Source organism: Vibrio paucivorans (assembly GCF_054053395.1).
In genome coordinates this window covers 1094251-1151921 of the sequence record NZ_CM133231.1, presented here as the reverse complement: position 1 = coordinate 1151921, position 57671 = coordinate 1094251, and the positions used below count along the sequence as shown (strand labels likewise).

Annotated in this window: 53 protein-coding genes and 1 riboswitch (2 of these 54 only partly in view); of the genes, 30 read left to right on the top strand and 23 right to left on the bottom strand. The window is 45.8% G+C overall.

What is annotated here, in order from left to right; all coding sequences use genetic code 11:
• The 3 genes from ACXABW_RS20580 to glgB form a co-directional block, all read left to right on the top strand.
• Positions 1–1589 carry the 3' portion of a glycogen/starch/alpha-glucan phosphorylase gene (locus tag ACXABW_RS20580; RefSeq protein WP_252032356.1) on the top strand. Its footprint begins 865 nt before the window's first position, so 1589 of the gene's 2454 nt are visible here — the last part of the coding sequence; the start codon falls outside the window, past its left edge; it ends in the stop codon at positions 1587–1589.
• A 101-nt stretch (positions 1590–1690) separates the two neighbouring features.
• Entirely contained in the window at positions 1691–3871 is a 2181-nt protein-coding gene (malQ, locus tag ACXABW_RS20575; RefSeq protein WP_457525336.1) for a 4-alpha-glucanotransferase, read from the top strand.
• Positions 3872–4047: 176 nt separating this feature from the next.
• Positions 4048–6228, top strand: a complete 2181-nt coding sequence (gene glgB / locus ACXABW_RS20570) for a 1,4-alpha-glucan branching protein GlgB (protein WP_457525335.1) — start codon at positions 4048–4050, stop codon at positions 6226–6228.
• A 46-nt stretch (positions 6229–6274) separates the two neighbouring features.
• Here glgB and speB read toward each other — a convergent pair whose 3' ends face one another.
• From speB to ACXABW_RS20555, 3 genes are all read right to left on the bottom strand, one after another.
• A complete protein-coding gene (speB, locus tag ACXABW_RS20565) occupies positions 6275–7207 on the bottom strand; it encodes an agmatinase (RefSeq protein ID WP_252032347.1) in 933 nt (310 codons plus the stop codon).
• Complete coding sequence (speA, locus tag ACXABW_RS20560; protein WP_252032344.1) at positions 7208–9118, bottom strand: arginine decarboxylase; 1911 nt, start codon at positions 9116–9118, stop codon at positions 7208–7210.
• Positions 9119–9338: 220 nt separating this feature from the next.
• Entirely contained in the window at positions 9339–10169 is an 831-nt protein-coding gene (locus ACXABW_RS20555) for an HDOD domain-containing protein (RefSeq protein ID WP_457525332.1), read from the bottom strand.
• Between the two features lie 330 nt (positions 10170–10499).
• Here ACXABW_RS20555 and ACXABW_RS20550 point away from each other — a divergent pair, with 330 nt between their 5' ends.
• Both ACXABW_RS20550 and ACXABW_RS20545 read left to right on the top strand, forming a co-directional pair.
• Positions 10500–11249, top strand: coding sequence for a phosphatase PAP2 family protein (locus ACXABW_RS20550; protein ID WP_252032338.1), 750 nt, complete (start codon positions 10500–10502; stop codon positions 11247–11249).
• 35 nt (positions 11250–11284) lie between these two features.
• Positions 11285–11731: a hypothetical protein gene (locus tag ACXABW_RS20545; protein ID WP_457525330.1), complete on the top strand. Its 447-nt coding sequence runs from the start codon at positions 11285–11287 to the stop codon at positions 11729–11731.
• Positions 11732–11736: 5 nt separating this feature from the next.
• Here ACXABW_RS20545 and ACXABW_RS20540 read toward each other — a convergent pair whose 3' ends face one another.
• Positions 11737–12057, bottom strand: coding sequence for a hypothetical protein (locus tag ACXABW_RS20540; RefSeq protein ID WP_252032332.1), 321 nt, complete (start codon positions 12055–12057; stop codon positions 11737–11739).
• Positions 12058–12198: 141 nt separating this feature from the next.
• Here ACXABW_RS20540 and ACXABW_RS20535 point away from each other — a divergent pair, with 141 nt between their 5' ends.
• Entirely contained in the window at positions 12199–12531 is a 333-nt protein-coding gene (locus ACXABW_RS20535; RefSeq protein WP_265689768.1) for a helix-turn-helix domain-containing protein, read from the top strand.
• Positions 12532–12600: 69 nt separating this feature from the next.
• On the opposite strand, the gene ACXABW_RS20530 is transcribed toward ACXABW_RS20535, so the two are convergent.
• Together ACXABW_RS20530 and ACXABW_RS20525 are read right to left on the bottom strand one after the other, a co-directional pair.
• Entirely contained in the window at positions 12601–12897 is a 297-nt protein-coding gene (locus tag ACXABW_RS20530) for a hypothetical protein (protein ID WP_457525328.1), read from the bottom strand.
• Positions 12898–13063: 166 nt separating this feature from the next.
• Complete coding sequence (locus tag ACXABW_RS20525) at positions 13064–14140, bottom strand: permease (RefSeq protein WP_457525326.1); 1077 nt, start codon at positions 14138–14140, stop codon at positions 13064–13066.
• A gap of 262 nt (positions 14141–14402) precedes the next feature.
• On the opposite strand from ACXABW_RS20525, the gene ACXABW_RS20520 reads away from it, so the two are divergent.
• From ACXABW_RS20520 to ACXABW_RS20505, 4 genes are all read left to right on the top strand, one after another.
• On the top strand, positions 14403–14696 hold the full coding sequence (locus ACXABW_RS20520; protein WP_252032320.1) for an ArsR/SmtB family transcription factor: 294 nt from the start codon (positions 14403–14405) through the stop codon (positions 14694–14696).
• On the top strand, positions 14668–15255 hold the full coding sequence (sigZ, locus tag ACXABW_RS20515; RefSeq protein WP_457525324.1) for an RNA polymerase sigma factor SigZ: 588 nt from the start codon (positions 14668–14670) through the stop codon (positions 15253–15255). The genes ACXABW_RS20520 and sigZ overlap by 29 nt, the downstream gene beginning before the upstream one ends.
• Positions 15256–15461: 206 nt before the next feature.
• Positions 15462–15602, top strand: coding sequence for a hypothetical protein (locus ACXABW_RS20510; RefSeq protein WP_252032314.1), 141 nt, complete (start codon positions 15462–15464; stop codon positions 15600–15602).
• A 290-nt stretch (positions 15603–15892) separates the two neighbouring features.
• On the top strand, positions 15893–16456 hold the full coding sequence (locus ACXABW_RS20505; RefSeq protein ID WP_457525323.1) for a DUF4136 domain-containing protein: 564 nt from the start codon (positions 15893–15895) through the stop codon (positions 16454–16456).
• 49 nt (positions 16457–16505) lie between these two features.
• Here ACXABW_RS20505 and ACXABW_RS20500 read toward each other — a convergent pair whose 3' ends face one another.
• Complete coding sequence (locus ACXABW_RS20500; protein WP_457525321.1) at positions 16506–18254, bottom strand: SgrR family transcriptional regulator; 1749 nt, start codon at positions 18252–18254, stop codon at positions 16506–16508.
• Between the two features lie 424 nt (positions 18255–18678).
• Here ACXABW_RS20500 and ACXABW_RS20495 point away from each other — a divergent pair, with 424 nt between their 5' ends.
• Together ACXABW_RS20495 and ACXABW_RS20490 are read left to right on the top strand one after the other, a co-directional pair.
• Positions 18679–19584 (top strand): aspartyl/asparaginyl beta-hydroxylase domain-containing protein, encoded by a 906-nt coding sequence (locus tag ACXABW_RS20495; RefSeq protein WP_252032305.1) that lies wholly within the window; start codon positions 18679–18681, stop codon positions 19582–19584.
• Positions 19585–19873: 289 nt separating this feature from the next.
• Positions 19874–21061, top strand: coding sequence for an aromatic amino acid transport family protein (locus ACXABW_RS20490; protein ID WP_457525319.1), 1188 nt, complete (start codon positions 19874–19876; stop codon positions 21059–21061).
• A gap of 28 nt (positions 21062–21089) precedes the next feature.
• Here the strand turns inward: ACXABW_RS20490 and ACXABW_RS20485 are convergent, their stop codons facing one another.
• Positions 21090–21485 carry a winged helix-turn-helix domain-containing protein gene (locus tag ACXABW_RS20485; protein ID WP_457525317.1) on the bottom strand — a complete coding sequence of 132 codons (396 nt, stop codon included), beginning with the start codon at positions 21483–21485 and terminating at the stop codon, positions 21090–21092.
• A 385-nt stretch (positions 21486–21870) separates the two neighbouring features.
• Here ACXABW_RS20485 and ACXABW_RS20480 point away from each other — a divergent pair, with 385 nt between their 5' ends.
• A complete protein-coding gene (locus tag ACXABW_RS20480) occupies positions 21871–23304 on the top strand; it encodes a tryptophanase (RefSeq protein WP_457525315.1) in 1434 nt (477 codons plus the stop codon).
• A 210-nt stretch (positions 23305–23514) separates the two neighbouring features.
• Here the strand turns inward: ACXABW_RS20480 and nagE are convergent, their stop codons facing one another.
• Positions 23515–24972, bottom strand: a complete 1458-nt coding sequence (gene nagE / locus ACXABW_RS20475; protein WP_457525314.1) for an N-acetylglucosamine-specific PTS transporter subunit IIBC — start codon at positions 24970–24972, stop codon at positions 23515–23517.
• A 705-nt stretch (positions 24973–25677) separates the two neighbouring features.
• Here nagE and ACXABW_RS20470 point away from each other — a divergent pair.
• From ACXABW_RS20470 to ACXABW_RS20455, 4 genes are all read left to right on the top strand, one after another.
• Entirely contained in the window at positions 25678–25806 is a 129-nt protein-coding gene (locus tag ACXABW_RS20470; RefSeq protein WP_457525312.1) for a hypothetical protein, read from the top strand.
• Positions 25807–26035: 229 nt separating this feature from the next.
• Entirely contained in the window at positions 26036–26671 is a 636-nt protein-coding gene (locus ACXABW_RS20465) for a hypothetical protein (RefSeq protein ID WP_252032291.1), read from the top strand.
• A gap of 124 nt (positions 26672–26795) precedes the next feature.
• Positions 26796–27653 (top strand): helix-turn-helix domain-containing protein, encoded by an 858-nt coding sequence (locus ACXABW_RS20460; RefSeq protein WP_457525310.1) that lies wholly within the window; start codon positions 26796–26798, stop codon positions 27651–27653.
• Positions 27654–27840: 187 nt separating this feature from the next.
• On the top strand, positions 27841–28422 hold the full coding sequence (locus ACXABW_RS20455) for a GNAT family N-acetyltransferase (RefSeq protein ID WP_457525308.1): 582 nt from the start codon (positions 27841–27843) through the stop codon (positions 28420–28422).
• 231 nt (positions 28423–28653) lie between these two features.
• Here ACXABW_RS20455 and ACXABW_RS20450 read toward each other — a convergent pair whose 3' ends face one another.
• Positions 28654–29280 (bottom strand): isochorismatase family protein, encoded by a 627-nt coding sequence (locus tag ACXABW_RS20450; RefSeq protein ID WP_457525306.1) that lies wholly within the window; start codon positions 29278–29280, stop codon positions 28654–28656.
• A 78-nt stretch (positions 29281–29358) separates the two neighbouring features.
• Positions 29359–30033, bottom strand: a complete 675-nt coding sequence (locus ACXABW_RS20445) for a pirin family protein (protein ID WP_457525305.1) — start codon at positions 30031–30033, stop codon at positions 29359–29361.
• Positions 30034–30174: 141 nt separating this feature from the next.
• On the opposite strand from ACXABW_RS20445, the gene ACXABW_RS20440 reads away from it, so the two are divergent.
• From ACXABW_RS20440 to ACXABW_RS20425, 4 genes are all read left to right on the top strand, one after another.
• A complete protein-coding gene (locus tag ACXABW_RS20440; protein ID WP_457525303.1) occupies positions 30175–31131 on the top strand; it encodes a LysR family transcriptional regulator in 957 nt (318 codons plus the stop codon).
• A 54-nt stretch (positions 31132–31185) separates the two neighbouring features.
• Positions 31186–32622 carry a coniferyl aldehyde dehydrogenase gene (locus tag ACXABW_RS20435; protein WP_252032279.1) on the top strand — a complete coding sequence of 479 codons (1437 nt, stop codon included), beginning with the start codon at positions 31186–31188 and terminating at the stop codon, positions 32620–32622.
• 104 nt (positions 32623–32726) lie between these two features.
• Positions 32727–32870: riboswitch (FMN riboswitch) on the top strand.
• A 96-nt stretch (positions 32871–32966) separates the two neighbouring features.
• Positions 32967–33623 (top strand): 3,4-dihydroxy-2-butanone-4-phosphate synthase, encoded by a 657-nt coding sequence (gene ribB / locus ACXABW_RS20430; protein WP_252032276.1) that lies wholly within the window; start codon positions 32967–32969, stop codon positions 33621–33623.
• A gap of 113 nt (positions 33624–33736) precedes the next feature.
• A complete protein-coding gene (locus ACXABW_RS20425; RefSeq protein WP_457525301.1) occupies positions 33737–34741 on the top strand; it encodes a hypothetical protein in 1005 nt (334 codons plus the stop codon).
• 68 nt (positions 34742–34809) lie between these two features.
• On the opposite strand, the gene ACXABW_RS20420 is transcribed toward ACXABW_RS20425, so the two are convergent.
• Together ACXABW_RS20420 and ACXABW_RS20415 are read right to left on the bottom strand one after the other, a co-directional pair.
• Positions 34810–36189: an L-cystine transporter gene (locus ACXABW_RS20420; RefSeq protein WP_457525299.1), complete on the bottom strand. Its 1380-nt coding sequence runs from the start codon at positions 36187–36189 to the stop codon at positions 34810–34812.
• Between the two features lie 255 nt (positions 36190–36444).
• Positions 36445–37692 (bottom strand): MFS transporter, encoded by a 1248-nt coding sequence (locus ACXABW_RS20415; protein WP_457525297.1) that lies wholly within the window; start codon positions 37690–37692, stop codon positions 36445–36447.
• A 116-nt stretch (positions 37693–37808) separates the two neighbouring features.
• Here ACXABW_RS20415 and soxR point away from each other — a divergent pair, with 116 nt between their 5' ends.
• Positions 37809–38234 (top strand): redox-sensitive transcriptional activator SoxR, encoded by a 426-nt coding sequence (gene soxR, locus ACXABW_RS20410; protein WP_252032268.1) that lies wholly within the window; start codon positions 37809–37811, stop codon positions 38232–38234.
• On the opposite strand, the gene ACXABW_RS20405 is transcribed toward soxR, so the two are convergent.
• The 5 genes from ACXABW_RS20405 to ACXABW_RS20385 form a co-directional block, all read right to left on the bottom strand.
• Entirely contained in the window at positions 38231–39109 is an 879-nt protein-coding gene (locus ACXABW_RS20405) for a LysR family transcriptional regulator (protein WP_457527154.1), read from the bottom strand. The two genes, soxR and ACXABW_RS20405, sit on opposite strands and share 4 nt — an antisense overlap.
• A gap of 561 nt (positions 39110–39670) precedes the next feature.
• Complete coding sequence (locus ACXABW_RS20400; RefSeq protein WP_457525295.1) at positions 39671–40969, bottom strand: sensor histidine kinase; 1299 nt, start codon at positions 40967–40969, stop codon at positions 39671–39673.
• A gap of 30 nt (positions 40970–40999) precedes the next feature.
• On the bottom strand, positions 41000–41707 hold the full coding sequence (locus tag ACXABW_RS20395) for a response regulator (protein ID WP_457525293.1): 708 nt from the start codon (positions 41705–41707) through the stop codon (positions 41000–41002).
• Positions 41708–41840: 133 nt separating this feature from the next.
• Positions 41841–42515 (bottom strand): tRNA (adenine(22)-N(1))-methyltransferase, encoded by a 675-nt coding sequence (locus ACXABW_RS20390; protein WP_457525291.1) that lies wholly within the window; start codon positions 42513–42515, stop codon positions 41841–41843.
• A gap of 32 nt (positions 42516–42547) precedes the next feature.
• Complete coding sequence (locus tag ACXABW_RS20385; RefSeq protein ID WP_457525290.1) at positions 42548–43441, bottom strand: LysR family transcriptional regulator; 894 nt, start codon at positions 43439–43441, stop codon at positions 42548–42550.
• 190 nt (positions 43442–43631) lie between these two features.
• Here ACXABW_RS20385 and ACXABW_RS20380 point away from each other — a divergent pair, with 190 nt between their 5' ends.
• The 4 genes from ACXABW_RS20380 (at position 43632) to ACXABW_RS20365 (ending at position 47589) form a co-directional block, all read left to right on the top strand.
• Positions 43632–44351 (top strand): SDR family oxidoreductase, encoded by a 720-nt coding sequence (locus ACXABW_RS20380; protein ID WP_457525289.1) that lies wholly within the window; start codon positions 43632–43634, stop codon positions 44349–44351.
• A 165-nt stretch (positions 44352–44516) separates the two neighbouring features.
• On the top strand, positions 44517–44909 hold the full coding sequence (locus ACXABW_RS20375) for a glycine zipper family protein (protein ID WP_252032256.1): 393 nt from the start codon (positions 44517–44519) through the stop codon (positions 44907–44909).
• A gap of 87 nt (positions 44910–44996) precedes the next feature.
• Positions 44997–46646 (top strand): phosphoethanolamine transferase, encoded by a 1650-nt coding sequence (locus ACXABW_RS20370; protein ID WP_457525288.1) that lies wholly within the window; start codon positions 44997–44999, stop codon positions 46644–46646.
• 160 nt (positions 46647–46806) lie between these two features.
• On the top strand, positions 46807–47589 hold the full coding sequence (locus ACXABW_RS20365; protein WP_457525287.1) for a PilZ domain-containing protein: 783 nt from the start codon (positions 46807–46809) through the stop codon (positions 47587–47589).
• A gap of 85 nt (positions 47590–47674) precedes the next feature.
• Here the strand turns inward: ACXABW_RS20365 and gltS are convergent, their stop codons facing one another.
• From gltS to ACXABW_RS20345, 4 genes are all read right to left on the bottom strand, one after another.
• Positions 47675–48901 (bottom strand): sodium/glutamate symporter, encoded by a 1227-nt coding sequence (gene gltS, locus ACXABW_RS20360; protein ID WP_457525285.1) that lies wholly within the window; start codon positions 48899–48901, stop codon positions 47675–47677.
• A 195-nt stretch (positions 48902–49096) separates the two neighbouring features.
• Entirely contained in the window at positions 49097–50236 is a 1140-nt protein-coding gene (gene nagA / locus ACXABW_RS20355) for an N-acetylglucosamine-6-phosphate deacetylase (protein WP_457525283.1), read from the bottom strand.
• 25 nt (positions 50237–50261) lie between these two features.
• Entirely contained in the window at positions 50262–51119 is an 858-nt protein-coding gene (locus ACXABW_RS20350) for an N-acetylmannosamine kinase (RefSeq protein WP_457525282.1), read from the bottom strand.
• Positions 51107–51817, bottom strand: coding sequence for a putative N-acetylmannosamine-6-phosphate 2-epimerase (locus tag ACXABW_RS20345; RefSeq protein ID WP_457525280.1), 711 nt, complete (start codon positions 51815–51817; stop codon positions 51107–51109). Before ACXABW_RS20345 ends, ACXABW_RS20350 begins: the two co-directional genes overlap by 13 nt.
• 246 nt (positions 51818–52063) lie before the next feature.
• Here ACXABW_RS20345 and ACXABW_RS20340 point away from each other — a divergent pair, with 246 nt between their 5' ends.
• The 4 genes from ACXABW_RS20340 (at position 52064) to ACXABW_RS20325 (ending at position 56056) form a co-directional block, all read left to right on the top strand.
• The gene (locus ACXABW_RS20340) at positions 52064–53029 is read left to right on the top strand and encodes a sialic acid TRAP transporter substrate-binding protein SiaP (RefSeq protein WP_457525278.1); all 966 of its coding nucleotides are present in this window, start codon (positions 52064–52066) and stop codon (positions 53027–53029) included.
• Positions 53030–53260: 231 nt separating this feature from the next.
• Positions 53261–53770 carry a TRAP transporter small permease gene (locus ACXABW_RS20335; protein WP_457525276.1) on the top strand — a complete coding sequence of 170 codons (510 nt, stop codon included), beginning with the start codon at positions 53261–53263 and terminating at the stop codon, positions 53768–53770.
• Between the two features lie 9 nt (positions 53771–53779).
• A complete protein-coding gene (locus tag ACXABW_RS20330) occupies positions 53780–55063 on the top strand; it encodes a TRAP transporter large permease (protein WP_457525274.1) in 1284 nt (427 codons plus the stop codon).
• A gap of 159 nt (positions 55064–55222) precedes the next feature.
• The gene (locus ACXABW_RS20325; protein WP_252032227.1) at positions 55223–56056 is read left to right on the top strand and encodes a MurR/RpiR family transcriptional regulator; all 834 of its coding nucleotides are present in this window, start codon (positions 55223–55225) and stop codon (positions 56054–56056) included.
• A gap of 58 nt (positions 56057–56114) precedes the next feature.
• Here the strand turns inward: ACXABW_RS20325 and ACXABW_RS20320 are convergent, their stop codons facing one another.
• Positions 56115–57671 carry the 3' portion of a sensor domain-containing diguanylate cyclase gene (locus ACXABW_RS20320; protein WP_457525272.1) on the bottom strand. The gene runs 210 nt beyond the window's last position, so the window shows 1557 of its 1767 coding nt (coding positions 211–1767); its start codon lies beyond the right edge, outside the window; its stop codon occupies positions 56115–56117.

Here is a 57671-nt window from a genome sequence, read left to right as displayed (position 1 = left end):
ACTTCCACAGTGCAGCGTCGGTTCGTGATATTCTTCGTCGTCACGAAGAAGCAGGCCACACGCTAGCTTCACTACCAAAATACGAAACAATTCAGCTAAACGATACGCACCCAACTATCGCGATTCCTGAACTGATGCGTATTCTTATCGATGAAAAAGGCTTAGGTTGGGATGAAGCTTGGGACATCAGTTCTAAGACATTCGCTTACACTAACCACACTCTACTGCCAGAAGCATTAGAGACGTGGAGCGAATCTTTGATTCAGCGCCTACTGCCTCGTCATATGGAAATTATTTACCATATCAACCACTTGTTCTTGCAAGAAGTTCGTGAGAAGTGGCCAGGAGACGTCGCTAAGCAGCAGAAGCTTTCTATCATCCAAGAAGGTTTCCACCGCATGGTACGCATGGCGAACCTATGTGTGGTTGGTTCATACGCGGTGAACGGCGTAGCAGCGTTGCACTCAGAGCTAGTAAAACGCGACCTATTCCCAGAGTTTGATGAGCTATACCCAACGCGTCTACACAACGTGACAAACGGTATTACGCCTCGTCGTTGGTTGAAATTCTGTAACCCAGCTTTATCTGCTCTGATTTCAGAAAAGATTGGTACAGAGTGGCCAGCTCAGTTAGATCAGCTAGAAGCGATTGCACAGTACGCTGACGATGCCAAGTTCCAAAAAGAATTCATGGCTGTTAAGAAGCTGAATAAACAGCGTCTAGCAGACTGGGTATCTGAGAACATGGGTATCGAGCTAGACACTAACGCTATCTTCGACGTTCAAATCAAGCGTCTACACGAGTACAAGCGTCAGCACCTGAACATGCTGCACATTCTGTCTCTGTACCACCGTTTGCTGAACGATCCTGATTTCGATATGGCGCCGCGCGTTGTGTTCTTCGCAGCGAAAGCAGCACCAGGCTACCACCTAGCGAAAGAAATCATCTACGCAATCAACAAGATTGCAGAGAAAGTGAATAACGATCCACGCATCGGCAACAAGCTGAAAGTGGTCTTTATCCCTGACTACCGCGTAAGCATGGCCGAAATCATCATTCCTGCTGCTGACGTGTCAGAGCAAATCTCAACAGCAGGTAAAGAAGCATCTGGTACCGGCAACATGAAGATGGCACTAAACGGTGCATTGACTATCGGTACTATGGATGGTGCGAACGTAGAAATTCGTGAAGAAGTCGGCGATGAAAACATCTACATCTTCGGCTTAGAAGTGGATGGTGTTGAAGCAACTCGCGCTCGCGGTTACAACCCATTCGATTACTACAATGCAGACCCACTACTGAAAGCATCTCTAGATCTTCTACTGGGTGATGAGTTCACGCCGGGTGAGCACGGTAAACTTCGCGCGACGTTCGACAGCCTACTTGATGGCGGCGACCCGTACCTATGTCTTGCAGATTTCGCTTCTTACGTGAAAGCGCATGAAGACATGGACAAGCAGTACCGCGACCAAGCGGGTTGGGCGAAGAAAGCCATTCTGAATACCGCATTGGTGGGCAAATTCAGTTCCGACCGCAGTATTCGCGACTACGTGAACAACATCTGGAAACTAGAAGCAGTAAAACGCTAATTCCATAAAAAAGCCAAGGTACTTAGTACCTTGGCTGATTTGATTATAACTCTATATTAACCCTACATTTTGAAGGTTTAAGCAGTCCTTCGGAGAGAGCGATGAAAGACAATAACGCATTAAAACAAGTCGCTGAAATGGCCAAGTTGGCCGACAGCTATGTAAGCGCATGGGGAGATGAAGCAAAAGTTTCAGATGAGACATTGCTTCGCTTATTAGCGTCACTAGGTTATGACACAAGTAATGATCAGGCTTTACTTAAATCCGCTGAGAAAAAGCATAAGAAAGACGTACTAGACCCGGTTCTCGTATTGCGTGAAGGTGAACCCGCTGAAGTCGCCCTAAACCTTGGTGTGAGCGCTCGAGAGAGTGAATTCAGCTGGCGTTTAGAAACAGAGCAAGGAGAGGTACTTGAAGGCTATCTTCAATCTCAAATCGTTCGTGATGAACGTGCCGAGGGTGGCCCTTTAGTGTTTACATTGCCAAACGACTTGGCATGGGGTTATCACAAGCTGATCATTTCGCGTAAGCGTCGTAAAGCGCCATACGAAATGACACTGATTGTGACGCCAAAAGCGTGTTTCAAGCAGTCTGCAATGGAGCAGGGCAAAAAGATGTGGGGCCCGAGCGTCCAGCTTTACACTCTGCGTACTCAACATAACTGGGGCATCGGAGATTTTGGTGATCTGAAACAGTTGGTAGCAGATGTTGCATCACGTGGTGGTGACTTTGTTGGCCTAAACCCGATTCACTCACTGTTCCCAGCGAACCCTGAGGGTGCAAGCCCATACAGCCCGTCTTCTCGTCGCTGGCTAAATATCTTATACATTGATGTAAGTTCAGTTCCTGAGTTTGCATTAAGCGCAGAAGCGCAGCAAAAAGTAGGCAGCGCGGAGTTCCAGCAGCGTTTACAAAAAGCGCGTGATTCACACTGGGTGAACTACTCTGAAGTGGCAGAGCTGAAAAACAGCGTATTGCCGATGCTGTTTACGGAGTTCAAAAAGCGCCACTTAGACAAAAATACCGATAGAGCTCAAGCGTTCCTTAACTTTGTTGAACAAGGCGGTGATAGCTTAGTTCATCAAGCCGCTTTTGACGCACTGCACATCGAGTTGCACTCACAAGATTCTAACGTGTGGGGCTGGCCTGTATTCCCTGAAAAATACCGCCGCTTCGATAACACAGCGGTGCAAAAGTATATTGAAGAACACCAAGACCAAGTGCACCTATACATGTACTTGCAATGGGTTGCCGATACTCAGATCAATGAAGCGCAAGAGCTGGCTGAAGAGAAAGGAATGTCGGTAGGCTTATACCGCGACCTAGCCGTTGGTGTAGCAGACTCTGGTGCAGAAACATGGGCTGATGATGGCAGCTTGGTTCTGGATGCAAGCATTGGTGCTCCACCAGATATTCTTGGCCCACTAGGCCAGAACTGGGGCTTACCACCACTCAACCCACAAGTGCTGCAAGCGACGGGGTACGACGCTTACATCAAGCTATTACGCGCGAACATGAAGCATTGTGGTTCACTGCGTATCGATCACGTTTTAGGTCTACTTCGCTTATGGTGGATTCCAAAAGGTGAAGATGCAACGCAAGGGGCGTACATCTACTACCCAGTTGAAGACATGCTAGCGATCTTGGCTCTAGAATCGCACCGTCACCAGTGTAGTGTGATTGGTGAAGACTTAGGAACTGTACCTGATGAGATTGTTGATATCTTGCGTGATGCCGGTGTTCACTCATACAAGGTGTTCTTCTTCGAAACATCTGAAGACGATGGTGGTTACATTTCGCCTGCGCATTACGCTGAGCAATCTATGTCGGCACTGTGTACGCACGATATGCCAACTTTGCGCGGTTTCTGGCACTGTGATGACCTGAAAATGGGCCGTGAAATTGGCCTGTACCCAGACGAAAAACAGCTAGAAGCACTGTTTGACGACCGTTTGAAGAGTAAGCAAGGGATTCTAGATTCTGTGGCGTGGCATGGTTACTTACCTGAAGGGGTAGGTCGAGACGCGAGCAAAGTGCCAATGGACTCTTACCTAAGTGAAGCACTTCAACTGCATGTCGCGGCGGGTTCTTCTACCTTGTTGAGTGTTCAGTTGGAAGATTGGCTAGAAATGGACAAGCCGGTCAATATTCCAGGTACGGTGAATGAGTACCCGAACTGGCGACGTAAACTATCGATGAACTTGGATGAAATCTTTGCTCAAGAATACGTAAACCGAATTGCTAAACGCTTAACTGAAGTGAGGTTGAAAGCGAGTAAGTAAGGTGCGGGTAATTATCGAGCTGGATTACTCCAGTTGCATAAAAAAGTTTAGACTCGGTCACTCTAAGTGTGGCTGGAGTCCGGTAAACTTAACAAGCTAATTTTGGGCCCGCTTTTTAGCGGGCTTTTTTGCTTGTAAATTATAAATTTAGAGAAGTAGGCTAGGGAGAGATAAGGTTGAAAAATACAGGGCTTAAAACAATAACGCAGGCGTATAGTCAGCTGTCACATGCGTCATTTTCCGACCCATTCTCGTTTATAGGTCCATTTATTCCATCGGAACAAGGAGCGTTGCGAGTATGGATGCCGGGAGCCGACAAAGTCGAGTTAGTGATTGATGGAGAAGCGCGTATCGAGCTGGAGCGTGAATTCGACTCTGGCTTTATCTTGAAGCAAGAACGCGATCTTCGTTTTACTCATTATCAGCTGGCGGTGGATTGGAATGGTACCGAGCAGTTGCTGGATGACCCATACCAGTATCACGGTTTGTACGCAGAGTATGATGACCTTCATACACCTAAAGATATGTACTATCACATGGGATCGCAGTTTGTTACGATTGAGCGCGATGGTAAGGCAATTTCTGGTACACGCTTCCTAGTGTATGCTCCGCACGCATCGGCGTGTAGCCTTGTGGGTAACTTCAATAGCTGGGATGGTCGTCGTCATCCTATGCAGCGTCTCGACTATGGTATTTGGGGACTGTTTATTCCAAACCTTGAAGAAGGCGCGCAATATAAATTTGAATTGAAAGGTCCTGATGGTGAAGGGCTACCGCATAAAGCTGACCCTTGGGGCTTCTACAGCGAACAGTATCCATCTTTCTCTTCTGTGACTTATGATCACAGTCGTTACCAGTGGCAAGACCAAGAGTGGCAAGGCCGCCCAGTTACCGAAAAGCGTAAAGAGGCGTTGTCGTTCTATGAACTTCATGCTGGCTCATGGAAACGCGATGCTAACGGCGATTTTCTAAACTACCGTGATTTAGCGGATCAGTTAGTACCTTATCTGGTCGATCTTGGCTACACCCACGTTGAACTGATGCCAGTTTCAGAGCATCCATTCTACGGTTCTTGGGGTTATCAACCTGTTGGCTTGTTTGCGCCAACCAGCCGATTTGGTTCGCCAGATGATTTCAAATATTTCGTTGAGCAGTGTCACCTAGCTGGAATTGGTGTTGTATTGGATTGGGTACCAGCACACTTCCCATCAGATGATCACGGTTTAGCGAATTTCGATGGTACACCACTGTTCCACGATCCGGATCCTCGTCGTGGTTGGCATCAAGACTGGAACTCGTACATTTACGATTTAGGGCGTGAGCATGTACGCCGTTTCCTAGTCTCCAATGCGTTGTATTGGTTTGAACAGTTCCATATCGATGGCATTCGTGTTGATGCGGTTGCGTCGATGCTGTATCTCGATTACTCACGTAGCCACGATCAATGGATTCCAAATGTGGACGGTGGTAACGAGAACTACGATGCAATCGCGACATTGAAGTGGATGAATGAGGAAGTGTACAAATACTTCCCCAATGCGATGACGATTGCAGAAGAATCAACCGCTTTCCCTGGGGTATCTGCTCCCACCTTTATGGGTGGTTTAGGTTTTGGCTTCAAATGGAACATGGGTTGGATGCACGATAGCTTGTCTTACATTAAAGAAGACCCTGTCCACCGTAAGTACCATCACGACACCATTACATTCCCGTTAGTGTATGCCCACAGCGAAAACTATGTGTTGTCGTTATCGCATGATGAAGTCGTTTACGGTAAAGGTTCCATCCACAACAAAATGCCTGGCGATGAGTGGCAGCAAACGGCGAACCTTCGTGCTTACATGGGTTACATGTATGGTCAGCCGGGTAAAAAGCTCAACTTTATGGGGGCGGAAATTGGTCAAACGGCGGAGTGGAATCATGACGATCAGTTGCAGTGGTTCTTACTTGAGTTCGAACGTCACCAAGGTATTCAGTCGCTTACTCGTGATTTGAACCAACTGTACCGTAATGAGCGCGCGTTGCATGAGCTTGATAGTGAACCGCGTGGGTTTGAGTGGAGACTACAAGACGCTTCTGAAGCGAGTATCTTAGCCCACGAAAGGATTAGTGATAACGGTGAGCGTGTGCTGGTGGTGACCAACTTTACTCCAGTGCCTCACGATGAATTTGTCCTTGGTGTCCCATTTGAAGGCGAGTATCAATTGCTGCTTAATACCGATGATGGGAAATACAATGGCAGCGACTATGAGGCCTATTCAGCAGCCAAGACACAATCAGTAGAGAGCCAAGGGTTATCGCAGTCGATTTCCTTACGCTTACCTCCTTTGAGCACGGTATTCTACAAGCTAAGCTGATTTACAGTGTGAATTAAAAAGGGAGCCGATGGCTCCCTTTTAGTTTTTACTCATTGTCAGCGGTTTTACCTACCGACCAAGCGTACAGCAATTCAAGTGCGATGGTGGCCCCTGCTAACGCGGTAACATCGCTTTGGTCGTACGGTGGGGCAACTTCAACCACATCCATGCCAACAATATTAACGCCGGCTAAACCGCGTAGGATTTTCAGCACTTTGTCGGAGTTCAACCCACCGCAAACCGGTGTTCCGGTTCCTGGTGCGAATGCTGGATCCAGACAGTCGATGTCGAACGTAACATACACTGGTTTATCACCAATGATGTCCTTTATTTGCGCGACAATTTCTTCTGCGCTTAGGTCATTGGCTTGCATCGCATTAATAACATTAAAGCCATGGTCTTCTTGCTCGTATTCCGTACGAATACCAATTTGAACCGAGTGCTTCGCTGAAATTAGCCCTTCGTTTGGCGCATGATAGAACATAGTGCCATGGTCATACGCACTGCCATTAGCATACGTGTCGGTATGGGCATCGAAGTGAATCAATGCCATCTCGCCATGGTGCTTAGCATAAGCGCGCAATATTGGCAGGGTAATGAAGTGATCACCACCTAGCGCCAACATGGTTTTACCGCTCTTTAGAATTTCAGACGTTGCTGCTTCTAATCGATAAGTAAAATCTTCTGCATCGCCACAGTCGAATACCAAATCGCCCGCATCAATCACGTTCGCGCGTTCGAATACGTTAAAGTCCCAAGGGAATTTTTTGCCTTCCCAAGCGAGGTTAACCGAAGCGCGGCGAATCGCATCTGGCCCCATACGAGCGCCAGGGCGTCCCGATGTCGCCATATCAAGCGGTACACCGAGTACTACTACATCGGCGTCGGCACTTACTGGATTTTTCACGTAAGGGCGGCGCACAAATGTCATTGCATTTGAGTACAGTGAATAATCAGTTTTGCTAAACAAATCATTCATTTAGAAATCCTCTAAATAAGTATAACCACTTAAGCCTTGCTCAAGTTCATCGAGCACGTTTTGTTGCTCTTCAATCGCAACTCGTTGGCTTACCAGTTCACGGTAATTGGTGCGAATTTTATCTACGTCAATGTGAACGTAGCGCATCATATCTTCAACTGAATCGCCTTCATTAATGGATTCGATCACTGCTTTACCGCTTTCATCGACGTTGACTACTGCGCTATGGGTGTCACCAAATAAGTTGTGCATGTCACCCAAGATCTCTTGGTATGCTCCCACTAGGAAAAAGCCCATCAGATACGGTTTGTCTTTATCAAACGCGGGTACTGGCAATGTGGTTTCTATGCCTTGACCTTCAACGTACTGCTCAATCGCGCCATCTGAATCACACGTAATGTCGAGCATTACAGCGCGTCGGTCTTCTACGTTTTCCAAACCGGACAGAGGCAATACAGGGAATACCTGATCGATACCCCATGCATCTGGCAGTGATTGGAATAGCGAAAAATTCACAAAGAATTTATCGGCTAGTCGCTCGTTCAACTCATCCAAAATCGGTCGATGAAAACGATTTTTGTTGCTCATTTGGCGGCTGAGCTCGAAGTAGATACGCAGAGACAATTGCTCTGCCCACGCTCGTTGCTGGAGGTTTAGCAGCCCCATCGCAAACTGCGAGTGCACTTCGGCTAAGTCGCTTTGTGTATCGTTGTAAATCTCAATCAATGCACGAGCGTCAGTCCCGTCTTGTAAGTTTTCCCAGTTGCGCCACATGTTTTGCAACAGCGTAGGGGCAGCCTGCTCTGGAGCAATCATTTCTTCTGGATGGTACGCTTCGTTACCAATCACATTGGTGATCAACACCGCATGATGAGCAGTAATAGAGCGACCCGATTCCGAGATGATGACTGGCATTGGCTGTTCATATTGCTGACACACATCGCCCACAGTGGAAACAATGTTTCTAGCGTACTCGGCGAGCCCATAGTTCATCGAGTTCGAAGACTGGCTGCGTGTACCGTCGTAATCGACGGCCAAACCGCCACCAATGTCGAAGAAATCAATATTGGCGCCCATACCACGCAGCTCACAGTAGAAGCGAGCCGATTCATTCACACCGTTGCGCACATCGCGAATATTGGCCATTTGCGAACCTAGGTGGAAATGCACTAGCTGCATCGCATCCAATTGTTCTTCACGCTTTAAACGTTCAATGACAGTCAGAACCTGAGACGCCGATAACCCGAACTTCGATTTTTCGCCGCCACTGGCTTGCCATTTACCTGCGCCTTGAGAAGCAAGTCGGATTCGAATACCCAAGCGTGGTTTCACACCAAGGTTTTTCGCTTCTTTTAGCACTAAGTCCAGCTCAGATAGCTTTTCTAAAACGATGAATACTTTGTGTCCTAGCTTTTCACCGATTAACGCTAGGCGAATGTACTCTCTGTCTTTGTAACCGTTACATACAATAACGGAGCTGGCTTGCTGAGCTAACGCTAGTACTGCGAGTAGTTCAGGTTTGCTGCCGGCCTCTAGCCCAAGCTGTTTGGTTTCAAGCTTTGCTTGGCTAGCTAAGATCTCGTCAACGACTTCTTTCTGCTGGTTTACTTTAATTGGGTAAACCAACAAGTAGTTGTTCTGGTACTGGTATTCTTCAATCGCTTGGTTAAATGCTTGGCAAACGTTATGCACTCGCTGGTGCAGAATCTGCGGGAAGCGAACCAGAACTGGTAGGTTTAGTTGACGTTCTTCCAGTTGATTGACGATGTTGCTAAAAGGCACTTGGTGCGTTTTGTCGCTGGTCGGTGATACATACACTTCACCGTTGTCATCAATACCATAGAAGCCTTGGCTCCAGTGTTGAACATTGTAATCAGCGCGAACGCGGTCTAGTTTGGATACTTGTTCCACAGCTTATCTCGCAAGAACAGAGAGAAAAATCTGAGTTCAGAATGTTCTGAAATCACACCTGCTTTGGGCTAGGACAGCCTCAAAAGTCAGGCGCATTAACGGATAAAATGGGTGTGGAGTCTAATGAAAAATATTTGTCGTGACGATTAACGTAGAGTGATGAGTCGGGTGGGGTAAGTCAGTGAGTTCGAATGGATGGTAACCCACTGACTTTAAAGACTTATGCGGCCATCATATGAGCCGCCAAATCACGGCCATGCCCCTTAAATTGCTCGATGGTGTCGACAAATGAAGGTGGCACATTGAGTAACCTTGCATCGGGGTGCTGAGCCAAATACAGGCTTTTTTGTTGGGTGCTGGGTAACTCGTCCCAATGGGTATTGATGGTGCGAGCGAAATGCAGAATGACCGCGATTTGCGGTGACAGCTCAGCTTCTCTTGGCTCATTGAAATGCTCGATGGCATCGACCATTTCTTCTGGGAACTGCCAGCTTCGAGCCAACAAGGCACCAAGCGATGGCGCTGAAATATCAAGGACTTGTTCTTGCGCCGCGATAGGGTCTACGCCTTGTTCTATCAGTTGTTCGATTTTGGCAACTTCATTGGGTACTAGGGTGTGGATCATCAGTTCGCCAATATTGTGCAAAATACCAATGGTAAAGACCGCGTTAGGATCCAGCCCTGAAATACCGGCGAGTTTGCTCGAAAGTACCGACACTTCGAAAGTATTGGCCCAATACTCATCAAGGTTGAGTGTTTTCACGTTAGGGAACGTGCTTGTGAGTACAGATACTACGACTAAGGTTCGAACGGGCCCAATGCCCACCCTTGAGATAGCATCGTGGGCTGAAGATACTTGTCTCACTCCCCCGAAGTAAGCGGAGTTCGCCATACGAAGTAGTCGAGCGCTGAGCACTTGGTCCATCGAGATCTTGTTTGCCAAAGCGACAAAATTGACTTCTTCCTGATTGACCATATCCAGCAGTTCTTGCAGTACGCTTTCAATTCGCGGCAGCTCATTTAAGCGTGAAATAAGTGTAGATTGACTCATCCTTTGTCTCTCTTGTTATTGGTGAATTCACTTCCCACTGTGATATTCATATTTTCTGGTGACTAGCTTGCTTTAGCCGTCGCCAACTTTTCGTTGTGATATTTAACTATAGGCAATGATCGCTATTGAGCCCAAAGTCACGCTGAAATTGCGATGGGTAGCCAGAAACTAAATGACACAATGTAATGGCCTGGCTTGGAGCCGATTTCATAGCAGCGGAGCGCGGGCAATACCGTGATTTTTCCTCAAATTGACAGCAAATTGAAACTGTTAGGGTTGTGCTCAGATAAGATGCATCATCTCTAAATTGCTGTGTTGCGAATTCTTTAAATGACTGTGTTAAAACATAAAAACAAAGGTTTGGCTTTGCTGGTGGTATTGCTTGTGCTTATCGCACCTATGGTGATTTTTACCCCAAGCTCAGATTTGTTGTCACCTGTGACAGACACGACAGGTTTGTTTTTTACACTGCTTACTGATTCCGCTGGTAGTAAAGGCTTTTTGATCACTTTAGCTGTGCTTTGTGCGTTCATGCTGCACTTGAAGCTGCCGGCTGATCAATTGCTGACGAAGTTGTTTCAGCTTGGTGTGATTTTGGTGATTGGTTTTGCAAGCAAAACTGGGTTGAAGCACATGACGGAAAGCCCAAGACCGTACACAGAATTGATTGCACAGCAGCTAATCATTCCTGAGCCCGCTCATTTCTATCGTCTAGATGATAAGCAAAGAGAACAAGTCATTGACCGCATTTCTGACAATGTCAGTGAATGGCGCACCAGACACTGGCAAGGTGAGAAAGACTACTCGTTTCCTTCTGGCCACACGATCTTTGTCGCAATCTGTATCGCATTTTTTGGTGGGCTATTCCTACAACATAAACGTTACGTTTTGACCGCTGGGCTGTTGATTTGGGCGCTAGGGGTCGCATACAGCCGATTATGGCTTGGTATGCACCGACCAATAGACCTCATTGGATCGGTTCTGTTTATCTTTGTTGTATATGCGTTGCTGCCTAGCTTTAGTGTGGTGGGTACAAAACTGTTAGAAAAACTTCCGGAACGAGTCAGACATAGTCTATAACTATAATAAGTTGCTCTTAGAATAAGCATTTCTCAATGAAGACAGCGGGTTGGCTCACGGGTTTATCATTTATCAGTGTGGTTTTTATTTCAGGGTGTGCTCCTGAAGTGGAACACGCCCAGCCTAAACACTCTATCTGTCTACAATATTCAAAAAATCAGCCTGTTGCGGTTCTAGGCCATAGCCCACAATTAGAAGGCGAGTGGTATGCTGATTGGTCTTATCAACTGAATCAGTTTGCGGCTAACCACCCTGAAATCACCATTGTATCGAGCAGTGAGATAGACACGCTTAACGTGCCTGATTACACCTTGATCATGGCCAAGCGTGGCTATGATGAATTTTGGCTGCAAGAGGCTGTAGAAACCCCTTACTACGATTTTGTAGTTGCCACCTATGCTGATGCACCGATTGAAGGTGTCCTCCAACACTTCACGCTAGAGCCCGCGCCAAATCAGCTTATTAGTGATTACTGCCAATAAGTGTTTTAGCTTGCCGACAACAACCCATCGATTTCTTTAATTGCGATAGTAAGAATGTCCTGCCCTTGCTGGGCTACAAGTTTCTCGGCATCGGAGAGTTGGTGGAAGGCATTGTCTAGTTCAGTTTGATCAAGGCTATCTTGATGTAGCAGCACTTCTTTATAAGTCATCAATCGACGTTGACTCATCATCAGCTGGCTTTTGGGGGTGGACGTTGCAAGTGCTGAGTTAACGCAAGGTGTGGCTGCAATTAGGCGGCGAATTATTCTCATATTGGTATTGAGGCGTTCGCATTCTGCAACGGACAAATCCTGCGCTTTTTTCATGATTTGAAAACCCTTTGAAATTTAAGCTCTTTTTAAGCGGGCGACATCTTATATAAAGTTCATATAACGTAAATACCTGTAGGAAAACATGGACCGCTTTTTGCGTGATAAAGGACAAGCTTGTCCTGAGAGGAGAGATCTATGTCACAGGAACCTATCGTGGGCGTATTGATTAAGCGGCGCAAACAAGCGGGCATTTCACGTGAAAAAATCGCATCAATTGCGGGTATGAGTGAAAAGACTTATCAGCGAATTGAGCGTGGTGAAGCGGATATGCGGTTGTCCCAGTACCGAGCAATCCTACGCGCGTTGGAAATGACAGACCTTGATGTCGCGCTCGACATGATGGACGTGCAGCAGGTCAGTACCGAAGATGTTGCGTCTGCGAGTCGGATGCTTAACAACGAAGCTCGGCAGTTGTTGGTTAAGCTTATGGTGATGATATTTCTTGATAGGCAAGCGGACAAAAGCTAATTGGAAGTTGGGGTCGCACAGAAAACTATACAATAAAGGCCCGCAGAAACGGGCCTTAACGTCGTCTTATTAGAGATCGCGCATAAGGGTCTCGAATTCCTCATTTGCTTCTTGAATAAGGTGGTTGAGCTCGTCGGCATCTTGGCTTGCTAGGGTGACCTGCCAAGGTTTGGCTTGTTTGGCATCTCGACCAACCAATAGAGTCCTGCTCCCTGAACGCTTGAACGACAGATTTTCAAAGTCGGTGTGGTGGTGCTTGTGTGTTTCTACAATTTCAACGTCAAGCTCTCCAATAGGGTTCACTTGAACCAACGCGTGGAGATTGGTTTTTCCTTGAACGATGTAGTTCCTTTGCTTTGCTATCATAACGCCTCCCTTACTGATTGAGTTCCCGCCAGCAATGAGTGTAGAACAAGGAATAATGTTCAAGCCTAAAATAATTAGTGGATTTGATGTTAAGCAAAAGAGTGGTGAAAAAACAGTAAAAAGCCCAGCGAAATCGCTGGGCTTTTTTGTTTGTGTGCGGCCGTTTTTAGCCAAACATAAAGCTGTATAGGAAGCCTGCACCGATCGCCATGCTGAGAATCACAGTGAGGAATGCGGCAATCATTTGGTTCTTAAAGATGGATTTAAGTAAAATCACCTCGGTTAAGCTTGCACCCGCACTACCGATGATCAGCGCCATGACAGATCCAAGTGCCATCCCTTTTTGTACTAATGCGGCGCTTAGAGGAATCACGGCTTCCGCACGAATGTACAGAGGGATACCAATAATAGCTGCGACAGGAATTGCATACCATTTGCCAGCGCCTGCATACTCTGCAATCAGATCCGTTGGTATAAATCCGTAGATGAAAGAACCAATGGCGATACCTAACATCAAGTATGGGAATACTTGTTTAAAGTCTTTCCAAGTCGATAGCCAAATGCGCATCCAACGGCTTGGTTCTTTTTTCTCTACGATTGTCGCTGTAGCGCTACCGTCTGAAGAGCAGCAAGAGACTTCTACGGTTTCCGATTTTTCACCACAGCTAGATTCTTTAGCTATTGCTGGTTTTGCTTCTCCGCAGCTTGACGTCGCGCAACTGCTGGTTACTTTCTCTACAGGTTTGCTGTCGCCACAGCTGGTTCCACAACTTGATGCTTCAGCGGCTTGGTATGCTTCTGGTTTAACGTAGCGTTCGAAGCCAAGTTTCTCTAATACATAGCCTGCTGCAACCGATACGAACATAGCAATTGCAAAGTAGAATACCGCAACCTTCCAGCCAAAGGTGATCACAAATAAACCAATGATCACTGGGTTGAGCAATGGGCTACCGAATAGAAACACCATCATAGGCCCAAACCCAGCTCGCGCTCTTAGCAAGCCCTTTAGGAATGGGATAGTAGAGCATGAACAAAACGGTGTTATTGCACCCAGTAAAGCCGCAACCACATACCCTTTACCGTTTCGAGAGCTCAAGATAGATTGGATTTTTTCCGGCGTTAGGAATTCTTGCAAAATCCCCACAATGTAGCTGATCGCAAGGAATAGGATAATCAGTTCTGTGGCCAAGAACGCAAACATGTCGAGCGCGTCTGTAGCCATGGTCATTAGTTCGTTACTCATAGTGTTACTCCAATTCGATACACTGAGATGATTGAAAGTGCTCTTGTGTTAGATCATCTCAGCGGCTAAGAAATGATTTTTTCATTTCGACTTTTCTCGAATTATAGAAATGTTCACGAGTTGGTCAAGAAATTATTTCGATAAAATTCGAAATAATTTGTACATTCATTATAAATCAAAGTGTTAGGTAGGGAGGGTGAGAAAAAGTTGTTTTAGTTATATATTTCGACTATTATCGAATTATTGACTCAAGAGGTAATGTATGGAACTGGAAACTGTCGCGAAGGCGTTGAAAGAGCTGGGTCACCCAATCCGGCTTTCAATATACAAAAGCGTGGTCAAAGCGGGCTATCAAGGTACGGCAGTAGGACGCTTGCAAGAGCAGCTTGGAATTCCTGGCTCAACGCTTTCCCATCACATTTCGAGCTTGGCTTCAGCTGGGCTGATCAGTCAACGTCGAGAAGGACGCACCTTATACTGTGTCGCGGAATATCAGTGTCTCGAGGGTGTGATTGGTTTTCTACAAGATGAGTGCTGCGCTGATGAAAGCTGCTGATCCTATCCAATTAGAACAAGTTTGGGGCGAGTATCAGCAGTCGTTGAAGTCGTTCCTGTACTCTAAAGTGAACCACCATGAAGATGTGGAGGATTTACTGCAAGAGATACTTATCAAGACTTATCAAAACCTGTCTACGTTGAAAGATGCAGACAGTATCAAGTCGTGGCTATTTCAGGTCGCTAACCGAACTATTATCGACTTTTACCGTAAGCGAGCGCGCAATCAGCGCGATCAAGAATTAGAAACCGATGACTTGTGGTTTGAAAATGGTGAACGAGAACTGGAACAAGAGATGTCTGCGTGCATCGCTCCATTTATTCAGGCATTACCGGAATCTAATGCGAGTTTGCTGTCAGCGGTCGATTTAGAAGGGCAAAGTCAGAAAGCGCTAGCGGAAGCTGAAGGGATAAGCTATTCCACGCTTAAGTCTCGTGTACAGAAAAGCCGCAGCGAGCTGAAAGCCTTGTTTGAGGATTGTTGCCACTTCTCTTTGGACAAAAATGGCAGCGTCGTCGACTATGAACGGAAAGACGACGGCAAGTGTCGTCAATGCTAATCGGATTTTAAATATATAGCGTGACACTCTGTTATTTTAGCGAGCTTTATTATTTGTAATGAGTTGTAAAAATACGGCTCAAACGGCTTTTATTGCAATTGGTTGTTTAAGCCTTATTTATATATTGTCCAAGGTCAAAATCCATTCGCTTTATTTCTTAGAAAATACCTTTAGTAAATTCACTTAGAGATAAAAAGGGAGCGATTATGGAGAGAGTGATCAATACCATCGGTTTAGGTGTGATTGCGAGTAAGTACACCATTGTCCTATTGTTTGCTGGGATTACCTTTAGCACAGGCGTTTTCGCAGCAGAGTTGCTCTGTACGGGGGTGGATGCATCAGAATAAAAATTAGGGGTTAAGCAAACGAAACAATAAATTGATGGGTATTAAAATTATTGAAGCGATTTAATGTCGTTATCCATTTTAATGAATATATTTTCTATAGCGTACTTTTATAATTATATATCCATCAATCTAAACATGTGATTCTAACGAGAATAATAAACTTATCACCCGCGCTTTTTCTCATTTCATTTATCCGCAAACGGGAATGATCTCTCGATCTCGGTATTTTGTCATTGAACTCTCTAGTAAACGCATTCAGACTGATTGAGCGTTAACCACAAGGAGTTAAGATGACGTTATTTGCAAAATTCTGGGTTGTTCTAGCCGTTCTTTTGGCGGGATGTACGACTTCGACTCAAACGCCGTTACCTATTGATTTTGGTATTGTCGTCAGTGGTGACGAAGCCTCCTTTGCGGGTAGTCGCACATTTGCTTGGCACGAGAAATCAGGCGTGATTTCTGTAAAGAACAAACAACGCGCTCAGCAAGCCTCTCAGCTGTATCATGCCTTGGTCGAACAACAGCTTCTTAGTAAAGGTTACCAATTAGTTTCTACGCCAGCTGAAGCTGACTTACTTGTCGGCATTGCCATTGCTCAACAATCACAGCTCAACGATAAGGATATTTTTGCTCAGACTCTACTTTCGACGGGCATTGAAGCGGTAGACAGCGATGGTGATATGGTGGAAAAAGGGTCGTTATATATCGCTATTTACCAACATCGTGTGGAACTCCCAATATGGAAAGCGCTTGCACAGCGCCCATTGGACAATGATGTTGATGAGGAGACGCGCCAGTCGCTCGCAACTGACTTGGTTAAACGTATGATGAACTCAGTGCCAACTCAGCAGTAACTTATCGTTCTTGTTTACCTGTAAGCCACAGCATTTATGCTGTGGCTTTTTAATTGGTCGACCATACGTTACGAATGTCTGGCCAGCCCCAGTTGGTTAATGCAACGTCCTTGAGCACACCGTGAAAGCGTAGCGTTTGCCTATGATGGAACAGTGGTGTGAGGTGATGCTCGGAAATTAAGGTACAAGCAATGGGCTCCAGCGCGTGCAAATACTCTTCTAGTGGCGTAGATGCCCTCAATGATTCTAACGATTCGGATAACCACTGTTGAGCTTGCTCGCCAATCGCGTAATGCAGTACATCGTTACTAAACAGGCTCCCAAACGCCGATGCATGTCGGTTGTCGTCTAGGTTGATATTGGTGATGATTAAATCTTCGCTTAACTCTTTACGCTGCGCTTTACCTACCAAATCGCGATAGGAGTAGATATTGACTTCAACTTCGACGCCTTGTGCTTCCAAAAGAGTCTGAACGCATAAGGCGCAGTTGATGCCTGCAATGTAATCGTAGGTCGCAATGGAAAGCAACTTAGGTAAGGGAGCGACTTGGCTAAAGGGGCGCAAAACCTTATGCCAAATTGGTAGTAGATTACCGGCGAGCTCGCACCCAAACAGTCGACCTTGTTGATGCAACTGGTGGTGAATAGCCTCAGGTGAAAGCAAACTCGCTAGGTAGCGTCGCTGCTCTAAATTGGTCGGTGAGTGGCTTTGCTGGTTGAAGAGCACGAACATACAACCATCTTCGACATGGCTATGTTTGATATCGGAGTCGTGCTGTTGCTCACCTTCTTTGGCGATAAAGTGATTGCACCCCGTATCTAAGCCAGCGCCGGGCTGATTCGTTGTGATCAGCTGCTGTTTGTCTTTTTCCTTAAATAGCCAAATAGATACTTCATCGGTTAATGCACGGCATTCGTAGTATCGGTCGAACGCTTGTAATTTAAGTCGCGATTCGGAGTGCTCGGCGACGGAAAAAGGCCCGCTGCCAATCACACTTAACGTTTGGGCGTTATTTACTTGGCTGGTTGGTTGAATCGAATAGCGAACCCCGGAGATGAGTCCACCAAAACCAAAATCTGGCTTTGATAGTGAAAATACAACCTTTAGAGGATTAGGCGCTGATACATTGCTTAAATGTCCTAGTTCAACTTGGTACTCCGGCAGGCTAGAAAGCTTGGCAAATAGACTAACGATGGCATCTGCATCAATAGCCGCACCGTTGTGAAACGTTAGCCCTGGGCGCAAATAAAAGCTCCACTGGGTTGCTGATTCATCATGCTGCCAGTGATGAGCGAGTTGAGGGCACAATTGACCATGTTTGTTGCTTTGGACTAAGCAGCAATAGATTTGCCTCATTAGGTAGCGCTCACTGCTGCGATGCAACTGGTGAGGAACAAGGCGTTCAAAAGAGCGTTTATAGGTGAGCTGTAAATGCAAACGACCTTCTCGCAGCGAGGTTCCCGATGTATTTTGCAGCAGTCGACCAAATTCAGTTTCATCGTTGTCGAGTATGGCCAGCGCTTTCTCGTATTTACCTGCTGTGATGCGTTTTGTGGCCAAGTGGTGCTTGAGTTCAACCAAATCGTAGTTAAGCACTAAGCTTGAACGTTTATTGCGGCCGACTTGTGGAGACCACGCAAGCCACTCCATATCATGCATTTGATTCATTAAGTTGCGCGCATGACGCAGGCTGGTAAATAGAAGCTCTGAAATGTCGGTTAGAGAGGTTTTGATCTCTTCTCCAACCCCTAGTGGGGTAAGTCGAGTGTAGTAACGCAGTAAATTTAAATCAGACATATATCGAGCCTCAACCAGCCTAGTATTGCTATTTTACCTCAATTTGCAGCAATAAATGCAGAAGTGATTGGGTATGGATTGTTCCTCTTTTAGCTTGAGTGTTTCTTTATCAAGGGCTTACAAAAGGGTTCGGTAATATTGAGGAAGGTGTTCTGATGTCTTTGTCTCGAGTTTGTTCCTTATTTAATACTGGTCACTTTCGCAAAAATGTTAAATTTAATTTAGTGAATCTCTATTATTAAAACCGTCAATTAGATCGTTGACTACCTAATGGTTGAATGTGAGTTCTCAGTGAGGTGATAGATACCACCAAGCAATCAGATCGCAATTTCAGATTTTGCTCCCAATAATTGTGTAACAAAGCATTTAAGTTTATCTAACACTTTCCTATACTGAATTCCTTCATAATTTTGGTCTAGGTATTATGCTTACTTTTGCTTTTGTCGTTATATCGATCTATATCGGCTCGATTGTTTTTATCCGTATCCGCAATAAGGATCGTTTTGGTTTAAAACGTCAGATGTCGGATTTTTCCACCTTTATGGTGCCGATGAATGTTCCTCTTTACTTGCTCTCTAAAGTTCCATTGACCCCTTTTGTCGATCGTAAACACTTTCCGGAACTGGATATTTTGCAGGATAATTGGGAAGTGATCAGAGAAGAAGCGCTTGCTCTGTATGAAAATGGGCATATCGCGATTAAAAATGATCTACCCGCCAGTAGCTTCTACAAAGACAACCGTTGGACTAGCTTTTATTTGAAAGTCTACGATTGTGATATTCCATCCGCTCGAGAGCTTGCACCAAAAACGATGGAATTGATTGAGCAAGTACCAGGCATGAACCTAGCGTTATTTGCGTGTTTGAATCCGGGTAAACGCCTAGGTAAACACCACGACCCATTTGCTTTGAGCTTGCGTTACTCTCTTGGCTTAAGCACGCCGAAATCGGAAGACTGCGCTATTTCAGTCGATGGGCAATGGCACACTTGGAACGACGGTGAGTCAATTTTATTCGATGAAACTTATGCCCACCATACGCATAATGACAGCGACAAACCTCGAATCATATTGATGTCTGATATTGATCGCCCGTTAAGAAGTAAGCTAATCCAAAAAATGTATTACTACTTCGCGAAAACATTTAATAGCTTGTTTTTTGTAGATAATATCGATTCAACCAAGACTGGGCTTGGCAATAAGATTACCCCTGTCCATAAGAGTTACCGCACCAACATGAGAAAGTTTAAGGCTTGGAACAAACCACTTTATGTGACGTTTAAGTTTTGTGCTTTGGGACTGGTTTTATTTGGCTTCTACAATGCGTTCTAGGGCACAAAAGCGTCGCTCTAATCTGCTATAAAGCACCTACCTCCTCCTTAATGGGGGAGGTGATCCCCCTTTAATACGGCTCACCTTCTTCTACCTTCGTCAATCTTATATTTTGTTTTTCGACACTCTTATATATCTAATCTTACCTTCTATATTTTACTAGATTTAATGTATTAAACCTTAAATTAGGTTTTTACTATCAAATAATTTTAAATCTAGTTTACTAAATGAACTTATATTCTCTCTGTTGTTATGGTTCTGTCTGAATTTAATAACAATGGAAGTGTGAATGATGAAAAGTTTTAATGTGATCAATACAAGAATAATTACCGGCTCTTCAGTCATATTTGGTTCCAGTGTGGGGATAGGCTTGATTATTCTTCCTATTCTGGCTGCTAAAGTCTGGTTTTCAGGTGTTCTAATATTGCTAATTATGACTATGTATATTAGCTATGAAGCTAGTCGGCACCAGTTATTGTTGATAGAAGCGAACCCTAATTCAGACTTACGCGCAATAATAAAATCTAACCTAGGTATCCAAGCTTTGAGGGTGGTGGATGGCTTAGTTGTTTTTTCTTTGATACTGCTTATTTACGCGTTTACTTCGATTATCTCCAGTTCGGTGGTGGGCATAATGGATATCGGTGGGCAGCAATGGTGGTTCGCATTCATTTTATGTGTGGGGTTCGCCTGTTTATTGTGGGTAGACGAGAGGTGTATAAGTTGGTTGATGCGCAGTGCTAACCTGATTTTGTTTGGCACAATGCTTTACTTAATGATTAATGAGTGCCCTAGTATTGAGTTAATGATGAGATCATCGCTCGATATTCAGCCGTTGGCTTTGATTGAGTTAGTTCCTGTTTTCTTTGCCGTGGGCTTTGGCTTTCAACAGGTGCTATTCAATATCACCCGATTGCACAAGTGCTGCTGCTATTCGACACTCAAATCAATTCAGATAGGCGTTATGCTCATTTTCGTCATCAGTCTAGCCTGGATCTTTTTCGTTTTTGTCTCCTTAGGTCAAAGCAGTCTTCTCGAGTTGATGAACCAGAGCGTATCTCCGGAAAGCTTTGTTTCTCAACTGTTTCAAAATGCAGGTATCGGTCATCAAGTTGCTTACTTGTTCTTACTTTCGCTGCTGTTGCCTCCTTTGTATGGAGTGAGTAAAGGGCTACTGGATTATTTATTTAGCCATATTGTATATGCCAAACAAACGCGAACTTTTCCGGCGATGTTAAGAGCCAGTTTTATCATTTTTTTTCCGCCGCTATTGTTTATCGCGATAGACCCTAAGGGGTACGTCTTTGCCATCAGTAGTGTGTCGATTTTGTTCGGTTCGGTATGGTGTGTAGTGGTTCCTTGGATGTGCCAGACAGACTCCAAGATCTTCTGTCGCCCTAGTCGCATTAGGGGGAGTTTGGTGGCATGTTATTGGGTGGCCATGAGCTCTTCCTTTGCTTATTTATCCTTTTACTAATCATTTCGATTGCCATTTACTTCGCCTGTCAGGAAGAACCATAATGAATCCGTTGTGGTTTTTTCCTTAAGATAAAGCCTTTATTTCTTACTGTAACTAGCTCGTAACTGGTTACCTGCAGCACGCGGCGCAGTTCATGGATCAGAACGGGGAGGCTACTCGGGCCAACTGTAATACCTTGCCATATGTGCGTTTCTAGCTCGTCTCTCGATATAACAATGTCTTTATTTTGACTCAAATAACACAGTGCCCTTACGATGTTATTTCCGCACAAAAAACTACCTGATTGAGTATGCAGATACACTTTCCCCTCGATGATTTCAAAGCCTTCATATGGGATGTTTAAATCCAGCCATTGTGGAATTTTCTGCAATATATTGCAGAGAAAGCAGGGGATTTCGGGGCAATCTTTATTCGTTAACATAAATTAATCCTACTGAGTGGGGAGTAATTAAATATTTAAATGTTTTTTAATTTATGTTCAATAACATTATTAGAGCTATTGCTTTGTGAGGTTGATAATTGATTATTTTATTTAACCATGTTGATTGTTTATAAATCAGTGGCTTAGGTCTTTTATTTGTAATTGATGGATTGTAGATTTTTTTGATTTTATTTTTTTGATTTTATTTTGTTGTCTGTGTGTTCGTTCATATAACAATTTTAACTGTTCGGATAATAAAATTTAATACCTTAATTGTTAGGCTGGGTGAATATTAGAATGAACATCTGTAGCGAAATATAGCTTGGACTCTAAAAGCTGCAGTGTCCCTATCTCGTCTAACAATCTAACAATAAGGAAAGTTAGAATGACAATGATAAATCTACCTACAAGTAAGTTTGCATATAAGATTAAAGCGGTTGAAAAAATTCACCAATTGACACGGAAAGAGCGTGAAAAAGCACTGAAACTTTCAGGCTACAACCCGTTTTTATTATCCAGCAGTCAAGTATACATCGACCTTCACACCGACTCAGGCACCAGCGCGTTGAGTCAAGAGCAATGGGCGGCTCTAATGACGGGCGATGAATCTTACGCAGGAAGCAGCAGTTACGAAAAGCTGTGTCATAGCGTTGAAGATATTTTTGGCTACCGCCAGTGCATACCCACTCATCAGGGAAGAGGTGCAGAGCAGATATTGCTACCGCTTCTACTTGAGAGAAATTTGGGTAAAGGGTCGCCTAATAGCTCACTTGATAACAAAGTGTTTGTATCTAATTTTCATTTCGATACCACAGCAGCTCACGTTGAGCTGACCGGTTCAACTGCCGTTAATTTGGTGATTGAAGATGCGTATAAGACTGATGTTTCCCACCCGTGGAAAGGTAACATCGATATCGAAAAGTTGACGCTGGAAATTGAGCAGCGAGGCGCCCATAACGTTGTTGCGCTTATTATGACTGTGACCTGCAACAGTATGGGTGGGCAACCTGTTTCGATGGAGAACCTTAGGTTAGCGTATGAGGTCGCTCATCGACATGAAATTCCCGTTGTGATGGATGCGGCTCGTTTTGCGGAAAATGCTTGGTTTATAAAAAGGCGTGACCCGAATTATGCCAATCACTCTATCAAAGACATTGTGTTCGAGATGTTCAAATACGCCGACATGATGGTGATGTCAGCCAAAAAAGACGCCATGGTTAATATTGGTGGTCTTTGTGCCATCAAAGATGACCTCGCTCTGTACCGAGAGGTCCAAGTAGGTTGTGTGGTTCGCGAAGGATTTCCTAGTTATGGCGGCCTAGCTGGGCGGGATGTTAATTGTTTAGCGGTAGGCCTATATGAAGCACTGGATGAAGACTATCTTACCGCTCGAATCGAACAAGTTATTCAACTGGGGCTATGGCTGCTTGATGAGGGAATTCCCATCCAGTATCCGGTTGGTGGGCACGCCGTGTTTATTGATGCGGGTAAATTGTTCCCACACATTCCTAGCAGCCAATTTCCAGGCCAAGCATTAGCTAATGAGTTGTATTTGGAAGGGGGCATACGCTGCGCTGAAATTGGTTCTTTCTTGTTGGGCCGAGATCCGGATACCGGTATTCAAAAAGATTCAGCGGTAGAACTGACTCGTTTAGCGATACCGCGTCGAGTGTATAGCAACGATCAACTTCGCTATGTGGTTGAGTGCATGGTCGCGATTAAAAACCGCGCGCAACAAGTCCATGGTTACGGCTTTGTGTATGAACCTCCGGTACTCAGGCACTTCTTAGCTCACCTAGAGCCGATTATCGCGCCTTAGTGAATCAATTTGGCGAAGGAGTAGCCTCCCACCCACCAGTCCCTTGTGACACTCGCTTCTTCGCCCTTTTTGAACGGATTAGAACCACTGAAACGTCATTAATTAAAACGTTATCAATACCAAATTTGTACCAGTGTGAAAAAGCCCCGCGATGCGGGGCTGGTATCAGCGACGCTGGATTGGTGACTAATCAATCCTAGGGGTAAGTCGCTAAACTTTTAATACTGATTTGAGACCGGCTGCCACTTTATCGACTTTTCCTGGGCCTACGACCACTTGATATCCCGTTTCACTTAATCGGATCACGCCTGTTGCGCCTGCCGTTGTTAGCCCTTGCTTGTTGAGCAGTGACTCGTCTTTTATCTGCAGTCGCAACCGCGTAATACAGTGGTCAACTTCAATAATGTTGTCTTTCCCGCCCAGTGCCGCCAGATACGTTTTGGCGAGTTCAATATCATCGAGGTCTTCACTGTCTTCGTCCATCTTTCCACCGCGGCCAAGTGTCATGAAATTAAACTTAGTAATCAAGAATCGGAATGTGAAGTAGTAAAGGGTTGCCATAAATAGCCCCTGAACGATCAGCATATACCATTGGGTCGCTAGCGGGTTACGAGAAGACAGCACGAAATCAACGAACCCAGCAGAGAAACCGAAACCAGACATCCAACCCATCTGAGCAGAGATAAACATAGATAGACCAGTAAACGCGGCATGGACAACGTACAAAGGTGGCGCCAGGAACATGAATGAATATTCGATAGGTTCGGTGATACCAGTAAAGAATGAGGCCAGAGCAGCCGCCAACATCACGGACGCTACTTTGACTTTGTTCTGCTCCTCTGCACAATGATAAATAGCAAGTGCGGCAGCGGGTAAACCAAACATCATGACTGGAAACATTCCTGCTTGATATCGACCTGTAACGCCTGGAATCGCATCGCCGTTGGCAATGGATTGAGCCCCCCCTAGGAAGTTCGGGATGTCGTTAATTCCGATGACGTCGAAGTAGAAGACAGACTGTAGTGCATGGTGCATACCAATCGTGAGTGTCAAACGGTTTAAGAACCCATAGATACCGACGCCAATGGACTCCAAACCTTGGATCTTACCACCTAGTGCGGTAAGTGCACCAAAAATAGCTGGCCAAAGGAGCATAAGAACGGCTGCGAGTATCATGCCTGCAATGGAAGTGAGAATCGGTACGAGTCGTTTGCCAGAGAAGAAAGCTAAGAATTTCGGTAACTCAATATGTGATACTCGGTTATAGATGGTGGCTGAAATAATTCCGACTAAAATACCGGTGAACTGGTTGCCTACACGCCCAAACGCAGGGTCAACTTCTTCCACGCTTATGTTTTTGATCAGCGAAATCATATCTGGTGATAGTAAAGCCATAAGAACGAGCCACATAACTAACCCTGAAAGGGCTGCTGAACCATGACTATCCTTTGATAGGCCGAAAGACACTCCAAGTACAAACAGCAAAGGCATATTGTCGATGAGTGCCCCCCCTGAGTTTATTAGGAATGCTGCAAGGACACTATCGCCACCCCAAGAAACTGGGTCTAACCAGTAGCCAATGCCCATCAGTATTGCAGCGGCTGGTAAGGTCGCGACTGGAACCATCAGGGATTTTCCTACCTTTTGTAAGTAATCCATTGTTGCCATATGTTTACCCCATAAATTATTTGATGTGTTAGTTATTTTTCGAGGGAAATTATATGGGCGTTTTCGTTCACGAAGTAGGAATAGACGTCATTACTAAAACGAATAATGGTTGAGTTATTTACCCACGTCTAGCGATATATAGCTAGCAAATATTGTGGGATTTCTTATTTTAAGTTGTTGTTTTTATTTTTATTTAATTGTTTTTTTTGGGCTGGTTTGAGTCTTTGCTCTCGTCCGTTTTTATTGATGCTGTTTAACGGTTTCAACATGTAACCTACAAGGCATTGAAACCAAATGACTATTTGTCTTTGTCGTTTCTGCAAAGATAATTTTCGAAAGGAATAAAGCTGGCTTGGTCGAAATAACACCTAGTGTTGAGGAGTCACCATCAGTGAGGTTGCTCGTGATACCTCAATATACAGAACTTCACAATCAACCTATGTGACTAGGCGAATAACTAAAGAGTCAGTGGAGTAACAGTTCGTAAGGGGGGACCTGATTTCACGGAATTGCGAGTAGATTGATGAGGATGGTGGATGAAAAGCAGCGGGTTAACTTCCTTATTTAGAGAAGAGTGTTTCATAAGCGATAGTTACGAGGTGTATATGAGGCTAATACGGAACATATTCGCGGCAAGTTCGACTGTTTTTCCCTCCTGATAACTTGAGCATACTAATAGGGTACTCAAGAGAAAGGAGGTGTGTGATGAGCTTACCTAAATCCGATTCACCGATGGTTGATTACTATCAGCAAAGATTGCAACACGCAAAAAATTGGTGGGAGCGAGCCATGCTTTTGTCTCTTATCGAGCTGTGTAATTGGCAACCAAAATAAACTTAGTAGCATTGGGTGGCACATGCTCCAAGCACCCCCACAAATCCGCCGCCTGATGCTGCTTTCCTTTCTGTAATATCGCTAGCCCAACTATTCTCATTGTCCAATTTATGTTTCAGTTCTTAGGAGCATATCAAGTAATTTGTTATGTGTTCGTGTGCTTATTGGTGTGTATGCTTAAATTAACAAACTTAATCATATTTATGAATGGCGACAAAAGGATTGATTTATGCCACTTACGTTAGACCAAGCTGCTCAGCTAATGAATCAAGATCTAGAACAATTTTTGCTGCGTTGTCCTCTGTCCATCAGTAGTGCAGGGAAGCAAAAAGGTGAAGTCAGATTTTACTTATATGGTTTGGGTGACACTGCAATGGGACGTCATCAAGGAATGCCAGTGAAAGAAGGCCGATTACGTTTATCTACTACTGCGCTTTCGACGACTGCAAAAGCAATTCAATGTATTCATATTCCTGTTTCTCAGTTCGAACAACTCAAGCCTGAATCTATTTCTAAGGTCACTCACTACGATACGGCCAAATTCTTAGTCACGACTCAACTAACAGGCTGTACTTTCGCCATACGCCCGGGCAAGGGCGGCGGGTTAGAGTTTTTACATATCCAACCTAATGGCGACTTTGATGGTAAAAAAGTCCAGCAAGCCGTCGGCAAAGAGTTCCAAGTGTCGTTTGGTCGAGGCTCGCAAAATGACGGTAGCACCTACGATGACAATTCTCGTGTCACCGTGATGGGGGTTCGAGTGAATAATCTATGGAAAGTATACGCGCAGTACCAAGATGGTGATGGCAACATTCTTGGTGTGGAATGTATCTACCAAGAGCCTAGCTCAGTCGCTTACGTTTAGTTTGCTCCAAAACTTTCCTATCGAAAAAGCACCGGTCCGGTGCTTTTTTGTTATCTGAGAAAGAGAAAATGAGCGTTCAACGCTATATCTGGTGAGGTGTTAGCTATGGTAACTTGGCACTATCATGAGTGTAGGATTAAGTAGAAGGTACACCAATAAAGTGATTACGTGGAAACGACAACTAGAGCCGATGAAACATTTGGTGGACTGGGTTTGGTATCTTAAAGTCGAGCGAGATGAACCGATTGACCATCCCCCTCAGTTGATACCGAATGTGAATGCTCACTACATTATTTCGCCTCCAGAGCAACGCTTTTGTTACTACACCCCTTCTCTACAATACCAAGGTAAAGGGACTCATTTACTCACACCAAACACACATACTCTCACGCTCGATGATAGCGCCCCTTTGATACGCCTTGGTTTACGGCTAACACCGACGGCGCTGTATAGATTGGGGCTTAATGAAGCCGGCCAACCGAATCAATGTCGGCAAGATTCTTGGCTTGATGGTCTGTTTCGATTTAAGGACTATCAAGCCTTGCTGATAAAAGGGGATGAGGCCAACATTTTGCACCAAGTCGCCAAGGACGTAGCGCCCTTGCTTGATAAGGAAACCAGCGACAGCGCTGCCCAGTTGGCGGACAAAGCGGTGACGGCTATTGAGCTAAGCCAAGGAATGCAAACGAGCGAGCAGTTGGCGCTTAAGTGCCACACCACAAAGCGAACGCTGGAACGCGCTTTCTCCAAAGTGATTGGTATGAGCATTAAGCAGTATCAAACGATAGTGAAGTGTGAGGCTCTGTTTATGCATTTGTATCAACATCCAAATGAAACGGACTGGGCGACATTGGCGCAGCAATTTGGTTTCAGCGATCAACCTCACTTGATACGACAGGTGAAGAAGCTGTTGGGGGTAACGCCGGGTAAATACCTTAGCATTCGCGACTTGGTGATTGATGTCTATGGGGACTTCGAATAGTTACGCTTTCACGTATCAGCTGTTGGGTGAGTGGGAATCTCCACGCGTTGCAAATATTGTCGCAATTATTCAATTCTGATTGCTTTGGCTTAGGTATATTTCACTTCAAGTCAGGTGCGTAATGAACGTGACCTAACATCTTACTCATTATCCTAACAAGAGACTCATAATTTAGAAGGTAACGCCGGTGTCAATTGCACAATTTAAATCAGGGCAATCTGTTCCATTGATTAACTCGCTTAGCATTAGCTTGATCAAAGCGGATGATCTCATCGACATCATCGAGATGTTTGATAATCCAAATGTTAGTAAATATCTTTTCTTCGCCCCTGCTCCACAAGAAGTGTACGAAGGCTTTTTCAATCCGATCATTGCCAACACAGAGCAAGCGATAGCAACTGGTGAGTGGCCAGACAATCCAACTGCTGTCATTCGTGATGCACAAGGGCAGTTTATGGGCATGACAGGGTTAACTGCGGTAATGTTTTTACAGGGCAATTATGAGGTTGGATATCAATTGCCTGAACATGCGTGGAGACAAGGCATCGCATCCGCTGCCGGGCGATTTATGACCTCAATCGCCTTTAATGAGCTCGAAGCCCATAAAGTGACCGCAGACTGCTACCAAAGTAACATTGGCTCTTACAAAGTGATGGAGTCATGTGGTTTCGTTCAAGAGGGAAGACAGGCTGCTTACTACAAGATGGAACACGGCTTTGATGACCGTGTTCATTACGGAATCACCAAAGCGCAGTATGAAGCTCTCTAACTTTTAGACATGAGCTTGGTATGAACTCGCAGCAAGTTTGGTAATGCTAGGTAAGACACAACAGGGACAATGATTCCCACTGATACCGACGTCACTGCGAGAGGATGTGCGGAAATATACTGAGTAACCCAGGGTGGAATCCAATACACCAAGGGTAACAAAATGATAAAAGTGTAAAACGCCACCCAATGTTTGTTGGGTGGCGAACTTTTTTGTTCGCCACTCATATTCTTAGCCTCGCGCAAAGTAACTGTTCATCACATAGCCGTACTTGGTGGTGTGGTCGGCCAATACTTTACCTAGCACTTCACCGTAATCACTGCGCCAATCATTCATCAGTTCTGCCAGTACGGAAGCCCATGTGGTGACTTTTACTCCAGCTTGAGTTAAGCGAGCAATCGTGACTTCTTGAACGGTTTTGTTCCACGTACCTGAAGCATCGATCACCGCATACACATCGTAACCTTCTTCGATGGCGGATAGAGCAGGAAACAGCAGGCAAACGTCGGTCACAATACCGGCCATGATGATTTTCTTGCGCCCTGTTTTTTCAATAGCTTGTTTGAATGCAAGGCTATCCCATGCGTTGATCTGACCTTCACGCTCAATCACTTCTGTTCCCAAAATCTCTGGAATCTCGGGCATGATTGGCCCGTTTGGCCCCTCTGGTAAGCTCGCGGTGATAACAGACGGAAGGTTAATCGCCTTGGCCATTTTGCTCAGTGCCACAATGTTGTTTTTCAGCACGGTTGGGTGTTCGTCTCCTAATCCAACCATTAAGCCTGTTTGGTGGTCGATCATCGCAAGTACTGCGTTTTCTGGTGTTAAGAATTCTGAGAATGGTTTTGAGTTGGTCATAGTGTATCCCTCACTGATTTTTGTGGTTTGTCTCTACCCAAATAACAATTGGGTAGAGCTGATGTATGGGTAATTAAGTTATTCGGTGTAGATCAAAATGAGCTGGCTTTCGCTGGTGGCCGTGAACGTTAAGTCATCGGTACGGATCAACGTGCCTGCTTCTATGGTTTGTCCGTTCACTTGAGCTGCGCCAACGCTAAGATAGGCGAGTACTTCTCCTGCATGAGTTGTGGCTTGGCCTTCTCGCGCTAGCAACACGTCGATGACGGTGTGGCTGGCAAAGGTATCTTGCTCTGAATCGTGGCCACCGTAGACGCGAGTGCGCTCTCCTGGTGTAGGTTGATACACCTTGTAACCTGCTGGTTGCCCTTTGGTTTCTGGTAGAACCCACAGTTGAATCATTTGGTTGGGTTTGTCGTCGGGGTTAACTTCGTTATGAGAAAAACCTTCTCCGCCAGCGCGCTGTACTTGAACATTGCCAGCGCTAAGCCCCTGCCCATGTTCAAGCGAACCGGCATGCTCGATTCGCCCTTTTGCCATCACGCTGATCACGTCGATTTCATGGTGTGGGTGCATACCCGTTTCGCCATAAGGCTGAAAGTTTGCATCGGCCAGATAGACAAAGTGGCCAATACCGTTAAAGGACGCGGCGTTTTTACGAGCGCCAAACACACGTTGGTCCATCACTAGCTGCTTTTCTTTAAGACCAGCAAAGCCACCTTGGGGTAGTTGAGAAAGAGTAAGCAATTCCATATCAAGCTCCAGTGTTTTGATTCGTTGTCGATGGAGTTAGATTAGTTTGTTGCTATAGATTGATATATAAGCGCATTGATATAACATTGTTCTAAAAATGGTAACAATAAAGTGGGAAACCTCAGTAAGGTGGAGGAAAGAATGGAAGCGAAGAGATACGATATTAACGACATGATGGTATTCGCTACTGTCGTCGAAACTGGCAGCTTTACTGCAGCGGCAGAATCGATGGGGTTACCTAAATCGAACATCAGCCGTAAAGTGTCGCGTTTGGAGTCGGAATTAGGTGTGCGCTTGCTTGAACGCTCTACGCGTAGCCAACATCTTACTGAAGTGGGTGAGCGGTACTATGCATACTGTCAGAGAATCAAAGAGGAACTAGAAGCTTCCCGACTCGCGGTGGAAACCTTACTCGAAAAGCCGCAAGGTCGGTTGAAAGTGTGCGCGTCTGTGGCAATTGGGCAGGGGATGTTGGCGCCATTGTTGGCTCATTACTATCAACAATACCCAGATGTACAAGTGGATTTGGACCTGACCAATCGACGTGTTGACGTGCTTGAAGAAGGCTACGATGTGGTGATTCGCGTCGGGGAGCTGCCGAGTTCGAACTTGATTGCGAAAAAGCTATGTCAGTTAAAGTTAGCGTTGTACTGTGCTCCGTCTTACGTTGAGCAGGCTGGGCTGCCAGTTCAGCCGGGCGATCTCACTCAGCACCAGTGTTTGCTTATGAGTGCCAAAGAGCGCAAACCGGTTTGGCAGCTATCTTCACTGTACGACACAACGTCCTTAGTTTCTAATCAATCAAGCCCGTCGGTTTCTGTGGCGTTTGCTCCTGTTCTGGAATGCGATGATTTTTCGGTACTCAAACAGCTTGCACTCGATGGAATGGGGATCACCGAGCTTCCACAATACCTAGCTAACGGCTCTGTTGAATGTGGTGATTTGGTGGAAGTGCTGCCTGAATGGCAATTTTCTCCGGTCGATTTATACGCGATTTACCCAAGCCACCGTGGGGCGACACCCAAAGTGCGCTCTTTTCTCGATTTTGTTCATGACAAACTGTCGCCTTTTCGTGGCGAAATAGGCAGTTCTCGCTAACATTAGTAGTGAAACCCGGAAAAACTAGATATAACAACATCAGGGTGGTTGGCTATGGAAAAGGTTGTGGACTTAAATCGTTGGCATAAAGAGCACGTGAAAACCGCGCAAGATCTCCAAGAAGTGTTTACCGAGATCCAGATGCGTTATCAAACGGATCCGTTTCCAGATTACGCTCATCGTGTGGAAAAGCTGCAAAAGCTCAAGCAAGCGTTAAAGGCGCATCAAACAGAGCTAATTCAAGCCATCAGCGAAGATTATGGCTATCGAAGTGAGTTCGATAGTTTGATTTGCGATATTCTCCCGGCCGTCAACCATATTCACTATACCTTATCTCACCTACGTAAATGGATGCGGCCAAAGCGCCGTTCTTCTGGGTTACTGCTCGCTCCATCTCAGACCACAGTTCATTTTCAACCGCTTGGTGTGGTTGGTGTCATCGTGCCTTGGAACTTTCCTATCGTATTGAGCTTGGCTCCGATTGTGACAGCCATAGCAGCCGGTAACCGAGTCATGGTGAAGTTAAGTGAGCATACGCCGAAAGCCAATCGAGTATTAAGTGATGTGTTTGCGTGTTTAAGTGACGACATTCAGCCAGTTGAAGGGGAGGCTGAAATCTCGGCGCTATTTAGCCAGTTGCCGTTCGATCATATCCTGTTTACCGGGTCGACCGCAGTTGGTCGTTTGGTAGCACAGGAAGCGGCTAAAAACCTTACTCCAGTTACCTTAGAGCTCGGGGGGAAATCACCGGCCATCGTTGCTAAAGATGCCGATATCACTTCTGCGGTCGATGCGATTATGCTGGGGAAAAGCATTAATGCGGGGCAAATTTGTGTCGCTCCCGACTATGTTTTTGTTCCTGAGGGCAAAGAACATTCCTTCATCAACACTTACTTGAAACGCTTCGATTCAGCGTTTGCTAAGCGCAACCAGCAGCGAGAAGTGACCCATATTGTGAACAATGGCCAATATCAACGTTTACAGAGTTATTTATCGGATGCGCGAAGTAAAGGGGCGAAAATTCACACCATTGAAGCAGAACCCAGCACAGGGAGACAAATGCTGCCTCACTTGGTCAGTAACGTTACCTTCGACATGCGCTTAATGCAGGAAGAGATCTTTGGCCCGATACTTCCAGTCGTTACCTACCGCCACATCAACGAAGTTACCAGCTATATTAATAGCCGCCCAAGGCCACTGGCGCTTTATTTGATGAGTGGAAGTAAGACGCTGCAACAACAGATCTTGCAGCAAACGCATAGTGGTGGCGTGTGCTTCAACGATACACTTCTGCACCTTGCCGCAGACGATGCGCCGTTTGGTGGGATTGGAGAGTCGGGAATGGGGCAATACCATGGTATTGAAGGGTTCAGAACTTTTTCCAAAGCTAAGACGGTGCTTACCACACCACAATGGTTACCACGTAGTCGAATTATCTTACGCTGGCGAAATCTTGCTCAAAAAGCCCTGTCTACGTTGTTTATTCGCTAGTTTCTAGAGGTCTGCCCTTTTTTCACCGATGAGAAAGGGCTACTATCCACCTGCCTGTTTGGGCAAAGTAATACCTAGGCCAACAATTATGTTGGTACTTTAATTTTTATTCTCAGGGCGGGGCGGAATTCCCCACCGGCGGTATATCCATTTATTGGATCAGCCCGCGAGCGCTCGATTCGTCGAGGTCAGCAGATCTGGTGAGAAGCCAGAGCCGACGGTTATAGTCCGGATGAGAGAGAATGGAAACACACTCACCTGCATCGTGTCAGGAGGGTGCATTTCGTTTTGGATTTTATATCCCTCATACAGCCCTGATTCTGGTGATATTTAGGAGTTTAACCATGAATCAGTCTTCTCTACTTGCCGAGTTCGGCGATCCAATCACTCGTGTTGAAAATGCACTGTCTGCTTTAAAAGAAGGCCGTGGTGTTTTGTTGTTAGACGATGAAGATCGTGAAAATGAAGGCGACATCATCTACTCGGTAGAGCATCTAACTAATGCGCAAATGGCACTGATGATCCGCGAATGTAGCGGCATCGTGTGTCTATGTCTGACGGACGAGCAAGCGACCAAGCTTGACCTTCCGCCAATGGTCGTAAATAACAACAGCGCAAACCAAACAGCGTTTACCGTTTCAATTGAAGCGAAAGTTGGCGTGACAACGGGTGTTTCAGCGCAAGATCGTGTGACAACGATTAAAACGGCGGCCAACCCGACTGCTAAACCTGAAGATTTGGCAAGACCAGGTCACGTATTCCCACTACGTGCTCGTGCTGGTGGTGTATTGACTCGTCGTGGTCATACCGAAGGAACCGTGGATCTGATGCAAATGGCTGGCTTACAGCCTGCTGGCGTTCTATGTGAAGTGACTAATCCAGATGGAACAATGGCAAAAGCGCCTGAAATTGTGGCGTTCGGTAAGCTGCACAATATGCCAGTACTGACGATTGAAGATATGGTTCAGTACCGCACAGAGTTCGATCTTAAGCTTGCATAATTGACCTTTTGGAGAGGCAAGTGTTGGTTTCAACCTTGCTTCTCTAAAATTGAAAGTATTTCCTAGAAACTCAACTATATTTTAGTCAAACAATAATTGTGGTTGGCTAATTTATGAAAAGTTTACATATATCTATTCTATTTCCCTTTCTGTTAATAGGGTGTTCCTCTCCCAGCACCATGAGTGTCATTGACGGGATCACCTATACCGCTAAAAACGAGGGTGGTTTTCGCGCCCCGATACGGCTTAAATACCCTTTACAAACAACTCAAGTGAGTTTGGATGGGCAGCTTGATTATGAAGTCGGTGATATATGCTTAGCTTCGCGGTATCGCTCTCCAAAAACAGCGCTATGTATAAAAGATGCTCTGTCAAAGGAAGACTATAAAATCGAACATGCAGTGTATGGGCAATTGACACCTAAGACAGCGAGTAATGCTTCAATTCTGCAGGCGACATCGGAGCTTGATGCGAAACTCGTTACCTTGATTTCACGACAAATAGCTGTGGGTGAATGCCAGAATAACGCTGATGATAAAAACACGAGTTCTGAGCAAGAATGTGAAACACAAACGCAAGTTTATACAGAGGCAAAAGTGGAAGCGGATCAGGCCAAAGCCACGCTTCAAAAGGCTTTAACTCAACAAAATGTTCGAGTGTATAACTGGAGTGATAAATATGAAGTGAAAGGTGATGTTTTAGTCCCTGTCAAAGGTAGCGCCAATGCTTCCGTTGGTGGTGAGAGTAGCGGCTATACCATTGTTGATGGGTTTCGAACTTCTACGCTTCACACGCATTGTTTAAAGAAAGCAAAGATCAAAGAGATTGAGAAATACTCAAATAGCAGCTATTTAAAAGTCGTGACAAAAACTATGGAAGCTGAATCTATTTATTTTAGCGCGTCACAGGCGAAGTTTGCTCGAATTAAAGCAGAATACGGTCAGTCATTAAGTGATGCACAGCTTGCAGAAATAGAGATGACATTAGATATGGCCTCTAACATCAGTAGCCAAGGGCATTTAAAAAGGACTAAAAAAAGTGATGATAGCTCTGGTCTCTGCATGACTTACTTTGCGGTACTCACGGATCTTTCAGATATGCCAACTTGCAAAGAATAGAATAATTAGTCTCTCCAGAGTAAAAAATGGCCAGCATATGCTGGCCATTTTTTGTTTAGGTTAAGGGGTTAGGCTTGTTGAGGCTCGGCGTTTATCTCACCTGATTGCCCTTTCTTGCCTAGGATGCGGCTGGTAATGGTGCCGGCGGTCATCGCACCCGATACGTTCAGGGCGGTACGCGCCATGTCGATAAGAGGTTCGATTGAGATAAGAAGCGCGGCGATAGTCACAGGTAGCCCCATTGCTGGAAGTACGATAAGCGCAGCAAAGGTTGCACCACCACCTACGCCAGCAATACCGAATGAGCTAATGGTAATGATTGCGATAAGTGACAAAATGAAATTGATGTCAGTCGGGTCGATACCTACCGACGGCGCGACCATTACTGCCAACATGGCTGGGTAGATACCCGCACAGCCGTTCTGACCAATGGTTGCACCAAAAGAAGCCGATAAGTTAGCGATCGCTGGCGGCACATTCAGCTTAGTGATTTGCGCTTCTACGTTAAGTGGAATGGTTGCTGCTGAACTGCGTGACGTAAAGGCGAAAGTGAGCACTGGCCAGATTTTCTGAAAGTACTCTTTCGGGCTGACGCCAACAAAAGAGACCAAAATGCCATGTACGACAAACATCAGCGCAATGGCGACATAAGACGCAACGATAAAGCCGAGCAAGTTTAATATGTCAGACGCGCTTGAAGTCGCAACCACTTTTGCCATCAATGCAGCGATACCATAAGGCGTTAGCGCCATGATCATTTTTACTAAACGCATTACGATAGATTGGCTTGCTTCAACAAAGGTGCGAATCGGAGATTCCAGTTCTTCTTTTTCCGCCATGACTTTACGTGCAGCAATGCCCGTTAGCACGCCAAAAATAACCACAGCGATAATCGAAGTAGAGCGAGAACCAGTCAGGTCGGCAAATGGGTTGGTTGGAATAAATGATACCAACATCTGAGGAATGGTTAGATCGCTAACTGAGCCGGCGCGGTTCTCGAGCACTGCAATACGTGCTGTTTCACGCGCACCTTCTGTTAGCCCTTCAGCCGAGAGACCAAATGCTTGTGTGACCACAATACCGATAATGGCTGAAATTGCAGTCGTGGCTAACAGTACCGAGATAGTCAGCCCTGAAATCTTGCCAAGTGAGCCGCCTTTTTCTAGCTTCACTACGGCTGCAATCATCGACACCAATACCAACGGCATGATGATCATTTTCAGTAAGCCGACATAGCCTCGGCCGACAATATTCACCCACTCTAGAGTTTGAGCGACGACGGTACTGCTTTCTCCAAATAGAAGTTGTAGCGCAAGGCCAAAGCCACTACCTGTGACTAGCCCAAGTAGTACCAAGCGTGAGAGTGTGTTCCCTTTCTTCTGCAGTCCATAGAGGAAGACGAGGATAAATGAAAATACCGCCAGCGAAGCGATAACAGCAATAAGCATTATTGATTGTCCTTGTTATTTATTCTGAATTGATAATTTATGTGAATGTTTTATGGGTTGTTATTCTGTAAAGGTACAAATTATGTTGTTTGGGATGAAATGAAAAAAAGGTATGAAATATAAGAAAAAGGCATTAAATGACTTGGATTCAATTTGATGAGTGAATCGAGGTTGCGAAATGTTTCATTGGTTTAAAAAGGGGCCACCATAAATAGGTGACCCAAGCAGTGAATGAAGAGCACTAGAATCAAGGCCCTAGTGTGCCGTTGCTAATGAGGGTGAGTCGACTCTCTGGCCAAGGCGCATCATCCATGTGGCGGCAACAAGAACGATGATGCCTACGATAACAAAGCCATACTGTGTGGTGTCGGTGTGCGCTAAAAAAGCGATCAGCACGTAGCTTAAACTCTGGACTAGAGTAGAAAACATCACCAGCCCTCCATCGACACGACCTCTCTGCTCCATAGCAATGGTATGGTGCATCCAGTTGGTGCGGGCAATGCGGTTAAGTGCATTGAAAAAGCCAAAACCTAGCGTCAGTAACACGATATACAAAGGTTCTACCATTCCTCCCATCGCCAGCAGCAAACCTGCAAGTACTAACATTGAATATTGCATTATGCGTAGATGAGAACCTGTGGAGAGGATTTTAGATACCATCAAACCTGTGATCAGCGAACCGAGTCCAAATGCAATGTTATACCACGCGACCCAAGAGCCGGAGACCTGTTGCTCGGCAAACCAAATAGGGACCAGTTTGCCCAAAAACGTCAGAACTGGATAAGACAAGCATGACACAAGCAACACGGCGTAAAACGCAGGTTGTTGGCTGAAAATAGTCTTTATTTCGGTGACTTGCGCTATAAATGGTGTTTTTTGAGAGCGACGGATTTTTTGTGCATAGGGAGTGACCACATAGCTCATCGTTGCAATACCAGAGGCTATGGCGGCGAACAGTGCAAATTCAAACATGCCCCACATCTCGAGTAATACAATGCCCAATGCGCCGGCACCCAGTGTAGTTCCTTGCATCACCACTTCTTGATAGCCGGATATTTTCGCGTATTCCGATTGCTGGTAGTTCTCTTGGGTAAACGCATTATTGGCATTCCAAGCCACGTTACTGGATACCCAAAACACCAACTGGGATGCGGCCAATATCCATATCGAGCCACTACCAAAAAGGTAGCTCAGCATGACAATCAGTGCGGTTGTCGATTGCAGTGCCTGAACGGCGATAAGAACCTGTTTACGTGAATGACGATCGATAAGTGTTGAGAAAAACGGTGTGGTCATAAATGAAATCGCGGTACAGGCAAGCGCCAGTAATGCGACAAACGTGCCCATATTAGGTTGCTGCAGCATTAGCCAAGGCAGTGCCATCATAAACAAGCCGGAGCTGATGCCATCAAAGAAGCGAGCTATGAGATATGGAGTTGATTTGTGCTGAGTACTCACCACCCAGCGATTCTTGGCTTGCTGCCCTGTTAGTAGTTTAACCATCGTTGCTTTTCTCCGTGCAATCCAACTGACTGGCTGCTACTCTAATACCTAAAGTTAACTTGAGGTAAGGTGCTATTTTCACTTTTTTGAAAGAATGCTGATTCGAGGGGGTAACAATGGAAATGAGTGTTGGGGAAGTCGCTAAACGCGCGGGTGTCGCGGTTTCTGCGTTGCATTTTTATGAACAAAAAGGCTTGATCACAAGTTGGCGTAATCAAGGCAATCAAAGGCGCTATCACAGTAGCGTGCTCAGAAGGGTGGCGGTGATCAAAGCTGCTCAGCAGGTTGGCTTAACCTTAGAAGAGATCTCTGATGCCATGTCACACTTGCCATTGAATCAAGCGCCCAATAAGCAGCAGTGGGAAGAGATGGCGACAAGTTGGCACGATTTGCTCGAACAGCGAATTGAGCGCCTGCAATCACTGCAAAGTAACCTCAGTGGCTGCATTGGCTGTGGTTGTTTGTCGCTTGAAAACTGCAGCCTGCGTAACCCTGATGATGTGCTAGGAGAAAAAGACACGGGGTCAGTATTGCTGCCTTAATTTTCTGAATGCTTTAGCAGTGACGTTATGGTTGAAAATAACCAACTGTTGAGTGGCGAATCTCTTTTAGCGCGGCGACAGGACATGACATAAGTCACTTCTAACCCTTCTAAGTGACGAGTATCAACCACGCGGCAGCCTTTCGGGACATTGTGCATAAACGTTAACCCGAAATGGTCTGACTGCAAAACAATATTGTGGCTCATAACCGGATTTTCTACTTCCACGGCTGGAGAGATGTGGTAACCAATATGTTTGAGCCTATCTAGCATTCGATATTTATGATCGTTCCAGCCAGGCGTTTGCAGCACGACCATTGGGTACGCTATTAGCTGCTCCAAAGTTTGCGCGGGATGATCATTTCTAACAAAGAATACTGCCCTATCTGTAGTGATGGTTCGTTGGTACAGAGATTGGGGCATAGAGTCGTCCAACGCATGTATCGCAATGCAGTTTTCTCCCTCTAATAACTGTCTTTTGGGTTCCTCCCCCCAACGTAAGAACGAAAATTTTGCATGTGGTGCTTGTAGTGCTAGATATAGACGGTCGCCAAAACGACTCCAGAACAATGTGTTGGCATAGATGGTGATGTGTTCTGACAGCGTACTCGGTGAAAACTGCTGGTGCTGAATGGCGTCGGCGTTTCTTAAAATGGCATCAAAGTGATGGATATTGGCATCCATAAAGCTAGTTGGCTCGAAGCCACTCTTAGTTTGGACAAACAGCGGATCATCAAGTTGGCTTTTTAGCTTAGACAATGTTTTGCTAATAGCCCCGCTCGTTTTGCCCATCGCTTCAGCAACCAGCCCAACATTTTTTAGCTGGTACATCTTTTTGAGTACCACAATGTTTTGAATATCTAGATTCATAATGATTCCGATGTCATCTACTGGCAATTATAGTAGCGCAAGCCTCATCAGAGACACCATGACTTATACCTAATATTGCGAAGGGTGGTAATGGATTTCCGGATCGGAAATCTTGGTTTTCCTCGTGGCGGCAGGGGAGTTGGCTTAAGGTAGACACGTGCAAGAGATAAGGGCGGTGATTTAGCCCCTACCTTGGACTCTTAATTGTTTTAGGAAGCGTTAACCCCGCTTTATATTTTTAGGTTTTTTTGGCCAGCAGGATGCTGGCCTTTTTTTGTTCGAAGTGTCCACTCTATTTGTCATCTTCAGTGAAGGGGAGAAAGTTCTCAAATTGGGCACTGCCTAATTGAATATGCTATGGGGAATAATCAATTTCCGGATCGGAAATCTTGGTTTTCCTCGTGGCGGCAGGGGAGTTGCCTTAAGGTAGACAGGTGCAAGAGATAAGGGCGGTAGTTTAGCCCCTACCTTGGACTCTTAATTGTTTTAGGGAGCGTTGACCCGCTTTACACTTTTAAGTTTTTTGGGCCGGCAGGACGCTGGCCTTTTTTCTTCGTATTATCCACTCTATGTTTCGTCTTCAGATAGAGGGAGGTGGATATCAAACTGAGCCCCACCTAAGTGACTTTGCTGTACTGAAACCTGACCTCTATGACGTTCAACAATCTGTTTTACTATCGCGAGACCAAGCCCGAAGCCATTGTGTTGCTTGTTACGAGAAGAATCGGCGCTATAAAACGCATCGAAGATAAACGGCCAATGTTGTGACTCAATTCCGCTCCCGTCATCCTCAATACGAATCACCGCTTTATGTGGTTGCTTGATGACAGTGACCTCGATACGGCTTTTCGCATAGCGGTTGGCGTTGTTAATCAGGTTGCTAAGTGCTCTTGCCCATAGAGAAGTATCTATATCCGTATAACAAGGTTCAGATTGATTCACGCTCACAGCGATGCCATTGGGTGTGTTGGCTTTGTTCATTGCCATTTGAATCGTATCGTTGATGTTTATTCGCTTAACATCTAGCACGGCATCGGGGCGTTCTACTTTGGCAAAGTAAAGCAGCTCCCCCACCATGGATTCCATTTCTTCGGTGTCTTCGACGATACTGGTCACTTTTTTATATTGAGCAGGTGTGAGTTCATCGTCCAAAAGCATTTCTGCTTGCCACTGCATACGAAAAATAGGCGTGCGAAGGTCGTGAGCGATAGCGTTGGTGAGCGCTCGGTTACTAGTGATCAAATGGCTGATCTTGTCTGCCATGAGGTTAAAACTTTTGTTCAAGGTGCCTACAGCATATTTACTCTGAGTGGGAGCTCGTGCAGACAAGTCGCCTTCGGCAAACTGCAGAGTTGCCTGTTCCAGTTGTCGAACTCGGCGGTTAAGAAACCATATCAAACACACTGAGTACAACAAAAAGCCGGCGAAAATGAAGCTCCAAAGAATATTGTCATCGAATGAGATCGCTTGCCTAAGTTCTGTCGATTCATCTGGCAACACACTATAGACAGTTGGACTATCGGCGAGCTTCAGCCAAAAGTGGTAATCACTGTCGTAAAAAATGGGTTTATCTGGTGAGGATTGAGAGAAGTAAGCACGAACATCATCAGGCAGGTCGCTGACCGCGTACGCGGTGAGGATTTTATCAGTTTTGTCGACAACGTTTTGTAGGGCTTGAACACCTTGCTCTGCACCTTGGTTGACGTAGATATTGGTAATTAACTCCTGAAACGCTTCTCCCTCAAGTTCTTTGAGGACTTCATCGTAGTCGGTGTATACATTGTAAATAATCACTTCATAGGCGGTCAGGCTTAAACCAAATAGAATAAATAGCCCTAATAAGGATTCTAGGTAGATACGGCGCATAGTGACCTCAATGAGCGTTAGGAAGAAACATTACCAAGCATCAGGGACGAACAAGTAGCCTTTGCCTCTTACGGTAATGATACGTTGTGGTGTTGCCGAGTTGTCGCCGAGCTTTTTGCGCAGCGCTACCACTTTGTTATCAATCGTGCGGTCGATTCCATCATACTCAATACCTCTTAACGCTTGCATGAGCACGTCTCGTGAGAGAGCTTCATCAGGTGACGATGCGAGAATCCATAGCAAATCAAACTCACTGTCGGACATATCGACGGCATCGCCTTGCAGCTGACAATGCTTTCGAGACTTATTCAAAGCCAGCTGACCAAACGACAGCGTGTTTACTTGCTCTTCTTTGGCTGCTGATTCGGCAGGCGAACGTCGTAGCAACATTCGCATTCTTGCTAACAAAACTCGTGGTTTAATCGGCTTGTTAACAAAGTCATCGGCGCCAATTTCCAATGCAGCAACATGGTCGAAGTCGTCATCGCTGGCGGTGAGCATGAGTACTTTACCTAAGTACTGTGTCCGAATCTGTCGGCAAATTGTCAGGCCATCGTCACCGGGTAGCATTAAATCGAGCAATACGATATCCGGCTGTTGAGTGATGATCGCCTCAACGGCACCTTCACCATCGGCGAACGTAGTAACTGTGAAGTTCTGTTGGCAGAAATATTCACTCAACATGTCGCGTAGTTTCATGTCGTCTTCAATGATAAATAGCGTATGTAAGTTGCTCATAATTCCTCTGCCAATTGAGCGATAGCCAGTAAGGGTAGTCTGCACCACGATGGATTAGGATGCAAAAACAGTAGGAAACGAGTGGATTATCTAGAGGATCGCCACGGTGTGAGCTCATGGCGCCGGATCTGGTTTATTGAGTTAACGTTACACTGGCATACGCTTGTACCGCTTTCGTTGCTTCAAGGTTACTGCGTTGTAAGCGGCGGTAATGATTGAGTGTGAGGCTCAGATACTTTTCAGCGATCAATGCTTGTTGACCGGATTCGGACTGCCAGAGCTTACACCCGACGGCTGAAATAGGTTGACTGCTTCCCTTACTGGCAAGTAGCACTTCATAAATGCGCTTGTTGTCCTCGACCAGTGATTCGTTTTTCATCCCATAGCCAAGTTCCGACAAGGTGTTGCGCAGCGTAAATTGTTGATAGACCGGGCACAGCAGGAAATCGATCTCGAGATCTTGGTTGGCTTCTGCAATCGCTTGGCATAGCTGAGCCGTAAGCTCGCCGCCGACACCCCCTATGATGACTAAGTGGCGACCACCAAACTCATTCAGGGGCAGGGTGGCGACATCAATACAGTGTGTATGCCAACGGCTGTTAAGATTCGCAGGGAAACGCTGTTTGAGGCGCAGTTCTAGTTTGTCCATCAGTGTCGGTACAATATCGACAAAGTGTATGTTTGGCGCTTTGCCGCTGCTCAGTAACGCGGCCCCCAATAAACCGTGGTCACAGCAACAGTCCCAAATATGGTCGTAACCGGTTTCAACCATGGACTCAATACGCAGGAGCCGCTTCTTTAACTTCATAGTGTTGATTGCTTCAAATAAAACCGGCGCGATTATAGTCGATCAAAATAGTCTTTTACGAATGAAATAAAGGTTCTTAACCGTTTAGGTTGGTATTTATCTCTTGGGTAGATGGCAGAGAAATCGACGGTCGGGATCTTCCAGTGCTCAAACACTTCTTGCAGCTCGCCTTCTGCTATTTCGTCTTGGCAGTAAATGGTGGGGACTCGAATAATACCGTTGCCGTTTAAAGCACCTTTAACTAGCACTCGACCATTTTTGCACTGTAAGTGGCCATGGACTTGCGTGTCGACTTTTTGGGTGTCGTCGCAGCTGATAAAGCTCCACTTTTTCACCGAGCCGGTTAAGCAATGGTGCTGAGCCAACTCTTTTGGGTGACTTGGTGTGCCATAACGCTGTAAGTATTTCGGGCTTGCCAGTGTGCCCATTTCAATATCCAGTAGCTTGCGTGCGACGAACCCGGCGTCGTCTAGCTTGCCCATGCGAAAGGCGATATCAAAGTCCTCTTCAATCAGGTCGACTCGATGGCTACTGAAATCGAGGTCGATGCTGACATCTGGGTGCTTAAACATAAAATCACTCGCAACTTGAGCGATCAGTTCTTCGCCTAAATAGCCACCGACACAGTTGATTTTGATTTCACCTCGAACCGACTCCACGTCGTCGACAGCGGCGAGCAAGGCTTGATCAATACCATGCAACGACTGCTCACATTGTTGGTAGAACGCCTTTCCGGCGTCGGTCAGTTTCAAAGTCCGAGTGGTTCGTATCAGTAAGGTGACGCCCATCTGAGCTTCTAGATTACTGATTTGGCGAGAGACATGAGAGCGAGAAACTTCTAGTTCTTCTGCCGCTTTGGTGAAGTTCCCAAGCTTGGCAATCAGGACGAAAGAGCGAATATCGGCAAGGTTGATCTGGTTAATCATAATGATGGCCCTACAAGTAATAGTCTTTATTGTTGCTATATGGCAACAGTGTTTCAACTAATGGTGTATATATCAACAATAATGTTTTGCTTAATATACTCCCCATCGCAGCGAGGCAGACCAACTGAAGAGTCGCTGCTCCAAACAATACTTATTAGTGTGGCGGTTAGCCAAGATGAGGAAACATAAGATGAAAAAACTAATTGTAATTACAGGTGCAAGTTCTGGTATTGGTGAAGCGATTGCTCGTCGTCTAAGTGATGAAGGTCATCCACTTCTTTTGTTGGCTCGTCGTGTTGAGCGTTTGGAAGCGCTAAACTTGCCAAACACTCTATGTGAAAAAGTCGATGTTACCGATAAAGCTAGCTTTGAAGCTGCTATCGCGAAAGCAGAAGAAACTTATGGCCCTGCTGATGCTCTTGTAAACAATGCTGGCGTGATGCTTCTTGGTCAAATTGATACTCAAGATGCTTCAGAGTGGAAGAGCATGTTTGATGTAAACGTACTTGGCTTACTGAATGGTATGCAATCAGTACTTGCACCAATGAAAGCGCGTAACAGCGGTACTATTATTAACATCAGCTCAATTGCAGGTAAGAAAACGTTCCCTGATCACGCGGCTTATTGTGGTACTAAGTTTGCTGTTCACGCGATTTCTGAGAACGTACGTGAAGAAGTGGCCGCTTCTAATGTTCGTGTGACAACCATTGCACCTGGCGCGGTAGAAACTGAATTGCTGTCTCATACGACTTCTCAAGACATCAAAGATGGTTACGATTCTTGGAAAGAGGACATGGGTGGCGTTCTAGCAGCGGATGATATTGCTCGAGCAGTGGTATACGCTTACCAACAGCCGCAAAACGTTTGTATTCGTGAAATTGCACTAGCACCAACGAAGCAACAACCGTAATTTGAAGAACTGACTTTCTAGCCCAGCGTACCGCTGGGCTTTTTTATGCCTATCGCTTGTCATCGGATTCTTACAAACGCCGACATTTCTATACAAGCCCACGACATTAATTCTTAATAAAACAGCGTACATTTGTTTCATCTTAGATTATTCAGAGACAAACCCATGCTGAAATATATCCCTATCGCTTTTACTTCATTGGCACTGACTGCATGTGCTTACAATCAACAGCCCGTAGTTGATATGACCAATGTAGACCCAGTGCAATACGAGCAAGACTTCAACTACTGCCAAGGTTATGCCGAGAACGTTGATAAAGGTGAAGCCGCAAAAGTGGGAGCCGAAAACAGTGCCATTGGTGGTGCTGCAATGGGGGCAGTGCTAGGCGCGATTGACAGTGGTATCGGCGGCGCAGTGGTTGGTGCAGCCGCAGGTGGTGCGGTCGGCGCTGGAGCAGGAGCGCTTGGCGGCTCAGAAGAGGCGACCAAAACTCAGGCGCTCGTGCTAAGGCAGTGTTTATCGCATAAGGGTTACACCGTTTACGACCTAGAGTCTTAGATCAAATTATTAATTCATAGAGAGGTGACGCGATTAGGTGTGGCCTCTCTGCGTGTTGCTTTTCTCCCCTCGCTTGTTTGTATACCCATGAATAAATTCAATAAACTGCTTAAGACGGAATTGTCTTACGTGACATTCACCGTGCTTGTCGCCATTTATTTTGCATTAGTCATAAACCTGCCTATCTATAAAGAGTTGGCTTCGATCACCCAGCACCTTGATAACGTTAAGTTAGGCTTTTTAATTTCCGTCCCACTGTTTTTTGCTGCCGCACTCAACTTTCTGTTTAACCTTTTCAGTTGGCCATGGATAACCAAGCCATTTTTTGTGGCGTTGTTGGTGATTTCAAGTGCAGTGAGCTATGCCGGCTACAACTATGGCACCATGTTCGACTATGGGATGGTTCAGAACATCTTTGAAACCGACAGTGGTGAAGCTCAGGCGTATATCAGCCAATACTCCATTATCTGGGTGGCTGTCATGGGGATTATCCCAGCAATTTTGGTAGCCAAATCTAAATTAGTTTGGCGTTCTGACTTCACTAAGGTGGTGGTAACTAAAGTCCTTTCAATGGCCGCTTCCCTTGCTGTTATTGCGTTTATTGCTGCATTTTACTATCAAGATTATGCCTCGATTGGTCGCAATAATAGTTACCTGAAGAAGATGATTATTCCTACCCAGTTTGTCTATAGCACCACTGGTTACATTAAAGATACTTACTTGTCATCGCCAATGGAGTTCAAAACGTTAGGCGCTAAAGCGCACCAATCGGATAGGGCGGTTGCTCAAGCCAACAGTAAACCTAATTTGGTTGTGTTTGTGATGGGCGAGACGGCTCGGGCACAAAACTATCAGGTGAACGGCTATCCAAGACCAACCAACCAGTATACCCAACCGCTTAATATGATTACTTTTCATGACGTCCGATCATGTGGGACGGCAACGGCTGTCTCGGTACCATGTTTGTTTACCAACTTAACTCACGACTCTTTCGATTCTGAACAAGCTACGCACCAAGATAATTGGCTGGATATCTTGCAGCACGCGGGTGTCGATGTGCTTTGGAAAGAAAACGATGGTGGCGATAAGTCGATGGCGACACGGATCAAGAAGATTGAGGTCGACCGTAGCAAAAGCAACGAGTTCTGTGATGGCAGCAGCTGTTACGACATGGCGCTGTTAGAAGACTTTGAACGTCATGTGGATTCGATGGATGGTAACCGATTGGTTGTGATGCATTTGAACGGCAGCCATGGCCCGACCTATTACAAACGCTACCCAGAATCTATGGCACAGTTTCAACCTGCGTGTGACCGAGCGGATATAGAAAACTGTACGCAGCAAGAAATCATTAACAGTTACGACAACACGATTTTGTACACAGACTACGTGGTGAGCCAAACGATCAAGCGACTACAAGCGCTGCAGGATAAATACAATACTGCACTGGTGTACGTATCTGATCATGGTGAATCACTTGGAGAGCATGGTGTGTATCTGCATGGGTTACCTTATTCGTTTGCGCCTGATTACCAAACTCATGTGCCATTGATGATGTGGTTTTCAGATGGTTTCCAACAAGCTAAACAGATCAATCTATCGTGCTTGGAAAGCCATACGACAAAACGTGACACTTACTCACACGACAACCTGTTTCACTCAATGCTCGGCCTAATGGACGTTGAAACCGACGAGTACGATGCAAATTACGATTTGTTTAAAACGTGCAGAGATTGAGCTTCCACTTGGCACTGAGTAACAGACGGCATTTACTCAGTGCCTCTTTGATAAACAGAAAGGTGCGCGTTTGTGCAATTTAATGAATAGAAACTTGCTGCGTTTTGAGAGATGTTTTATACCTAAATAATAGATCCAACAATATTGGTTAGGTAGAACAATGGAAGCGCAAGCATCAGAAGAAAATAACGCTCCCCAGGAGCCAATTCAGTTAGCTCAGGAAGAAGAACAACCGCAAAAAGCCTCGCCACCCAAAGATATGGGTAGCATCGCTTATGGCGAAGATGCTTTCTCAACCGTTAACCCACTCAGTGATGTGGCATTTAATATTGAAACGCCTACAGGTAAGTCTTTGAAGTGCCGTACTAAGTTTATTGGTATTCACTCCCAACACCTGTTACTACTGGAAAAACCGGATGTGTCTCCACAAGACTTCGCAGTGTTTTTTCAACGTGGGTATCCAATAAAAGCGTGTGCGATTTCGCAGAAAGGGGAAGGTGCTCGCATCTACTTTAAGAGTAAAATTGAGTATGTCGTCCAAGCGGGGCCACACAGTATTTTCTTGATTTCTATGCCTACGGCGACCCAAATGGCACATGGCCTGAGAAATGAAGCAAGGCTGGATATTTCTTTAGAAGGCATTTTGTTCCCTGAAGACAAAAAGCACTTATGTCAAATTCGCGATATATCTGCGGGTGGCTGTCAGTTAGTGACTGACAGAACCCTATCGGATTACAAGGTGGGAAATGTGGTTGAGTTCCAGATCCATGACCGTGATGATCCCGATAACAGCCCAACTTTGACGGGTGTCATCAAAAACAAGAAACGCTCTCAGCAGTATTGTAAGTATGGCGTGCAGTTCGATGAGGAAGGGCAGGAGACTGCTAACTCACTACTTGAACGTTTGTCGTTCGATCAAGCGAAACACCAGTTCTTACTGTGATTGTTATTGGTATTAATCATTAAAAAAGAGCCCGCATCATTGAATGCGGGCTCTTTTCTTGTTTAAGGCGACTCAAAAATATGGGTTATTGGAGCATACTGATAAAGTAAGGGATGATCAGCGCGTTTGCCAAATCTATAAAGAACGCACACACCAGAGGCACAATGATGAAGGCTTGGTGAGAGTTACCATATTTTTGGGCAACCGCTGACATATTTGCCATTGCCGTTGGTGTCGAGCCCAGAGAAATACCACCAAAGCCAGAACATACCACAGCCGCATCGTAGTTTTTGCCCATGAGTGGGAAAACCACGAAAATAGCCATTGAGATTGCTACGATAAATTGAGTACCGAGAATTGCAAAGATTGGCCCTGCCAAATCGACTAAAGCCCATAGCTGCATGCTCATTAGTGACATGGCTAAAAATGCACCGAGAGCGATATCTGCGATGAGAGCAATAGCCGGTTTGCGTGCTGGCCAGAAGCGCCCAGTGAAGCGGCGATAGTGCTTAGTTCGTAAATTGGAAATCAAGATACCTGCAAATAGGCAGCTCACAAACAGCGGTAGTTCTAGTCCCCATCCGGCGATGACTTCGTTAAGTACCGCGCCCAAGATAATACACAGGTGAATGGCAAGAACGGCATCGAGGAAATCAAAAGCATTGATTGAAGGTTGCGGCTGATCTTGGCTCGTACCTACGTCCATGCGTTCAAACTTTTCAGGGCTCAAGTTGTGGCGGTTAATCAAGAATTTGGCAATTGGACCACCCATTAAACTCGCCAGAATCAAGCCAAATGTCGCGCTGGCAATACCGATTTCCATCGCTGTATCTAAATCAAACGCTTCGCCAATTCGCGGTGACCAAGCAATTGCAGTGCCGTGACCACCAATAAGGGAAACTGTGCCACTGAGCAGGCCGACAATTTCAGGTTGGCCTAGAGCTTTGGCGACCCCAATACCGGTTAGGTTTTGAATGAACATGTAGCCAATTGTCGCGGTGAGAAGAATGATGAGTGGTCGGCCACCTTTGAACAGATCGGACAAACTGGCGTTGATACCGATTGTGGTAAAGAAATACACCAATAGCATGTCGCGAGCAGCTAAGTTGAATTGCACTTCTATACTGGTCAAGTAGTGCAGCGCAGCAAACAAGATAGAGACTAGAATGCCTCCCGATACGGGCTCTGGGATACTGAATTCTTTTAACCAATACGTTTTTTGCGTCAAGCGGCGTCCGATAAATAGCACAATAATGCCAAGTGTAACGGCAAGAAATGAGTCGATGTTCAGTACGTTATCGATAAACTCCATGAACCCTCCATGTTCAATAAAAAGAATCATTTACCATACGGAGATTTGTACGATATGGCTAGAGCAATAGATAAGAATACGGAGTGATTTCAAATAGAAAAGTTGTCAGAAGGTTACTTTTTGTTTCGCCCTTATTAGGGCTACAAAGATGAAAAAAGCCGCTAATAAGCGGCTCTTTCTCGTTAATCATTGTGATTAATTGGAAAACAGTTTTCCATCGACCAGCACGGCTTGCGATTGATGGTCGTGGCTGAGAATTGTGGCGGCAGCTCGAAAGCCGGTTCTCAGGTAGCCAAGGTTATCCTGCTTGAGCGCTTGGGCGGGATACGTCGAAGCCATGCGGTAGGCTTCTGCTTCATCAATACCCCATTCTATGGCTTGGGCGACGGATTGGTCCATGCCGATGTGTGCACCCGCAAGGCTACCGTTGGCATTCACTAATTTGTTGTCAACGACACGAATTGTTTCGCCATTTAACTCAAACTGATTGGTCTTGCTGCCCACGGTTGCCATGGCATCGGTTACGATCAGGAGCTTGTCTTTCGGCTTGCTTCGTTTAGCCAGTAATACGTTCTGTTTCGCGACATGGATATCGTCGGTGATGATGGAGCACCATGCGTGATCCGTCATCAGTGCCGTACCAACGACTCCCGGTTCACGGCTCTCTAATGGAGACATTGCATTAAATAGGTGAGTGAATCCGCCTATGTGTTGCAACGTTTCATCTGGGAGTTGTTTGCTGGTGGCATTGCTGTGCCCACAGGACAAAATGATGCCTTTGTTAGCCAACCATTCTATTGAGCCCTGATTAACCTTCTCCGGAGCAAGGGTGATGAGAGTTGCACCGTGGCTAAGCCATGGGAACTGTTCAAGTTCATCGATGCTAGGGTCGTAAAACAGGTCTGCGTTGTGAGCGCCTTTCTTATCTGGGTTAAGCCACGGGCCTTCCAAGTGAACACCTAATACACCAGCAATGCGGTCGTTAAGTGCAGCATCGGTAGCGTTAAGAGCCGCGGTAATTTTCGCTGGCGTATCACTGATCAGAGTCGGTAACAAATAGGCAGTACCGTGTTGTCTGTGTGCTTGACAGATGACATCGATAGCTTCTACGTCAGTCTGTGAGTTGAACATGATGTCCCCACCACCATTGACTTGTAAATCAATGAACCCAGGAACAATTGTGCTATCTGGGTAATCAGTGACGGTGACATCGGCGGAAAGTTGATCGGTTTTCTCAATACCGATCAAAGTATCGCCTTGCCATACAAGCGCCGATTGGTAATGAAAAACTTCGCCATCGAAAATGCGATGAGCGGAGATAGCGTGTAAAGTCATGACGATAAAATCCTTAATCTATAGCCTAAAACTGAAAGGCTGCGCCTAGTAAACATGCATCGTAATCACCTATTGCAGCGAATACTGGCACTTGAAACGGCGCTGGAGCATTAGCCACTTCGTTACGAACTAGGTCGATATAATTTCCCGCAAGGCCAATACCGCCGCCTAATACGATGGCATCGAGGTCACAGCTGGCTTTTAAGTTAGTGCACAAAGTCGCAACGGCTTTGGCGCTGCGCTCAATGATAGCATGCGCGTTTGAATCGGTTTTAGCGAGTTCGAACAGTTCGATGTTGCTGATGTCTTCACGAATCGACTCTCGAGCAAACTTATTGATGGCGGTGCCTGAGGCAACGGCTTCGACACAGCCTTTCAAACCGCAACCACACTCTGGGCCATTTAGGTCGATGACAGTATGGCCGATATGGCCAGCCAAATTGCTTGCGCCAGTATGGAGCTTACCATCAATGACCAAGCCACCACCCACACCGGTAGAAACAGTTACATAGGCCATATTCTTATACTGACCATCTAACTGCAGGTACTCAAACCATGCTGCCGCTTGCGCGTCGTTTAACATAGCAACCGGTTTGTCCGTTAAGCGCTCTAATTCTTGGTGAAGGGGAAAAGGCGCAGGGAATGCAAGGGTGCCAGGATTGATCGCGCTGATCCCCTGTTCTGTTACAAGCCCGGTGGTCGAAATACCAATTTTGTCGACACCGGCCAGCCACTCTTGGCAATGGGCCAAAATCGCATGCGCAAATTGCTCTGCAGACTGAGCTTTTGGAGTCGGAAGCTGGCAACGTTCGATAATATTGCCATTGCTGACAACGCCAAGTGCGATCTTAGTACCGCCAATGTCAATCGCTAAGGTGTGCATGTTTTCATTCCTGCTGTTTGAGTTGCTGTATTAAACCATTGAGTCACGACTTCCAACCGAGTTATGGCTGAACCAACCGTCACGGCGACTGCACCATTTTCAATGGCTTGCGCGGCTAGCTCTGGGGTGTTGTAACGCCCTTCAGCCATTGTAAAGAAGCCGGCTTGGGAAAACTGTTTGACCAGTTGCAAATCTGGCTCGATCGGCTCAACGTCGCCAACATAACCAGACAAGGTGGAACCGATGATTTCTACGCCTTGTGAGTTCGCCCATTCACCATCTTCAAAGCATGAACAATCTGCCATAGCGAAACATCCAGAGTTTAGGATTGCTTGGGCAATGTGCTCGCGTGATTCAGGACGCACACGCTCTGTCGCATCGAAAGCGATAATTGTGGCACCCGCTCCAGCTAGGTCATCAACATCGGCAGCAAATGGTGTGATCCGAACTGGGCTGTCGTCTAAATCCCGCTTAACGATCGCAATAATTGGGATCGACACTGCGGTAGCCACAGCGGCTACATTTTCTTTGCCTTCGATTCTAAGCGCCTTGGCACCCGCCTGTTCTGCGGCTATCGCCATGGCCACAATAAAGTCAGTTTTTTCTAACGGGCTGTCGGTCACTGGCTGAATGGAAACCACAGTTTGGCCATACAGTGATTGTCTTAACTCGTCGATATTTAGTTTGTTAGCTTTCACGATTGGCCTCGTAGCGTTTGATTTACTCGTGGCTGCAAATTGCGCTTATCAACACGTTTCTCGTGTGAATCAGCCGTTAAATTAATCAGGCTGGTGAATTTTTGCCCACGATCACATTTCGTAAAAAGTTGGTTTGAAAATAATCTCCACCACCATAATAACTCACAACGAAGATTTTTTTCAAACAAAATAAAAGTTTTTTTTGAAAACAGTGAAACAAAGTATAAATACGACAAAGGAATGATTATGAAAGTCATCAACAACATTACCCTCGCGATGCTGGCACTGGGATGTGCTTCCTCAGTTCATGCTGCAACAACTCTTAAAATGGGCATGCAAGCTTCGGTCGGTTCAGTGGAATACACCTCTGCTAAGTTGCTTGCGGATACTTTAGAAGAGATGAGCGATGGTGAACTGAAGTTGACGTTATACCCAAGCGCACAACTCGGTGATGATCGTGCCATGCTGCAGCAGCTGAGCATGGGTGATTTGGATATTACTTATGCTGAGTTTGGTCGAATGGGGCTGTGGATCCCTCGCGCCGAAGCGGTGACCCTACCTTATGTAGCACGCGATTATGAGCACCTTCGCCGCATGTTTGATTCAGACTTTGGTAAAGGTATTCGTGAGGAAATGCTGACCAAGTTTAACTGGCGTGCTCTGGATACTTGGTACAACGGTACCCGAGAAACCACCTCGAACCGCCCACTGAATTCGATTGAAGACTTCAAAGGTTTGAAGTTGCGCGTACCTAACGCAAAGCCAAACCTTAACTACGCAAAATTGTCGGGCGCTTCACCGACACCAATGGCGTTCTCTGAAGTGTATTTAGCCCTGCAAACCAACGCAGTTGATGGTCAAGAAAACCCATTGCCAACCATTAAAACGATGAAGTTTTATGAAGTACAAGGCAACTTGGCGATGACCAATCACATCGTGAATGACCAGATGGTGATCATTTCAGAGACGACTTGGCAGTCACTGTCGGAAGCAGACAAAGAAATCATGAACCAAGCGATTGCAAAAGTGGGTGAGCAACACACGGCAAGCGTGAAAAAACAAGAAGCTGAGTTGATCTCTTTCTTCAAAGAAAACGGTGTGAATGTCACTTACCCCGATTTAGCGCCGTTCCGTGATGCGATGCAACCTCTATACGCTGAGTTTGAAGCGAAAGTTGGCCAACCTGTGGTGAAGAAATTAGCTGCAATGTAGTGGCAACAGATGTTTGTGTTGAAGTAATACCAATCGTAGTACATAACTGCTCACCCTAGCTTGTTAAAACACTCGATAACATCGTTAGAAATTTTGATTGTAGAATAACTACTTATCGAAAATCTCTGCCTTGTTATCAAGGCTTTTTCCTGCGCTATTTGTGAACACTTACTCACTGTGATTCGTATAAGAATCTTGGCTGGCCAGTGAAGGCCAGCCTTGGAGCATTAAATGTTACGTAAAATCTTAAGCAATCTTGAAGAGATCATCACGGTGCCATTGATGGCGACGCTGCTCGCCGTACTAACTTGGCAGATAGTGACCCGATGGTTACTCGATTCCCCCTCTTTATGGAGTGAAGAGCTCGCTCGTGTGCTGTTCATGTACATGTCATTGATTGGTTGTGCCATGGCGATAAAGCGCAATGAGCACGTCAATATCACTTTTTTTTCCGACAAGCTGCCTGAAAAGCTACGCCTGCTATTAGTGCTGACTTTGGAATTTGCTGTGTTGGTATCTATTTTCGCAATTATCTATTTAGGCTATCAGCATGTTCAGCGCACTGCTTTTTTTGAGCTCATCACTCTTGGTATTTCTAGTAAATGGATGAACTACAGTCTGCCACTCGGAGGTGCCTTTATGGTTGTTCGTCAGTTGCAAAAAATGGTGGGGATTATGGGTAAATTTCGCCACTGTGCGCACTCGGATCACACTCAATCTGGCGAAGTGATGGAAAGGTAGGGAATCGACATGTTTGGAACAATTTTTGGCTGGCTGGGACTATTATTTGCGGGTATGCCCGTTGGCTTCTCTCTTATCTTTGTCGCTTTAGTCTTTTTGGTGATGACCAACAGTACCGGGATAAACTTCGCCGCTCAGCAGATGTTGGGCGGCATCAATAACTTTACCTTGTTGTCTGTCCCGTTTTTTGTGCTGACCGGTCACTTGATGAATAGTGCTGGAATCACGGAGCGTATCTTTAACTTTGCTAAGTCGATGGTGGGGCACGTAACGGGTAGCCTAGGTCATGTGAACATCATGGCAAGCTTACTGTTTTCGGGTATGTCGGGTTCCGCATTGGCTGATGCTGGTGGCTTAGGGCAGCTAGAAATCAAATCGATGCGTGACGCTAAATACGACGATGATTTTGCCGGTGGCTTGACTGCGGCCTCCTGTATTATTGGCCCACTGGTTCCACCTTCTGTGCCGTTGGTGATTTATGGCGTTGTGTCGAACACGTCAATTGGTGCGTTATTTCTTGCGGGAGCAATCCCTGGGCTGATGTGCTGTATCGCGTTGATGGTGATGAGTTACTTCATCTGTAAAAAGCGTGGTTACATGACCTTGCCTAGAGCAACGCGCAGAGACCAGGCTACATCATTTAAAGAGGCATTTTTGTCGCTACTGACGCCAGTGATCATCATTGGTGGTATCTTCTCCGGTAAATTTACACCGACTGAAGCGGCGGTTGTGTCTTCGTTGTACGCATTATTTTTGGGTACGGTAGTGTATAAGCAGCTGACGTTGTCTGGCTTTGTTCATGTACTTAAAGAAACCGTGAACACAACTGCTGTTGTTGCGCTGATGGTAATGGGAGTCACGGTATTTGGCTGGATCGTAGCACGTGAGCAGCTGCCACAAATGCTGGCGGATTACTTCTTAACCATCAGTGAAAACCCATTGGTTCTACTGCTTCTAATTAACCTGCTGCTGCTGTTTCTAGGAACGTTTATAGAGTCTCTTGCACTGCTATTGCTGCTTGTTCCGTTCTTGGTGCCTGTTGCAGGAGCGGTAGGAATCGACCCAGTTCACTTTGGGGTAATGGCGATTCTTAATCTGATGATTGGTATTTTAACGCCGCCAATGGGTATGGCGTTGTATGTGGTGTCAAAAGTCGGGAATATTCCGTTTCACACGTTAACACGTGGCGTACTTCCCTTGCTGGTGCCGCTGTTTATCGTGCTTATTTTGGTCGCGGTATTCCCACAGTTCACCTTAGCACTACCTCAAATGATGTTAGGTTATGGGCAATAGCTCAGAAGCCAACATCAAGTTATCGTGGGGAGCATCATGCTCCCCTTGTTTACTCTTAGCGACGGTGCAGGTGTTTACAATTAATATCAATGGTATGGTGTCAATATTCGCGGCGCTTTGGTATTTTTGCCTAAGCCAAACAAACCTAATGAGGCCCTTGTGAATTCGCCGAAAAATCTCTTGGTTCGACTACGTTCAAATATTGAGCCGCTCAGTAAAAAGCTCAGGTTAGTTGCTGACTATATTCTCGAAAATGCACACGATGTTCAGTTTCAAACCATCACAGATTTAGCTCGTAACACGCAAACCAGTGAAGCGACTGTGGTCCGTTTGTGCCGCGACATGGGTTACAAAGGCTACTCCGATTTTCGTATGGCTTTGGCGGTGGATCTGAGCCAAACGGCCAGTCAAACTCAGAGCAAAATCGAGGGTGATATTTGCGATGTGTCGGCGCAGAGTGCCGTCGATAGCTTGCAAGACACGGCTAAACTAATCGACCGAAAATCGCTGAAGCGCATTTGCGAGTTGGTACATAACGCCACTTTTATTGGCTGTGTTGGAGTGGGAGCATCTAGCATTGTAGGGCGCTATTTAGCGTATCGTTTAGTCCGTATCGGCAAAAAGGCGATTATGTATGAAGATACGCACTTGGCAGCGATGAGTGCGGGCCAAAGCTGCGAGGGCGATATGTGGTTCTCTGTGTCTAGCTCGGGGTCAACTAAAGAAGTGATTCATGCCGCTAACTTGGCTTATAAGCGAGGTACGCCTGTTGTATCGCTAACCAATATTAGCCACAGCCCGTTGTCGGCTGTATCCAATGAATTGTTGGTGGCGGCTCGGCCTGAGGGGCCACTGACGGGCGGTGCATTTGCATCCAAAGTTGGGGCACTACTGCTGGTTGACGCGATGGTGAATACCTTGCTGGAAACCTACCCTCAATACGGTGAATCGGTAATGGAAACAGCAGAAGTGGTGTTACCGCTGATGAAATAGCGCAGCTGATGTTTCGTTTTAGAATAAGGGGAAGTGAGTAATCACTTCCCCTTATTTATTAGGATTGAAAGGTGTTGAGCACAACTTGATTGCGTCCAAGGCCCTTGGCTTGATAAAGCGCTTTATCTGCTCGACCAATGGTTGAGTGTTGGCTTTCGGTAGCGCTGGTTATGCCAATACTAACGGTAAATTGAACCGCTTGGTCTTCATGAGTTAGCTGCGAATGCTCCAGTTGGTGTCTGAGCATGTCACACAAGTCATAGGCATGGTTTTCATCGTTAGCACGAAACAAGATACAGAACTCTTCACCACCGTAGCGAGCGAGGCTGATGGCTGTTGGTTTTTTGAAACACTTCTGCATCAGTTTGGCGGTATGCGTAATGACACTGTCACCAAATTTATGTCCGAACTGATCATTGATCTTCTTAAAATGGTCGATATCCAATAATGCGAAGTAGGTGTGCTCTAGATTGATGTACTCATCGATGGCTTCTCGAATCACCAGTTTGTTGTCTAGGTTGGTCATCACGTCTTTGCTTCGCATTTGTTTGCGAAGCTGCAGGTTACACAGAGCGACTTCCGCCTGACTTCGAATCATACGCATGACGGTTTTTGAGGTCGGGAGTACGCTGCTGAGATACACCACCGCCATTAAGCGATCTTGATCGAACAGCGGTATGGTGTAGTGCCGCGAAGTGATATGAAGTTTTTTGGCCAGTGAGTCACGGCTACTTGGACTTCGGTAATTGAAATCACCTTTTGTGTAGTGCTTAATCAGCTCTCTATCTTCATGAACAATAGAGCTGTTGCCGTGGTAATCCAAAGTCGTGAAGTGGCCTTCTACATCATTGTATAAGCAGAATTGAACACCAGAGTGGTAACAGAACCGGTCGAAGATCGAGCGCAGGTGCTGTTTAAAGTCGGTTTCGTTTTTTTGATGGCCCAGTATCGAAAGCGAGCTATTGAGCTGTATGAGTAGGTAATTAACGATGACGGCAAACAGCAGCAAAGAGGCAATGATCACTGCGCTTAAACTGTATTGGTTTGATGAACTCAAAATATCGGCGCGATCAGTGGTTGAGATGAACACCCAGTTGAGCTGGTTGTCGGCATTGAATGCTGAAACACGGTATTGATTCTTGTAGTAGTACTCATGCTTGCCAAACAAAGTCCCCTGATTAACTAGCTCACTAATACCAGAACGGTAACTTACAGATTTCGCGCCGATGATTGAAGGGTCGGGGTGGAATATTAAGCGGCCACTGCTGTTGTCGACTACGAATACATAACCCTGCCTGAGAGACTTTAAACCGCGTAGCATCTGCGTGGTGTGCAGTAGATCGAATTCAATCCAAATTTCATGCTGCTCTTTAGGCTGATAGCGAACGGCAAATACCCACTGGTTTGACTGCTTTTGATAAATCGAAGAGACGGAAAACAGTGGTGATAGGTTGCGGATTGGCCGCCATGAAATAGGTTCGGCAGACAAGACAGCGGTGTTCAACCCATTTACTGAGTGCACACGGTTGTCTTTGGTATCCACCAGTAAGATATCGGCATAGGCTGGAATGCCTTTAAGGATATTGGTCGCTAACGTATCGAAAGATGTCGTCTG

What these genes read in the sequence shown, in the direction of transcription:
- ACXABW_RS20480 (WP_457525315.1), top strand. Translation starts at nt 21,871, where the DNA reads ATGACAATGATAAATCTACCTACAAGTAAGTTTGCATATAAGATTAAA.
- ACXABW_RS20550 (WP_252032338.1), top strand. Translation starts at nt 10,500, where the DNA reads ATGACTGTGTTAAAACATAAAAACAAAGGTTTGGCTTTGCTGGTGGTA.
- ACXABW_RS20380 (WP_457525289.1), top strand. Translation starts at nt 43,632, where the DNA reads ATGAAAAAACTAATTGTAATTACAGGTGCAAGTTCTGGTATTGGTGAA.
- ACXABW_RS20530 (WP_457525328.1), bottom strand. Translation starts at nt 12,897, where the DNA reads ATGATAGCAAAGCAAAGGAACTACATCGTTCAAGGAAAAACCAATCTC.
- soxR (WP_252032268.1), top strand. Translation starts at nt 37,809, where the DNA reads ATGGAAATGAGTGTTGGGGAAGTCGCTAAACGCGCGGGTGTCGCGGTT.
- ACXABW_RS20520 (WP_252032320.1), top strand. Translation starts at nt 14,403, where the DNA reads ATGGAACTGGAAACTGTCGCGAAGGCGTTGAAAGAGCTGGGTCACCCA.
- ACXABW_RS20350 (WP_457525282.1), bottom strand. Translation starts at nt 51,119, where the DNA reads ATGCACACCTTAGCGATTGACATTGGCGGTACTAAGATCGCACTTGGC.
- ACXABW_RS20545 (WP_457525330.1), top strand. Translation starts at nt 11,285, where the DNA reads ATGAAGACAGCGGGTTGGCTCACGGGTTTATCATTTATCAGTGTGGTT.
- ACXABW_RS20365 (WP_457525287.1), top strand. Translation starts at nt 46,807, where the DNA reads ATGGAAGCGCAAGCATCAGAAGAAAATAACGCTCCCCAGGAGCCAATT.
- ribB (WP_252032276.1), top strand. Translation starts at nt 32,967, where the DNA reads ATGAATCAGTCTTCTCTACTTGCCGAGTTCGGCGATCCAATCACTCGT.
- ACXABW_RS20465 (WP_252032291.1), top strand. Translation starts at nt 26,036, where the DNA reads ATGCCACTTACGTTAGACCAAGCTGCTCAGCTAATGAATCAAGATCTA.
- ACXABW_RS20385 (WP_457525290.1), bottom strand. Translation starts at nt 43,441, where the DNA reads ATGATTAACCAGATCAACCTTGCCGATATTCGCTCTTTCGTCCTGATT.
- ACXABW_RS20525 (WP_457525326.1), bottom strand. Translation starts at nt 14,140, where the DNA reads ATGAGTAACGAACTAATGACCATGGCTACAGACGCGCTCGACATGTTT.
- ACXABW_RS20495 (WP_252032305.1), top strand. Translation starts at nt 18,679, where the DNA reads ATGCTTACTTTTGCTTTTGTCGTTATATCGATCTATATCGGCTCGATT.
- ACXABW_RS20330 (WP_457525274.1), top strand. Translation starts at nt 53,780, where the DNA reads ATGTTTGGAACAATTTTTGGCTGGCTGGGACTATTATTTGCGGGTATG.
- ACXABW_RS20425 (WP_457525301.1), top strand. Translation starts at nt 33,737, where the DNA reads ATGAAAAGTTTACATATATCTATTCTATTTCCCTTTCTGTTAATAGGG.
- ACXABW_RS20415 (WP_457525297.1), bottom strand. Translation starts at nt 37,692, where the DNA reads ATGGTTAAACTACTAACAGGGCAGCAAGCCAAGAATCGCTGGGTGGTG.
- ACXABW_RS20435 (WP_252032279.1), top strand. Translation starts at nt 31,186, where the DNA reads ATGGAAAAGGTTGTGGACTTAAATCGTTGGCATAAAGAGCACGTGAAA.
- ACXABW_RS20445 (WP_457525305.1), bottom strand. Translation starts at nt 30,033, where the DNA reads ATGGAATTGCTTACTCTTTCTCAACTACCCCAAGGTGGCTTTGCTGGT.
- ACXABW_RS20485 (WP_457525317.1), bottom strand. Translation starts at nt 21,485, where the DNA reads ATGTTAACGAATAAAGATTGCCCCGAAATCCCCTGCTTTCTCTGCAAT.
- sigZ (WP_457525324.1), top strand. Translation starts at nt 14,668, where the DNA reads ATGAGTGCTGCGCTGATGAAAGCTGCTGATCCTATCCAATTAGAACAA.
- ACXABW_RS20335 (WP_457525276.1), top strand. Translation starts at nt 53,261, where the DNA reads ATGTTACGTAAAATCTTAAGCAATCTTGAAGAGATCATCACGGTGCCA.
- ACXABW_RS20470 (WP_457525312.1), top strand. Translation starts at nt 25,678, where the DNA reads ATGAGCTTACCTAAATCCGATTCACCGATGGTTGATTACTATCAGCAA.
- ACXABW_RS20555 (WP_457525332.1), bottom strand. Translation starts at nt 10,169, where the DNA reads ATGAGTCAATCTACACTTATTTCACGCTTAAATGAGCTGCCGCGAATT.
- ACXABW_RS20375 (WP_252032256.1), top strand. Translation starts at nt 44,517, where the DNA reads ATGCTGAAATATATCCCTATCGCTTTTACTTCATTGGCACTGACTGCA.
- malQ (WP_457525336.1), top strand. Translation starts at nt 1,691, where the DNA reads ATGAAAGACAATAACGCATTAAAACAAGTCGCTGAAATGGCCAAGTTG.
- ACXABW_RS20390 (WP_457525291.1), bottom strand. Translation starts at nt 42,515, where the DNA reads ATGAAGTTAAAGAAGCGGCTCCTGCGTATTGAGTCCATGGTTGAAACC.
- speB (WP_252032347.1), bottom strand. Translation starts at nt 7,207, where the DNA reads ATGAATGATTTGTTTAGCAAAACTGATTATTCACTGTACTCAAATGCA.
- ACXABW_RS20340 (WP_457525278.1), top strand. Translation starts at nt 52,064, where the DNA reads ATGAAAGTCATCAACAACATTACCCTCGCGATGCTGGCACTGGGATGT.
- ACXABW_RS20490 (WP_457525319.1), top strand. Translation starts at nt 19,874, where the DNA reads ATGATGAAAAGTTTTAATGTGATCAATACAAGAATAATTACCGGCTCT.
- ACXABW_RS20440 (WP_457525303.1), top strand. Translation starts at nt 30,175, where the DNA reads ATGGAAGCGAAGAGATACGATATTAACGACATGATGGTATTCGCTACT.
- ACXABW_RS20510 (WP_252032314.1), top strand. Translation starts at nt 15,462, where the DNA reads ATGGAGAGAGTGATCAATACCATCGGTTTAGGTGTGATTGCGAGTAAG.
- ACXABW_RS20505 (WP_457525323.1), top strand. Translation starts at nt 15,893, where the DNA reads ATGACGTTATTTGCAAAATTCTGGGTTGTTCTAGCCGTTCTTTTGGCG.
- nagE (WP_457525314.1), bottom strand. Translation starts at nt 24,972, where the DNA reads ATGGCAACAATGGATTACTTACAAAAGGTAGGAAAATCCCTGATGGTT.
- ACXABW_RS20395 (WP_457525293.1), bottom strand. Translation starts at nt 41,707, where the DNA reads ATGAGCAACTTACATACGCTATTTATCATTGAAGACGACATGAAACTA.
- ACXABW_RS20460 (WP_457525310.1), top strand. Translation starts at nt 26,796, where the DNA reads ATGAGTGTAGGATTAAGTAGAAGGTACACCAATAAAGTGATTACGTGG.
- nagA (WP_457525283.1), bottom strand. Translation starts at nt 50,236, where the DNA reads ATGACTTTACACGCTATCTCCGCTCATCGCATTTTCGATGGCGAAGTT.
- ACXABW_RS20535 (WP_265689768.1), top strand. Translation starts at nt 12,199, where the DNA reads ATGTCACAGGAACCTATCGTGGGCGTATTGATTAAGCGGCGCAAACAA.
- ACXABW_RS20370 (WP_457525288.1), top strand. Translation starts at nt 44,997, where the DNA reads ATGAATAAATTCAATAAACTGCTTAAGACGGAATTGTCTTACGTGACA.
- ACXABW_RS20450 (WP_457525306.1), bottom strand. Translation starts at nt 29,280, where the DNA reads ATGACCAACTCAAAACCATTCTCAGAATTCTTAACACCAGAAAACGCA.
- ACXABW_RS20420 (WP_457525299.1), bottom strand. Translation starts at nt 36,189, where the DNA reads ATGCTTATTGCTGTTATCGCTTCGCTGGCGGTATTTTCATTTATCCTC.
- ACXABW_RS20500 (WP_457525321.1), bottom strand. Translation starts at nt 18,254, where the DNA reads ATGTCTGATTTAAATTTACTGCGTTACTACACTCGACTTACCCCACTA.
- gltS (WP_457525285.1), bottom strand. Translation starts at nt 48,901, where the DNA reads ATGGAGTTTATCGATAACGTACTGAACATCGACTCATTTCTTGCCGTT.
- ACXABW_RS20540 (WP_252032332.1), bottom strand. Translation starts at nt 12,057, where the DNA reads ATGAAAAAAGCGCAGGATTTGTCCGTTGCAGAATGCGAACGCCTCAAT.
- ACXABW_RS20400 (WP_457525295.1), bottom strand. Translation starts at nt 40,969, where the DNA reads ATGCGCCGTATCTACCTAGAATCCTTATTAGGGCTATTTATTCTATTT.